We start from the raw sequence: 54,350 nt of genomic DNA on the forward strand, positions 1-54,350 counted from the left end.
GAAGGGGCGACCAGTGACAGAACTGGCCGGTCCACAGCCGCCACAGCTCGCCTTGGGCGAGGGCGTCGCGGCGCCATTCGACATCGTCGCCGGGCAGCGCGCCGCCGATGGCGACGAGGGCTCCGAGCGCCGCGAGCAGCGGGCGTTCAGCCGCCATGGCGACGTCGCCATGCGGCCAGGGCGGCCGCGGCGCCCAGCAGTCCGAGGCCGCCGGCATCCGCGGCACCGCCCCCGCTGTAGCCGGGTTTGTTCACCACCTTGGCCACCTGTTCCTCCTTCACCCGCAGCTTGAAGGCTTCCAGTTGCGCGTCGAGCTGCGGGAGCAGGCTGTCGATGGCCTGTCGATAGCCTTCGGTGCGGGCTTCGCGGGAGGCTTCGCCGAACTTCACCAGCGGCGAGCTGCCGCGGATCTGGCTGGTGCCCGGGGCGCGGAACAGGAGCTGGCGGCTCTTCACGTCGAACACCGACGCGTCGACGAGGGTATTGACGTCGTACTGGCTGCCATTGACGAAGTAGCCGCCGACGATGGTCCAGTAAAAGACCGACAGGCGATTGCTGTCGCTGAACTGCAACTGGTCGTAGGAGAGCAGCGCGACGACGTCGACGTTGAACATCCGCGCCACCTGCTGCAGGTTGTCGAAGCCGCCGCGGGGGCGCAGGTAGGGGGTCGGGACGATCTCGATGGCCGAGATGTAGGGCCGGCTCGCGAAGGCATCCTTCACCCGGCGCAGCAGGCGGTCGCGCTCGACTTCGGGCAGGTTGGCCTGGTGCTCGCCGGGCACGAAGGCGATGCCGACCCGCAACGGAAGCTGCAGCTCGGGTGTCGCGGGCTTGAGCGTCGGCGATTCGCCTTTCGGATACAGGTAATCGACGACACTGGCGCGCTGGGTGTGATTGCCCGGATCGAACCAGGTGGCGCAGCCGGTGGCGAGGAGGGCGGCCAGCGCGGCGGCGGCGAGACCGCTGCGATGCGGGAGGTGTCTTGCGTTCATCATGCGTTCTCGGCCAGTTGCTTGAGGGTGACGTAGTCGATCTTGCCGGTGCCCAGCAACGGCAGGGCGTCGAGCAGGACGAGCTTGCGCGGGACGGCGATCTCGGGCCAGCCGCCGTCGCGGGCGGCGGCCTGCAGGCGTTCGCGGGTGAGCGTCGGGTCGGTGGAAAACAGCACGATGGTCTCGCCACGGGCCGGGTCGGGCTGGGTCGAGGCGGCGTGGGCGGCGCCCGCCGACGCGGCGGTGGCCAGCTTCTCCACGGCTTCCAGCGAGACCATCTCGCCGGCGACCTTGGCGAAGCGTTTGACCCGGCCGACGATCTTCACGAAGCCGTCGTCGTCCAGTTCGACCACGTCGCCGGTCTCATACCAGCCTTCGCCTTCCGACGAGGTGGGTGCTTCGAGCACGCCGGGGGCGCCGACGCGCAGATAACCCGACATCAAGTTGGGGCCACTCACGTGCAGCATGCCGCCGCCCGGGATGCCGGGCACCGGCACCAGCCGCGCGGCGATGCCCGGCAGGAACTGGCCGACGGTGCCGCTGCGGAAGGCCATCGGCGTATTGACGGCCAGCACCGGCGCGGTCTCGGTGGCGCCGTAGCCTTCGAAGATGCGGATGCCGAACTTCTCGAACCACAGGTCGCGCACCGAGGTGGAGAGCTTCTCGGCGCCGGCGATCACGTAACGCAGGCGGTAAAAGTCGTAGGGGTGGGCGAACTTGGCGTAGTTGCCGAGGAAGGTGCTGGTGCCTAGCAGTACCGTGCAGTTGCGGTCGTAAGCGAGCTCGGGGATCACCCGGTAGTGCAGCGGCGACGGATACAGGAAGACCTTGGCGCCGCTGAGCACCGGCAGCAGCCCGCCGGCGGTGAGGCCGAACGAGTGGAACAGCGGCAGGGCGTTGAGGATTTTGTCGTCGACGGAGAAATCCACCACCGCACGGATCTGCGCGATGTTGGCGAGCAGCGCCCGGTGCGACAGCACGACCCCCTTCGGCTTTCCTTCGGAGCCGGAGGTAAACAGCACCACTGCGGCGTCTTCCGGCGAGCCGGCGGGCAGCGCGGCGCGGGGGAAGGGCAGCGCCCAGGCCAGCAGCCACAGTTTGTCGGCGAGGGTGAGGCGGTCGCGCAGGTCTTCGAGCCACAGGACGCGCACACCGTCGAGCGCGGCCAGCTTGTCGCCCAGCTTGGCCTGCTCGACGAAGGCGCGCGAGCTGATCACGGTACGCAGTTGCGCTGCCGTGCACGCCGCCTGCATGCCGTCGATTCCGGCGGTGTAGTTGAGCATCGCCACTGCGCGCCGGTGGGCGGTGAGCCCGAAGATCAGGCCGAGTGTCGGCGCGAGGTTGGGCAGCAGCAGACCGACCCGCTCGTCCGGCACGCTCTCGCGGGCGACGACGCGACCGAGGGCCAGCGCCATCTTGAGCAGGTCGCGATAGGTGTACTCGATCTGCTTTAGGTCTTCGACCAGCGTGTGGCCGGGGCCGTGGATCGCCGCGGCGTCCCGCAGCGCCTCGAACAGCGTCTGGGTCGGCCGGGTGGCGAAGATCATGTCCTGCATCAGTCGCCGCATGGCCTCACCGGCCTTGCGGCGACGCTGGCGGGCAGTCGAGGCGACGGGCATCGAAATCGCGGTGGTCGGACGCAGGAACAGGCTGATCTGCGGCAGAAGCTTGCGTGGAACGTGGGCGGCAAGGCGCGAGAAATAGCTGCGCGAGGCGCCGTCGATGCGCACCGGCAGAATCGTCGCGCCGGTCTTGGCGGCAACGAAAGCGGGGCCGTCGTAGGTCTTCATCAGGCTGCCGGTGGTGGTGATGCGGCCTTCCGGGAAGATCACGACAGGTCTACCTTCTTCTATAAGACGTATGACCTTTTTCATCGCCATCGGACTGGTGGGATCGACCGCGAGGTAATCCACCAAGCTCAGCAGCAATCTGAACAGCGGGTTGCGCGCCACCCCGGTGTGAACCACGAACACCGGGTCGAGGGGCAGGAACAGCCCGAGCAGCAGGCCGTCGAGGAAGGACTCGTGGTTGGCCACTACCAGCAGGCGTTCGTGGGTTGCCGGCAGCGCGCCTTCGACGCGAACCCGGAACAGAAGGGCGGCGATCTGCCGCAACAGGGCTTTGATGAGTGAGCGCATGAGAGGGTCAGAGGTCGGTGGCCAGGTAGCTGACGACCTTGCCGAAAGCGTCCTGGAGGAAAGTCTTGTTCACGTGAAAGTAGATCTCCTTGCCTTCGCGCTCGGCGATGAGCACGCCGGCTTCCCGCAGCACCTTGAGGTGGTGGGAGACGGTCGAACGCGCCAGCGTCGAGACATCGGCGATCTGACCGACGTTGAGGCGTTCGCCAGGTTCGAAGGTGAGCAGGATGCGTTGTCGATGCTCGTCGCCCAGTGCGGCGAAGATCGTCGAAATGTCACGCCAGGTTTCGGGGATTGCCCGTGAGTAGTCCTTGTTCATGTCGATGATGATCGATATGTTTATCGTATCTGTCAACCCGGGGGATCGCGATGACCGGTGTTTTCGCCTTCCCGCACGCTTGCTGCGCCGCCGCAGTAATTGACTTTGTCACGGTTAACCCCTAGAATTCGCACGTTTTTCGTACGGCGGACGGCGCAACACCCGGCGTGCCACGCAGAGAGCCATGTTCAAAGCGGTATTCCTGCAGATAGGCGCGACAATTCTGGCGACAATGATCGCTGGAGCGATTACAGGGGTGCGCGGTGCGTTGTCGGCGGCGTTGGGAGGCGCAGCCTGTGTTCTTCCCAATTTGCTTTTCGCCCTGCGCCTCTACGCGGTATCCAAGCGTCCGGCTGCGTCGTACCCGCTTGAGTTTTTTGTTGGCGAGTTCTTTAAGATCGCGTCAACCGTAGGATTGTTGGCGACCGTTCCGCTCGTGTATCCAGACGTCCATTGGTTGGCGATGGTGATCGGGTCGATCGTTGCGCTGAAGGCGAATTTATTTGCATTTTTGGTGAAGACCTGACCATGAGCACTGGCCACGAAGCACACGCACCCACAGCTGGCGAATACATCGTCCACCACCTGACCCACCTCAACTCCACCGGTCACGCGCAAACCGCGATCATCGACTGGAGCGTGTGGAACCTCGACACCCTCTTCTTCTCGATCGGTCTCGGCATCGTCACGCTGCTGATCCTGATCAAGTGCGCCAGCAAGGCCACTTCCGGTGTTCCTGGGCGTTTCCAGGCCGCCATCGAAATCCTCGTCGAGATGGTTGCCGACCAAGCCAAGGGTATCGTGCATAGCGCCGAGTCCCGCAAGTTCGTTGCACCTGTCGCCCTCACGGTGTTCTTCTGGATCTTCCTGATGAACTCCATGGACTTCCTGCCGGTCGATCTGCTTCCCAAGATCTGGGCGCTCATCTCCGGCAATGAGCATGCCTATCTGCGCGTCGTTCCGACCGCCGACCTCAACGGCACCCTCGGCATGTCCATCGGCGTGCTGCTGATTTGCCTGTACTACAACATCAAGATCAAGGGTATCGGTGGCTGGGTGCATGAACTCTTCACCGCCCCCTTTGGCTCCCATCCGCTGCTGTATCCGGTCAACTTCCTGATGCAGATGATCGAATTCCTGGCCAAGACCGTCTCCCACGGCATGCGACTGTTCGGCAATATGTACGCTGGCGAGCTGGTGTTCATGCTGATCGCCCTGATGGGCGGTACCGCCACCGTCTTCGGCTTCCTGGGTCATGTCGTTGCAGGTTCCATCTGGGCCGTCTTCCACATCCTGATCGTCGCCCTGCAGGCCTTCATCTTCATGATGCTGACCCTGGTGTACATTGGTCAGGCCCACGAAAGCCACTAAGTTTCAGTTTCAAGCAGTCGTTTCGGTTTCTATTTAAATCATCTCAACTAAAGGAGTAGTCATGGAACACGTTCTCGGTTTTGTTGCTCTGGCCGCCGGTCTGATCATCGGTCTGGGTGCTATCGGTGCCTGTATCGGTATCGGCATCATGGGTAGCAAGTACCTGGAAGCTTCCGCTCGCCAACCCGAGCTGATGAACGCCCTGCAGACCAAGATGTTCCTGCTGGCCGGTCTGATCGACGCCGCGTTCCTGATCGGCGTCGGTATCGCCATGATGTTTGCGTTCGCCAACCCGTTCAAGATCTAAGTTTCGCGGTTCAACCTGACTAAAGGAAGAGTACCGTGAATCTGAACGCAACCCTGGTAGCCCAGCTCGTTGTGTTCTTCATTCTGGCGTGGGTCACGATGAAGTTCGTGTGGCCCCCCATCGTGAAGGCACTCGACGAGCGCGCGAAGAAGATCGCCGACGGGCTGGCGGCTGCGGACAAGGCGAAGAGCGATCTCGCACATGCCGAGAAGAAGGTCGTCGAAGAAATGCGCAAGGCGCGCGAGTCCGCCACGGACGTCCGCGCCGCTGCTGAAAAGCAGGCTGCCGTTTTCCTCGACGAAGCGCGCGCCGAAGCCGCCCGAATCATTGCCCAGGCCCGTGAAGCCGCCGAAGCCGAAGCCGGCGTCGCTGCCCAGCGTGCCAAGGAAGCCCTGCGCGATCAGGTCGCCCAACTGGCTGTCGCCGGTGCCGAGAAGATCCTCCGCAAGGAGATCAATGCTCAGGCCCATGCCGACCTGCTGGCCAACCTGAAACAGGAACTTCAATAAGCCATGGCCGAGAACGTCACCATCGCACGCCCCTATGCTGAAGCAGCCTTTCAGCTCGCTTCCGCGGGCAACGCGCTGGGGCCTTGGTCGGAAGCACTTGATCGGCTGGCGGTCGTCGCCGCCGATCCGCAGATGCGGGATTGCATTGCCGATCCCAAGCTCCAGCCGCAGCAGCTGGCTGGTCTTTTCCTCGATGTCGCCGGTGCCGGACTGACTGCCGAACAGCAGAATTACGTCCGTGTTCTCGTCGACAACGAGCGTTTGCAAGTGCTTCCCGAGATCCGTGACCTGTTCGTTGCCCTCAAGAACGAACACGAAGGTGTCAAGGAGGCCAACATCGCCTCCGCCTTCCCGATGGACGATGCAACGCTGAAAGCGCTGATCGCTGACTTGGAAGCCCGTTTCAAGGCCAAGCTCAACGTGACCGTCAGCGTCGACCCCGAATTGATCGGTGGGGTCAAGATCGCCGTTGGGGATGAAGTCATCGACGCCTCGGTCCGCGGCAAGCTCGCGAACATGGCCGCCGCGCTAAAGAACTAGGAGCATAAGCTATGCAACTTAACCCCTCTGAAATCAGTGACCTGATCAAGAGTCGGATTCAGAACCTGCAACTGTCCGCGAATGCCCGTACCGAAGGTACCGTGGTTTCGGTGACTGACGGTATCTGCCGTATCCACGGCCTGTCCGATGCCATGCAGGGCGAAATGCTGGAATTCCCCGGCAACGTCTTCGGTCTCGCCATGAACCTCGAGCGCGACTCCGTCGGCGCCGTGGTGCTGGGCGAATACGAAGGTATCTCCGAAGGTGATACCGTCAAGTGTACCGGTCGCATTCTGGAAGTCCCGGTCGGCCCCGAGCTGATCGGTCGCGTCGTTAACTCCCTGGGTCAGCCGATCGATGGCAAGGGCCCGATCAACGCCAAACTGTCCGAGCCGATCGAGAAGGTCGCTCCGGGCGTCATCTGGCGTAAGTCGGTGTCCCAGCCGGTGCAGACCGGCCTGAAGTCGGTGGACGCCATGGTCCCCGTCGGTCGTGGCCAGCGCGAGCTGATCATCGGCGACCGTCAGACCGGTAAGACTGCCGTTGCGGTTGATGCGATCATCAACCAAAAGGGCGAAAACATGGTGTGTATCTACGTTGCGGTCGGTCAGAAAGCTTCGACCATCGCGAACGTGGTGCGCAAGCTCGAAGAAAACGGCGCGATGGAATACACCATCGTCGTCGCCGCGACCGCCTCCGAGTCCGCCGCGATGCAGTACATCGCTCCGTACTCCGGTTGCACGATGGGCGAGTACTTCCGCGACCGCGGTCAAGACGCCCTGATCATTTATGACGATCTGACCAAGCAAGCCTGGGCCTACCGTCAGGTTTCCCTGCTGCTGCGTCGTCCGCCTGGCCGTGAAGCCTATCCCGGCGACGTGTTCTACCTGCACTCCCGTCTGCTCGAGCGCGCTGCCCGCGTGTCCGAAGAGTACGTCGAGCAATACACGAAGGGTGAAGTCAAGGGCAAGACCGGTTCGCTGACCGCACTGCCCGTGATCGAAACCCAGGCCGGCGACGTTTCCGCGTTCGTTCCGACCAACGTGATCTCGATTACCGACGGCCAGATCTTCCTGGAAACCGACCTCTTCAACGCTGGTATCCGTCCCGCGATCAACGCCGGTATTTCGGTGTCCCGCGTTGGTGGTGCCGCCCAGACCAAGGTCATCAAGAAGCTCGGCGGCGGTGTCCGTCTGGCTCTCGCCCAGTATCGTGAACTGGCTGCCTTCGCGCAGTTCGCTTCCGATCTGGACGAAGCGACCCGCAAGCAGCTCGAGCGCGGTCGTCTCGTGACCGAACTGATGAAGCAGCCGCAGTACGCGCCGCTCAAGGTCTCGGAAATGGCGATCACGCTGTTCGCGGTCGACAAGGGCTACTTCGACGACGTCGAAGTGAAGCGCGCCCTGGCCTGCGAAGCCGCGATGCACCAGTACGTGAAGACCAAGGCTGCCGATCTCGTCACCAAGATCGAGACGACCAAGGACCTCGACGCCGAAGGCACCAAGCAACTCGCCGCCGTCATCGAAGAGTTCAAGAAGAGCTGGGCTTAACGCGGGCTTACGGAGAGCAATATGGCTAGCGGTAAAGAGATCCGTAACAAGATCAAGAGTGTCCAGAACACTAAGAAGATCACCAAAGCCATGGAGATGGTGGCAGCTTCGAAGATGCGGAAGGCTCAAGACCGCATGCGGGCTGCCCGTCCCTACGCCGAGAAGATCCGCCGTCTCGCCGCGAATTTGTCTGCTGCCAACATCACCGACTACAAGCATCCGTTCCTGATCAAGAAGAACGATGTCAAGCGTGTGGGGCTGATCGTCGTCACGACCGACAAGGGTCTGTGCGGCGGCCTCAACACCAACACCTTGCGTGTCGGGTTGAATGCGCTCAAGAATTGGGAAAGCAGTGGTGTCACCGACATGCGTGTGACCGCCATCGGCAACAAGGGGCTCGGTTTCATGCAGCGCCTTGGTGCCAAGGTGGTGTCGCATGTCACCCAGCTCGGGGATACCCCCCACCTGGAAAAGCTGATCGGGCCGGTGAAGGTCATGATCGACGCGTTCCAGAATGGCGAGCTGGACGAGGTGCACATTGTTTATTCCCGCTTCATCAACACGATGAAGCAGGAACCCCAGCTTGAGCAGCTTCTCCCGCTGACCGGCGAGCGTCTCGGTACCCCGGAAGGGAACTGGGACTACCTCTACGAGCCGGATGCGCAGGTGGTGATCGACGAACTCCTGGTGCGCTACGTCGAAGCGCTGGTGTACCAGGCAGTCGCCGAGAACATGGCATCCGAACAGAGTGCCCGGATGGTGGCGATGAAGGCAGCCTCCGACAACGCAGGTAACGTGATTGGCGAACTGCAGCTGGTCTATAACAAGACCCGCCAGGCCGCGATCACGAAGGAACTGTCTGAAATTGTCGGCGGCGCAGCCGCGGTGTAACGGTTTAACAAGTTTGGGGAAACGACGATGAGTCAAGGAACGATCGTTCAATGCATCGGCGCCGTGGTGGATGTGCAGTTCCCGCGCGACGCGATGCCCAAGGTTTACGACGCCCTTACCCTGGAAGGTGCTGAGCTGGTTCTCGAAGTTCAGCAGCAGCTGGGTGATGGCGTGGTTCGTACCATTGCGCTGGGGTCTTCGGACGGCCTGCGTCGTGGCATGGTAGTTTCGAACACCGGCAAGGGTATTGCAGTGCCGGTTGGTCACGGCACGCTGGGCCGGATCATGGATGTGCTGGGTCGTCCGATCGACGAAGCTGGCCCGATCGAATGTGACGAGCGCCGGGTCATTCACCAGAAGGCTCCGAAGTTCGACGAGCTGTCGCCTTCCGTGGATCTGCTCGAAACCGGTATCAAGGTTATCGATCTGATCTGCCCGTTCGCCAAGGGCGGTAAGGTCGGTCTGTTCGGTGGTGCGGGCGTGGGCAAGACCGTCAACATGATGGAGCTCATCAACAACATCGCCAAGCAGCACAGCGGTCTGTCGGTGTTCGCCGGCGTGGGCGAGCGTACCCGTGAAGGGAACGACTTCTACCACGAAATGAAGGACTCCAACGTTCTCGACAAGGTTGCGATGGTGTTCGGTCAGATGAACGAACCCCCCGGCAACCGTCTGCGTGTGGCGCTGACCGGCCTGACCATGGCCGAGCGCTTCCGTGACGAAGGTCGTGACATCCTGTTCTTCGTGGATAACATCTACCGTTACACCCTGGCCGGTACCGAAGTGTCCGCGCTGCTGGGTCGTATGCCGTCTGCGGTGGGTTACCAGCCGACGCTGGCCGAAGAAATGGGCCGTCTGCAGGAACGTATTACCTCCACCAAGGTGGGCTCGATCACCTCCATCCAGGCCGTGTATGTGCCTGCGGATGACTTGACCGACCCGTCGCCTGCCACCACCTTCCTGCACCTCGACTCGACCGTCGTGCTGTCGCGTGACATCGCCGCGCTGGGTATCTACCCGGCCGTGGATCCGCTCGACTCCACCTCCCGTCAGCTCGATCCGCTGGTTGTCGGTGAAGAGCACTACAACACCGCTCGCGGCGTTCAGCAGACCCTTCAGCGTTACAAGGAACTGCGCGACATCATCGCGATTCTGGGTATGGACGAACTGGCTCCGGAAGACAAGCTGCTTGTCGCCCGCGCCCGTAAGATCCAGCGTTTTCTGTCCCAGCCGTTCTTCGTGGCGGAAGTGTTTACCGGCTCGCCCGGCAAATACGTCCCGCTGAAGGAGACCATCAAGGGCTTCAAGACGATTCTCAGCGGTGAAGTGGATCACCTGCCCGAGCAGGCCTTCTACATGGTCGGCCCGATCGAAGAAGTCTTCGAAAAAGCGAAGACCCTCTGATCAATGCGACCATCGCCCGGCGGCGCTCTGACGAGACCGCCGGTTTGAGGAGGAAATAGCTATGGCAATGACCATTCACGTCGATATCGTCAGTGCGGAAGAGCAGATCTTCTCCGGTCTGGCCGAGTTCGTGGCGCTCCCTGGCGAAGCGGGCGAGCTGGGCATCCTGCCCGGTCACATGCCGCTGATGACCCGCGTCAAACCGGGTGCCGTACGCGTCAAGGTCCAGAATCAGTCCGAAGAAGAACTGATTTTCGTGGCCGGCGGTTTGCTCGAAGTTCAGCCGAACCTGGTTACCGTGTTGGCGGACACCGCCATCCGGGGCAAGGATCTGGACGAAGCCAAGGCGCTGGAAGCCAAGCGTCTGGCCGAGGAAGCCTTGCAGAACCAGGGTTCTGCCCTGGAGTATGCCAAGGCCCAGTCCGAGCTGGCGTCCGCTCTGGCTCAGATCGCTGCGATCAACCGCCTGAAGAAGCGCGGTCACTGATAGCGACGAAACGCAGTCAGCAAAAAAGCCAACCTTTCGAGGTTGGCTTTTTTGTTTCTGGACGCCGTCCGAACGGGCTTAGCGAGTGTCCAGCTTGGACAGGCGTTTTTCGAGGCGGGCCAGATCGTCGCGCAGGCCGCTGATCGAGCGGGATAGATCGTCCAGGGCGTTTCGTTTGACGACCAGGGGCTGCTCCTCGCCGAAATATTCGGCAAGATTCTCAACGACGTTGCGGGCCGTTTGACGGTGCCAGGTGGCCACAGCGCGTGCGGTGCCGACAGCGCGATGGGCGGCGATGTCGCCGATTAATCGCGCCAGTGCTTCCTCGCCGTCCCAGCGGAGTTGCCGTAACACGAAGCCGAGAGCATCGGCGAAATCTGCGTTACCGCTGATGCGGATGTCGGCCATCAGCGCATCGGTACCGCCGATGGCTTTGGGCAGTGACCCCAGCGGGAGCTCGAGGGTCACGTCGGGATCTGGGGTAGCGGCTTCGGTGAAGCTGCCTTCGTTGTCGATGCCAAGGCCGAGTTCCAGGGGCGGCAGGCGAAACACCGCGGTGCGTCCGGCAAAGGGCGCCAGGCGCTCCCGAGCCCACGGCGCATCCACGAGCAGGTGGTTGAGGCCGGCGATGGCGGATGAGGCAAGCATTGCGGATCCTGCAGCGAATCGGTGAGTGAATGTCAGAGCTTGTAGCCGCGATGCAGCGCGACGACACCGGCGGTCATGTTGAAGTACTCGACGCGGGCGAGGCCGGCCTGTTCCATCAGGCTCTTCAACGATTCCTGGTCGGGGTGCATGCGAATGCTCTCGGCGAGATAGCGGTAGCTGTCGGCGTCGTGGGCGACCTTTTCACCCATCAGCGGCAGCAGCTTGAAGGAGTAGAAATCGTAGGCGGGCGCGAGGGGCTTCCAGACCTTCGAGAATTCGAGCACCAGCAGGCGTCCGCCGGGCTTGAGCACGCGGCGCATTTCGGCAATCGCAGCGTCCTTGTGGGTCATGTTGCGCAGGCCGAACGCCACCGTGACCACGTCGAAGTGATTGTCGGGGAAGGGCAGCTTCTCGGCGTCGCACTGGGCGACGGGCAGCAGGAAGCCCTTGTCCACCACCCGGTCGCGGCCGACCGACAGCATGGCGTGGTTGATGTCGGTGAGCCACACTTGCCCGGTGGGGCCGACCTTCCTGGCGAAGGCGAGGGAGAGGTCGGCGGTGCCGCCCGCCACGTCCAGCACGCGGTCACCGGCGCGCACGCCGGCGATCTGCACGGTGAAGGCTTTCCAGAGTCGGTGCAGACCGAAGGACATGAGATCGTTCATCACGTCGTAGCTGCTGGCGACGGACGAAAACACGCCGCGGACCTTGCTCGCCTTTTCGGATTCGGCAACCTGCTGGAAGCCGAAATGGGTGGTCTTGTCGTTCATGATCGGATCGGAAATCGGTTGTTCAGTGGTGGTGGCCACAGCCACCGGTCTTCGGAGCGGGCGCCGCCAGATCAGCCGGATCGCGGCTGCCGCCTTCGGTTTCGAGGCGTAGCAGGTAGGTTTGCCACAGTGCGTCGTGGCGCTCGCCCAGGTCGTAGAGGTAGTCCCAGGAATACAGTCCACTGTCGTGGCCATCCGAGAAGATCGGGCGGACGGCGTAGTTGCCGACGGGTTCGATGCGCGTGATGTCCACATCGCGCTTACCGAGCTGCAGGACTTCCTGCCCTTCGCCGTGGCCGCGGACTTCAGCGGACGGTGAATGGACCCGCAGGAATTCGTACGTGAATTCGAAGCGCTGGCCGTCGTCGAAGGCGACTTCCATGATGCGCGAACGTTGGTGAAGCTTGATCTCGGTGGGAACGGGATCGTCCTTGCGAAGGCCGGCCATGCGGGTTTCCGTCGTCTGGTGTTCAACCTCCCAATGATACTCGAAGGCGGCCGCTCCGCCCGTGCGGGTGCCGTGCCCGAACGCGTTGCAGGCAGATGACCTGTCATCAAAGGGTAAAATAGCTGCAATACACTGCCGGCGTTTTGTGACCCCTGCCGAGGTTTTGATGCCTGCCACGATCCTCCTCGTCGAAGACGAGCCCGCCATTCAGGAACTGATTGCCGCCAACCTGATGCGCGCCGGCCACCACGTGGTGCGGGCCGGGGATGCGGAAACGGCCCAGCGCATCGTCCGCGATGCCTTGCCGGACCTGATCCTCCTCGACTGGATGCTGCCCGGCATGTCGGGCGTGGAGTTCGCCCGCCGCCTGCGCGCCGAGGAGCGTACCCGCAGCATCCCGCTGATCATGCTGACCGCCCGCGGCGAGGAGCAGGACAAGGTGATGGGCCTCGAGGCCGGCGCCGACGATTACATCACCAAGCCGTTCTCGCCTCGCGAGCTGGTCGCGCGGATCAAGGCGGTGCTGCGTCGCCGGGCGCCGGAGACCACCGAGGACCCGGTCGATCTGGGCGGGCTGCGGCTCGATCCGGCGACGCATCGCCTGGCTGCCGGCGGTACCCCGGTGACGCTCGGTCCGACCGAGTTCCGCCTGCTGCATTTCCTGATGACTCATCCGGAGCGCGTGCATTCCCGTGCCCAGTTGCTCGATCAGGTGTGGGGCGACCACGTCTTCGTCGAAGAGCGCACGGTGGACGTGCACATCCGTCGCCTGCGCTGTGCCCTCGAGCCGAGTGGCCACGACGGTCTGGTGCAGACCGTGCGTGGCAGCGGCTACCGCTTCTCCACCCAACAGGAATCCGCCTCGGTGCGCTAGCCGGTGACAGAAGAACTCACCCAGGGGGTGGCCGCGACGCGGCCGATCACGTATATCCAGGCGGCGGTCATCACCGTTCTGGTCGTCTTCGCGATTCTCGCGGGGGCGGTCGCCTTCTTCTTCGGCGTGGTGGCGGGGCTGGTTGTCTTTGTCGGGTTGTTGCTGCTCGCCGGTGTTTACCACGTCAGCAACCTGTTCAAGCTGGTGCGCTGGCTGCGTACGCCGGTCGAGCAATCGGCGCCGCTGCCGCGCGCCTTCGGTCTGTGGGATGACGTCTTCGCCGAGGTGAATCACCGCTCCCGTACCGCGACTCACCGCCAGGAGCGTCTCTCTGCGGCGCTCGACCGCTTTCGCGAAGCCAGCCAGGCAATGCCCCATGGGCTGATGTTCCTGTCCCAGACCAACACCATCGAATGGGTGAATCGCCAGGGCGAGCAGCAGTTCGGCCTCGACCGGGCCCGCGACCAAGGGGCGCCGGTCACCAATATCGTGCGCCAGCCCGATTTCGTGCGCTACCTGAAGGAGGGCGACTACACGGAGCCCCTCACCTTCACCATCGGTCGCCCGGTGGGCCGCACGTTGATGGTCCACGTGGTGCCGTTCAGCGAGGACATGCATCTGCTGATGTCCGAGGACATCACCCAGGGCCAGCGGGTGGAGGCGATGCGGCGCGATTTCGTCGCCAACGTGTCCCACGAGATGCGCACGCCGTTGACGGTCGTCTCGGGTTTTCTCGAGACGGTGATCGATGGCCTGGACGATCTCGAGAAGGACGACATCCGCCACTATCTTGGCCTTGCCGCCGAGCAGGCCGTGCGGATGCAGCGCCTGATCCAGGATCTGCTGACCCTGTCGGCCCTCGAGACCGGCTCGCCGGTGCCCCACGAGGAGCCGGTCGATGTGGCCGCGCTGCTCGAGGAGGTGCGTCAGGAGGCCGAGGTGGTGTCGGCCGGCCGCCACACCATCGATCTTGATTGCCAGACCCGTGCCCATCTTCTGGGCAATCCGAAGGAACTCTACAGCGTGTTCGCCAACCTGGCGATCAACGCAGTGCGCTACACGCCGGCCGGCGGCCATATCCGTATCGGCTGGCGCCGCCGCGGCGCGGTGGTGGATTACAGCGTCGAGGACGACGGCATCGGGATCGCCGCCGAGCACATTCCGCGGCTGACCGAGCGCTTCTACCGGGTCGACCGCGGGCGTTCGCGCGAGACGGGCGGCACCGGCCTCGGACTGGCGATCGTCAAACACGTGCTGAGCCGCCACCAGGGCGATCTGCTGATCGATAGCGAGCCGGGGCGTGGCAGTCGCTTCACGGCGAGTTTTCCCGCGCGGCGCCTGGTGGAATGAGTCCAGCACCAAGTAAAAAGGGGTGAGCATCGGCTCACCCCTTTTTGTTTGGTGGCTGTCGGCCTGGCTTACGCGGCGATGAACTCGTAGGTTGCCTGGTCGAAGTTGGTACCGCGGGCAATCAGGCTGCTCAGGCGGATCTGGCGGGGCTCGCCCTGATGCAGTTCGATCACCCGGTCGGCGTGGAACCAGCCGCCCGGCAGGACCACCGTGGCCGGTGCGCGCATTGCGGCGATCTCGGGCAGCAGGAAAGCCTGGGTGTAGGGTTCATTGGGGCTGGTGTTCAGCCCCGTCGAGCGAACTGCCACCGCCGTCGGCAGGCCGGCGAGCAGGTGGATGCCGGCCATCAGCGTGCCGTCGGGTTCGTACATCAGCCAGCTGACCTGCCCGAGCAGGTACTGGCTGCCGTCGCTCGGCTTGATGCCGACGATCTGGTGGTGCTCGATGCGCTGGCCGGGGTGCTTGCGCTGGACGCGGAAGCCCGAGACCGAGTGGTCGACGGTCTGCCAATCGTCGATGGTGAAGCCGCGGCGCAGGACTTCCGCTTCGGGGTTGATGACGTCGGGCACCTCGTCGTCCACCCGGGCACCGAAGGTGATGACGTTGATGTCGTAGCGGCTGCCCAACGTCTGGCGGCGGTTCGGTGGCGTGAATTCCTTACCCGAAACGAGCAGCCCGATGGCGTCCCAGTCGGTGCAGATCTTGTTGCTGCCCTTCTTGTTGCGGCGTGGGAAGCGGCGACCGGCGGCCGACATGCCCCACGGGCGATACAGCGACACCAGCAGACGGGCGCAGGCGGGTTGCGAGCAGTCGTCGCCCAGGCCCAGCGAGGCCGGCGTGGTGCCCTGCTTGAACTCGGCGAGCATGGCCTTGATCTGGGCCGCCAGCCGGTGGCCGTCGAAGCGGCGCATGCCCGGGCGGGCGCCGATCAGCGCGATCGGCCGCAGGCCGTGATCTTCGGTGAGATCCAGGCCGTAAGCCCGGGCATCGTCTTTTTCCCAGCTGGTCTGCATGATGCAGTAGGGGGCGAAGCGTTGCGCCCAGCGGCAGATCCAGTTCAGCTCGCGCTGGTTGCGGCCGTAGGGGTTGGTGAGATCGACCAGTAGCAGGGCGATGTAGGCTTCGTCGGGGCTTTGCGCCTTCCAGGTGTTGTTGAGGGGGTCGATCACCCGGCTGTGGGTGATGCCGGCCCGTTCGGCCTCGAGGAAGGCGGCGTGGACGGCTTTCCAGGCACCCGGCGGCTCGGCGCGGTGGGCGCGGAAATATTCGATGATGACCTGGCCAAGGTACTGGATGCGGCGCTGGGCCAGCAGCGGCCACTGGGCGCGGAACTCGTCGCTGCCGCTGCCGCTTTCGGAGAGTCGCGCGTAGGCGGTGCTGAGGGCCGTCCACAGGCGCACGACCTGGCGCAGGGTGGCGTCTTCCTGGCTGTCGGGGGGCAGCGGGTGGGCGGCGTAGCGCGACGACATCTCGTTCTGGACGAAGGTGATCGTCTGACGAGCCGATTCGAGGACTTCGAGCTGTTCTTCCGGCCCCAGCGGGCTGGCCAGGAGGCCTTCGAGCATCCGCACCAGGGTGGCGTGGCTTTCGTTGGCGTTGAGCGTGTGCAGGTTGCGCAGAAGCTTGCGGTACTGCTCGACGCTACGCAGGTCGGGATAGTTTTGGGGGCTGTCCGCCATGGAAGGAGTCTCCGGATTCAGCCGGCAAGATGCTCGGCAATGGCGTTGCGCACCGCCAGGGCGAGGCGCGCGTCGTCGACTTCCGGGGCCGGCGAGCTGCCGCCCTTGCGCTGGGCCGCACCCCACACGGGCTGCGGGAAGTGGCGGTCGTCCAGGTAGCGCGGGATGAGGTGCCAGTGCAGGTGCGGCACCACGTTGCCAAAGCTGGCCAGATTGATCTTGTCGGGGCTGAAGCACTCGCGCAGCGCCACTTCGACCGCCATCAGGATGTTGAAGCAATGCCGCTGGTCGGCGGGCGACAGGTCGCTCATCTCGGCGACGTGCTCGTTCCAGATGAGGCGGCAGTAGCCGGGGTAGTCCGGATCGTCGACGCGGATCACGCGGCAACTGGCGTCGCGCCAGAGCACGTTTTCCCGCTCGGGGAAGCACAGGGGGCAGTCTTTCGGGGCGCTTGTCGGCATGGGTGGTTTCGGCCCGGCGTGTTACAAAATATCCGGCGATTCTAGCCCGGATGGATCACAAAAGATCATCGGCGATTCGACGCGATGTTATCTGTTAAAAATGTATTTTTTACCAATGCTGACATTATCGCCTCAAGTCGTTGCCGGTTGGTCGGCCTCGCTGAAGGAAGTCGTCGCCGGGCCGGCATCCACCGGGCTGCCGTCGACGAACAGCAGCAGGGTGCCGGGGGCGATCGGAGTCCAGGCCTCGTTGTCGGTCAGCGGCGTGGTGGCGACCACCGCGACCCGGTCGCCGGGGGTGGTGTGCTCGCTGAAATCGACGGTGATGTCCTGATCCTTGAGGTGCGCGCGGGCAAACGGCGCCTGGCGTACGATGTAGGCGAGCCGCGTGGCGCAATGGGCGAACAGGCAGGTGCCGTTGGAGAGCAGGAAGTTGAATTCGCCGAAGCGGCTGATTTCGGTGGCGACCTCCCGCACCAGCGCGAACAGCGCCTCGCGCGGGGGCTCGCCGTCGGGGAAGCGCTGACGCAGGGTTTCCATCAGATGGCAGAAGGCCAGTTCGGAATCGGTCTGGCCGACCGGGCGGAAGTCGCCGCGCAAGGCCGGGTCGAAGCCCTTGAGGTTCCCATTGTGGGCAAATACCCAGTAGCGCCCCCACAGCTCGCGCTGGAACGGATGGGTGTTCTCGAGATTGACGATGCCCTGCGTCGCCTTGCGGATGTGGGCGATGACGTTGAGGGAGTGGATCGGGTACTGGCGCACCAGTTCGGCGACCTTCGACCCGCTGCTTGCCTGGGGGTCGAGGAACAGGCGCACCCCGCGGCCCTCGAAGAAGGCGATGCCCCAGCCGTCGCCGTGGACGTCGGTGAGGCCGCCGCGGGCCTGGAAGCCGGCGAACGAGAAGCAGATGTCCGTCGGCGTGTTGCAGTTCATTCCGAGAAGCTGGCACATGGAAGAAAAACTCGTCGTTATCGGTTGGGCCTTGACCACGTTGGCGGTGAGACCGGAATTGTGCCTAAATTCCGGATGCCGGCCTGCCGTTAGCGTCGTCAAACCAACGGGTACAGAATGACAAGCCATACCTTAACCGACCAGGCGGCGGAAATCGCTGCCGCGGGTCGCCTGCTTTCAACCGCACGGCGCATCCTTTTCATCACCGGCGCGGGGCTCTCCGCCGATTCCGGCCTGCCCACCTACCGGGGCGTCGGCGGGCTTTACGAAGGCACCCTCACCGACATCGGTCTGCCCATCGAGCAGGCGCTGTCGGGGGCGATGTTCGCGCAGCGGCCCGACATCGCGTGGCGCTACCTGTCGCAGATCGAATCGAGCTGCCGCGGCGCCCATCCCAACGCCGGCCACTACGCCATCGCGCGGCTGGAGGCGCTGCGCGGCGACGTCACGGTGCTCACCCAGAACGTCGACGGCTTTCACCTCGCCGCCGGCTCGCGGGACGTCATCGAGATGCATGGCACGCTGCGCCGCCTGCGCTGCGTCGACTGCGGGCGGGCGCGCCAGGTGGACAACTACGCCGGCCTGACGATTCCGCCCGAATGCCCGCACTGCGGCGGCATCATCCGCCCCGACGTGGTGCTATTCGGCGAGAACCTGCCCGACGCCGCGGTGCATCGCTTCGAACAGGTGATGGCCGCCGGGCCCGGGCTGATCCTCTCGGTGGGCACCGGCAGCTCCTTTCCGTACATCGCCGGGCCGATGCTGTGGGCCATCGAGAACGGCATCCCGACCATCGAGATCAATCCCGGTCACACGCCGATCAGCGAGCGGGTGCGCCACCGTTTCCGGCTGCGCGCCGCCGAGGTGCTGCCGGCCCTGCTCGATGCCGCCGGCTTCAGTCTCGACAGCGGCCGGGACGCCGCCGGCTGAGGTTTCGCCCGCCGCCGCGAGCGCCTAGAATCGGCGCTTTCGTCCCGCCCGCGCCGCCTTGGAACTCAATCGCCTCCTCGCCCAGATCGACGATACGCTGCTCGGCGAGCTGTTCTCGGCCAATGCGCTGACCCGGGCCCGCGGCTATGTCGGACGGGTGCGCCAACTCGAGACCGCCGGCAACCAGCTCCAGGCGCTCGTGCAGGGCACCGAAACCGTGCCCTACCGGGTGTCGGTCAAGGTCGAGCGGCGCGAGTTCTTCGGCAAGACCAGCATCGAACTCACCACCCGCTGCACCTGCCCGGTGGGCAATCGCTGCAAGCACGCCGCCGCGGTGATCCTCGCCGCGCGCCGTCCCGGCGTGGTGGTGGACAAGCCCCGTGCCGAGATCATGGCTTGGGCGCGCACGCTGCGCGAGCGCATCGACAAGGCCACCGCGCCGCGCCGCGCGATGCCCGCCAAGGAAGGCATCTTCTACCTGTGCTCCGCCTGGCAGAGCGGCGACGATGCCGAGTTCAGCCTGCTCAAGGCCCGCCTCGGCCCGGCGGGCGAGCCGGTGGGCGCCATCGGCGACTGGTACAACTACGAGCAGGCGCTGCTCAAGCCGCCGTCCTTCGTGCGCGACGAGGACATGCAGGTGTTCCGCCAACTGCGCGAGACGAGCCGGCGCGGCGGCGGTTACGGTCGTCCGGTGCTGCGTGGCCCGGAGGGCTGCGCGCTGCTCGAGGCCGCGCTCGCCACCGGGCGCACCTGTCTCACCCTCGACGACAGCGGCCGGCTGTCGCCGCTGCGCGCCGCCGCGCCGCGTCCGGGCCGCCTCGAATGGGCGCCGCTGGATGGCGGCCTCAAGGCCCGGCTGGTGGTCGAGCCCGCCGCCCGGCTGGTCATCCGCACCGATCCGCCGATGTACCTGGACGACCAGCGCGGCGAGGCCGGGCGGGTGGCCATCGAGGCCGGCGCGGCGATTGCCGAGGTGCTCGCACTGCCGCCCCTGTCGCCGGTCGAACTGCCGGTGGTGGCCGCCGCCCTGGCCCAGGTCGCGCCCGACCTGCCGGCGCCCCAGGATGCCGCCAGCGCCGCGTTGCCGCGCCTCGATGCCCCGCTGCGCCCGCTGCTCGGCCTGCAGACCCTGCGCTGCTGGAGCTGGCGCAAGCACCGCGGCTACCCGGTCGATTTCGCCGGCAGCGAATACGACGTGGCGATCCCCGTCTTCGCCTACGGCGAGGCGCGCTTCGAGCCCGGCTCGACGATCGACGTGGCAACCCTGCCCGACGGCCGCACGGTCCGCGTCCAGCGCGATCTGGCCGCCGAGGAGGCCGCCTGGCGCAGTTTTCTCGGCGTCGGTTTCCAGCCCGTCAAGCCCGCCTGGCTGGTCACCGCCGGGCCGCGCCCGGAAGGCATCTTCGGCCTCGAGAGCGAAGCCCACTGGACGCACTTCTTCACCGTCGTCGTGGCGCCGCTGCGCGAGGCGGGCTGGCAGATCGACTGCCCGAAGGATTTCCGCCATCGCCTGCTCGTCGCCACCGACTGGCACGTGGACATCGCCGATGCCGACACCGACGAGGGCGAAGGCAGCGGCTGGTTCGAGGTCTCGCTCGGCATCGAGGTCGAGGGCCGCCGGGTCGACCTCGCGCCGATGCTCCACGCCGTCTTCCGCAAGGACGCGCGCTGGCTCGACCGCAAACAGCTCGAAGCCATTCCCGACGAGGCCCGGGTCATCGTGCAGCTCGACGAAGGCGACCGCGTCGCCCTGCCCGCCGGGCGCATCAAGCCCATTGCCCGCACCCTCGTCGACCTCTTCGATTTGCCCTCGGCAACCCTCAAGGTGTCGCGCTTCGACGCGCCGCGCCTGGCCCAGAGCCTCGCCGAAGCCCTCGGCGAGCACTGGCAGGGCGACGCCAAGGCGCGTCTCGACGGCTGGATCGAACGCATCCGCGGCGCCGGTCGCATCGCGCCCGTGGCGGCGCCCGCCGGCTTCGCCCTCGAACTGCGCCCCTACCAGCTCGAAGGCCTGGCCTGGCTGCAGCACCTGCGCGCCCACGGCTTCGGCGGCATCCTCGCCGACGACATGGGTCTCGGCAAGACCGCCCAGACCCTCGCCCACCTGCTTACCGAGAAGCACGCCGGCCGTCTCGACAAGCCCGCTTTGGTGGTGCTGCCCACCTCGCTGGTCTTCAACTGGCAGCGCGAGGCCGAACGCTTCGCCCCGGCGCTTCGCGTGCTCAACCTGCGCGGTGCCGGCCGGGCCGGCAACTTCGAGCGCATTCCCGAGCACGACGTCTGCCTCACCACCTACCCGCTCCTGTGGCGCGACCGCGAATCGCTCGCCGCCCACGCCTACCACGCGCTGATCCTCGACGAAGCCCAGACGGTCAAGAACGCCGCCAGCCAAGCCGCCCAGGTGGTGCGCACCCTGCGGGCCGAGCACCGCCTGTGCCTCACCGGCACGCCGCTCGAAAACCACCTCGGCGAGCTGTGGAGCCAGTTCGATTTCCTGCTGCCGGGTTTTCTCGGCGACGCCAAGGATTTTGCCGCCCGCTGGCGGGCGCCTATCGAGAAGCGCGGTGACACGGTGCGCCGCGACATCCTCGCCCGGCGCATCGCCCCCTTCATCCTGCGCCGCCGCAAGGACGAAGTCGCGACGGAACTGCCGCCCAAAACCATCGTCGTGCGCAGCGTCGAACTCGAAGGCCGCCAGCGCGACCTGTACGAGACCGTGCGCGCCACCATGGACGCGCGCATCCGCGACGAGATCGCCGCCCGCGGCTACGCCCGCAGCCAGATCGTCATCCTCGACGCGCTGCTCAAGCTGCGCCAGGTGTGCTGCGATCCGCGCCTGATCCCCACCGAAGCGGCCGCCAAGGTGAAGGAGCGCGCCAAGCTCGACCTGCTGATGGACATGCTCCCCGGTCTCGTCGAGGAAGGCCGCAAGCTGCTGCTGTTCTCGCAGTTCACCACCATGCTCGGGCTCATCGCCGCCGAGCTCGATGCGCGCAGGATTCCCTACGTGACGCTCACCGGCGACACCGCGGACCGCGAGACGCCGGTGCGGCAGTTCCAGGACGGCCCGGTGCCGGTCTTCCTCATCAGCCTCAAGGCCGGCGGCGTCGGCCTCAACCTCACCGCCGCCGACACGGTGATCCACTACGACCCGTGGTGGAACCCGGCCGTCGAAAACCAGGCCACCGACCGCGCCCACCGTCTCGGCCAGACCAAGGCGGTGTTCGTCTACAAGCTGGTGGTGGCGGGCTCCATCGAAGAGAAGATCCTCGCGCTGCAGGAGAAAAAGGCCGAACTCGCCGCCGGCATCCTCGCCGAGGATCACGAAGGCACGGTGAAATTCGGCGAGGACGACATCAAGGCGCTACTCGCGCCGCTGCCCGAGAAGGGCGCGGCCGACGTGAAGCGGCGCGGCCGGCCGGCAAAGCGCTGATTCGGCGCCACCGGCGCCCGGCCGGCGCGCCGGGCTCAGGCCCTCGTCAAAACCGCCACGTGCCTTCCACGATGTAGGCGTCGCTCACGTGCGCCCCGGTGTGCATGTTCCAGCTGCGTGCCCAGCGCAGCTCGATCTCGCTGTGGTCCGACAGTTCGAAGCTCGGCCCCAGGCGCAGCTTGTGCAGGTCGTGATCCTTGCCGGCGTCGATGGCGCGGTGATAGCGGTAGCCGAGCATCAGTTCGACCGGGCCGATGGCATGGCGGTAGCTGGGTTCCAGGTAGTAATAAACGTACTTCTCGTCGCCTTGCCAGGCGTGGCCGACGAGGCCGCGCAGGACGACGCGGGTCTGGTCGGTGAGCGCGAGATCGTGGCGCAGGCGCAGCCCGAGCTTGCGTTCGATGCTGCGCTCGCCGGTGTCGTTCTCGTGTTCGTGGGCGCCCTCGAACTGCACTTCCACCATGTGAATCCAGCGGTTGTCGAGCCGGAGCCCGGGCACCAGCGTCACGCTACGGCTGTGCCAGGCGTTGCGGGCGCCGTTCTCGAGTTCGTACTCGATGCCGAGCTTGGCCTTGCCGGCGGCGGGGTCGTCGGCCGTCGCCGGGGCCGCGGCGAGCAGCAGGGCGAGGCCGGCGGCCCGGGTTCCGGCCTTCCAACCGTGTTGCAGGGGCGTCATCGGTCTCTCTTCCGGGGCCGTGCGGCCCGCTGCCATGCGAATGCGGCGCCGCGGGCGGGCGCTGCCTGAGCGGCGCATTGTAAGGGGAATGGGGAGCGGCCCGGGGACGTGTCGGGGCCGGCGCGCGCTCAGTGTACGGGCGGCGATCCGTCGTCGTCGGCAGTGTCGTCGGCGGCGGTGACGGGGGGCTCGCCGCAGAGATCGGCGATTCGCGCCTCGCATACGGCAAGATGCGCCGCGTGCACCGCTTCCCGGGCGGCGGTGAGGGCTTCGAGGGCAGCGCGCTCCGCCACCTCGGCGGCCAGCACGGCTTCGTGGGCCTCGGTGATGGCGTCGAAGTCGGGTGCGAGCCGGGCGCGTTGGTCGGGGGGCATCGCCGCGAGCGCGTGATAGAAGTCGACGTCCTCTTGTAGTTGCTTGGCGGTGAGCCGTTTTATGGGCTTGGATCGGGACATGGGGCCTGCGTCCGGTAGCGGTTACGGGGTGCCCGCGGGGGTTCGTGCGGTGCCGGGAAGTTGAAAAAAGACGGCGGCACTGTGGCCGCCGCAAACAAGACCGACCCGTCGCCAAGGAGTGGGGGCCACGGGCCGGAACGGAGTCAGCCGGCCGTGGGCGTGGTGCCGGTGTCGGCCTCGCTCTTGCGGGCGGGGCTGCTGTGACGGGCGTAGTCGGACTTTTTCTTGATGCCCAGCGAGGCCAGTTCGTTGGAGCTGAGGCCGTAGATGACGCGAACTTCGTTCTTGGCGCCGATGATGACGTTGCGCAGGGCGCGGCGGCCGTCCATCACCGCGTCGCGGGCGGCGGCGAGGGCGTTCTCGGCCAGCAGCACGTCTTCCTCGGCGGCCAGCAGTTCGTTGTAGGCGGCGGTGGCGGCCTCGACGCTGTGGGCGGGGTTGTGGGGCGTGTAGCCGGGAATCGCCTTGAGGGCGAGGTAGGCGTCGATGTCGGCGTCGGCTTCCTGGGCGGTGACCCGGGTGTCGGGCTTGATGTTGGACATGGTGGGCTCCTGGGACTTTGATTGGGCTGAATGGATGTTCAGTCAGGCGATGTTATGCCGCTGTCCATGATTATGCAAATAACAATTTTATATCCATATGTCTTTGCTGTGGGCGCGGGTGGATGAGGCCGCGCCGGACGGCCTTGCCGGCATCCGCCTGACACTGGCCGCAACGCAGACGCGATGACCGGTGTGGCGGGCGGGGCGCACCGAGCGGGGAGAAACACGGTTTCGGCCGCTGAAACGCAATCCCCGGGCCGCGAAACGCAGTTTCATCGCCTGAAACCGTGTTGCGGGGCCAGAAACACCGTTGCGGGCAGTGGAAACGTACTTTCAGCCGGCGAAACGACGTTTCGGTGCCGGGAAACCTCGATTCACGCGCTGAAAGACGGTTTCGCGCCCCGAGACCGGGGCCACGGCCCAGCGGGGACGCGGCGGTGGCGGGCGATGCCTTGGAAGGGAGACGCCGATGCGTCGATGGCGCGCGCGGGGGGCGGCGCGGCCGGGCATCAGGCCCGCGCGCTGCGCATCCGGGCCGCGGCGACGATGGCGAGGGCGAACACCCCGGCCAGGAGCAGGAAGCTCTGCGCATAGGCGTCGAAGATGCCCGGCGGCGTGCTGCCGTGGATGCGCTCGCGCCATTCGACGAACACCGCCACGATGGCGACGCCCATCACCCCGCCGAGCTGGCGGGCATAGCTGATGACCACCGACGATTGCCCGAGCTGATGGGGTTCGAGGTGGTGCAGGGTGGCCAGGTTGAGGGCCGGCAGGATCAGGCCCAGGCCGATGCGCCCCACCACGGTGGCGACGATGATCCCGGTGTAGCCGATGTGCCCGGCTTCGAGCCCGAACAGCACGAAGGACAGGCCGAAGGCCGCGAGACCGGCCAGGGTGACCCATTTGGGCGCAAAGCGGTCGGCCAGGCGTCCCGCCACCGGCAGGGTGAGGATCAGGGCGATGCCGGCGGGCATCAGCGCCATGCCGGCGCTGCCGGCACCGAAGGACAGGGCGTTCTGCAGGAACACCGGCACCAGGTAGGTGGAGGCATACAGCCCGAAGCCGTACGAGAACGACACCAGGGTGCCCATCGCGAAGGTGCGTTCGCCAAACAGGCCGAGGTGGATCAGCGGTTCGGCGGTGCGCGCCGCGTGGCGCACGAACAGCGCGGTGGCGACGAGGGCCAGCACGGCCTGGCCCCACGTCCACGGCGAGCGCAGGCCGCTGTGGTGCAGGCTCGCCACGCCTTCGATGAGGGCCAGGGTGGCGACGGTGAGCCAGCCCAGGCCGGCCCAGTCGAAACGCCGGCGCACGATCTGGCGAGGTGCCGGCAGCAGCCACAGGGCCGCCGCGCTGGCCACGATGCCGAAGGGCACCCCGAGCAGGAAGATCGCCTGCCAGCCGAAACGGTCGAGCAGCAGGCCGGCCAGGGCCGGCGCCACCGCCGGGGTGAAGGCGATGCTGACGGTGAGGATGCCGGCGGCGCGGCCGCGCGTCTCGGCGGGAAACAGGCGCATCAGCGCGAGCACCCCGAGGGGTTGCAGCACGCCCGCCGCCATGCCCTGCAGGACGCGGGCGGCCACCACCAGGGTGAAGCCGGGGGCAAAGAAGCCCGCCACGCTGGCGGCGGTGAGCACCGCCAGGGCGAGGAGGAACACCGTGCGCAGCCCGAAGCGGTCGATCAGCCAGGCGGTGGGCAGCATCGCCACGGTCATGGCGGCCATGAAGCCGGTCATCGTCCATTGCACCTGGTCCTGCCCGAGCCCGAAGTGGCGGGTGAGTGCCGGCACGGCGACGTTGAAGCTGGAGGTGCACAACACTCCGGCGACGGTGCCGAGGCCGACGATGAACAGCACGATCCAGTTGTAGCGCGCGCCGTGGCGTGCCCGCAGCAGGTCGAACGGGCGGGCGCGGGGCAGGAAGGGCATGGACGGAGGCGGGATCGGCAGGGGGTGGCCGATGGAGCGCCGGCGGCGGCGGAAGTTCCGCCCCGCGGCGAGGCGGACGGGCGCCCTAGCGGGTCACCCAGCCGCCGCAGATCGGGAACACCTGCCCCACGAAGCAGTCCGCCGCACCGCTCAGCAGGTAGGCGACGAAGCGGGTGTCTTCCTCGGCGCTCACCAGCCGGCCCAGCGGCACCTGCCACTTGAGACGCGCCCGGAAGGCCGGGTTGGCCTGCACCTCGGGTGGAAAGTAGGTGGGGTTGTCGACGAAGTTCTGCGCGACGGCATTGACGCGGATGCCCTGGGGCGCCACCTCCACCCCGAGGGCCTGGATGTAGGCGAGCTGGGCGCCCCGCGCCGCCGCGTAGCTGGAGCGGCGTGCCATGCCCTTGAGGGCCGCGGCGCTGCCCATCAGCACGATGCGGCCGGCACGGCGTGCCTGCATCTGCGGCAGCACCGCGCGGACGAGGCGCTGCATGGGATGCACCAGCACGTCGAAGACCTGCCGCCATTCGTCGTCGCTCACCGCCTCGGCGGCGGTGGCGGGGGCCGGCAGGGCGAGGTTGACGACCACAGCGTCGAGCGCGCCGGCACGTTCGACGAGGGCTTCGGCCGCACCGGGCGCGCTGAGCTCGGTGGTGTCGGCCACCACCGTTGCACCCAGCTCGGCGAGGGTGCGGCACAGGGCGGGGCCCATGAAATCCTGGGCCTGGGTGACCAGTACGCGCTGGCCGCTGAGATCGAGGGGATTCATGGTCGGGACACCTCCGGGCAGGGGGCGGGCCGGTCCGTCAGGCCCGCGCGGTGAGCAGGAATACCGGGTAGTCGCGCTGGGGCTTGCGCACCACGCTGGCGGCACGCACCGCCACGTCGGCAAAGCCCGCCGCGGCGGCCAGGGCGGCGATGGCCTCGCGTTCGAAGCCGTTGTGGAAGACGCCGGTGTCTTCACTATGGAAGCTGCCGTCCTCGGCGTCCAGGTCGGCGATGGCGATGAAGCCTCCGGGCTTGAGCATCGCCCGGAACTTGCCGAACAGGGCGGCCACGTCGGCGATGTGGTGCATCGTCATCGACGAGATCACCCCGTCGTAGCGGCCCGGCAGATCGGTGGCGACGAGGTCGATGGCGTGCAGTTCGACCGGGCAGGCGAGCTGGCCGAACTTGGCCTCGAGCTGGGCGTTCATCGACGGCGAGACGTCCACCGCGGTGATGCGCCCGACGTAGGGCGCGATGCGTTCGAGCAGCAGGCCGGTGCCCGAGCCGAAATCGACCAGGTGCATCGTCGGGTCGAGGGGGATCGCGGCGCGGATGGCGTCGGCGATGCTCGCCACGTTGTCCACGCGGACGGGGTTGGTGTCGAAGCTGTCGGCCTTGTGGGCGAAGGGGTCGTGGGTCATGGTGGGGTCTCCGGTGCGGGCTCAGGCCACGCGATTGACGGCTTCGCCGCGGGCGAAAGCCTCGATGTTGTCGATGAGCTGGTCGGCGAGGGTCTGCATGGCCTCGCGGCTCGACCAGGCCACATGGGGGGTGAGAATGAAGTTGCCGGCCTCGAGCAGGTCGGGGGCGAGGAGCGGGTTGTCCACCGGCGGCTCGACGGTGAGCACGTCGAAGCCGGCGCCGCCGATGCGCCGGGCGCGCAGGGCGTCGGCCAGGGCCTGTTCGTCCACCAGCCCGCCGCGGGCGGTGTTGATGAGCAGGGCGCCGGGTTTCATCGCCGCCAGCTCGGCCGCGCCGATGAGGTGGCGGGTGGCGTCGTTGAGCGGGCAGTGCAGGCTGATCGCGTCGGCCTCGCGGATCAGGGTATCGAAGGGTACGTAGCCGTCGCGGCAGTGGGCGGCGCCCTTGTGCTCGCCGAGGATCACCCGCATCCCGAACGCCGCGGCGATGCGCGCGACGCCCTGCCCCAGGGTGCCGCCGCCGAGAATGCCGAGGGTCTGCCCGGCGAGGTCGCGGATCGGGTAGTCGAAATAGCAGAACTGTTCGCTTTGCTGCCAGCGCCCGTCCGCCACCGAGCGGTGGAAGGGCGCGATCTGTCGTGCCAGCGCCAGGAGCAGCGCGAAGACGTGCTCGGGCACCGTCTCGCGGGCATAGCCGCGCACGTTGGAGACGACGATACCGCGCGCCCGGCAGGCGTCGAGATCGACGTTGTTGTAGCCGGTGGCGGCGATGGCGACCATTTGCAGGCGGGGCAGGGCGGCGATCACGTCGGCGCCGAGCAGGCGCTTGTTGACCACCGCGATGGTGGCGTCGGCGAGGCGTTCGGCCACCTGCTCCTGGGCGGTGGCGTCGAACTCGACCCAGGCATGGTCGAAAGCGGGTCGGCGAAGCCGGGCGCGGAGGGCGCCGGCTTCGATGGAGACGATGCGGTGCATGGCGGTGACGGGCAAGGGCGATGACGGGACCGTTAGCTTAAACCCGTCGGCCGTCGCCCCCGTAGCGGCACATGCATGTGCGCTGCGGGGCCGGTCGGGCGGGTTTCCGGGGCGGCGGCGCGGACGGGGCGGCGCGCGGGATGTCCGTCGAGGGCGCTCGCGGTGGCGGTTGCGCGGGAGCGGCCCGACGAGGGGTAAACTGCGTCCTCCGTCCGTTGCGATCCTCCCCCATGGCCGACTCCAACCCCCACCGCTACCCGGATGCCGATGTCGCCGCCGTCTATCGGGCCATTGCCGAGCGGCGCGACATGCGCCATTTCCTGCCCGACCCGGTGGCGCCGCAACTGCTCGAACGCCTGCTGTGGGCCGCCCACCTGGCGCCCAGCGTGGGCTACATGCAGCCGTGGCGTTTCGTGCGCATCACCGACCGGGCCCTGCGCGAGCGAATGCATGGGTTGGTGGAGGAGGAGCGCCGCGCCACCGCCCGGGCCCTGGGCGAGCGCGAGGAGGATTTCATGCGCCTCAAGGTGGAGGGCTTGCTGGAGGCCGCGGAAGTGATCGTCGTGGCCCTGGCGGACGGGCGCGAGAAGCATGTGTTCGGCCGCCGCACGCTGCCCGAGATGGACCTCGCGTCGGTGGCCTGCGCGATCCAGAACATGTGGCTGGCGGCGCGGGCCGAGGGCATCGGGCTGGGCTGGGTGTCGATCTTCGATCCGGACAAGCTCGCCGCGCTGCTGGCGATGCCGGCGGGGGCGCGGCCGGTGGCGGTGCTGTGCATCGGCCACGTGGAGGTGTTCTACCCCAAGCCGATGCTCGAGATCCACGAATGGGCGACGCGCAAGCCGCTGGAGGCGGTGCTCTTCGAGAATGCCTGGCAGGCCGAGGCGGACGCCGCCTCAGCAGGCTGAACGGCCCGCCCGGCGCCGTTGGGCGAGCCAGGTGGCGCCGAGGGTCAGGGCCACGTAACTGAACAGTTCCCACGCATGGAGCCACGTGGCGAGCGATCGGCCGCCGCCGGCGCCATGCAGCGAGACCGCCAGCACCGGCAGGGCGATCAGTGTTGCCACGGCCAGCGCCGCGCGGCCATAAAGCCGGGCCAGCGGTATGCAGACCACGGCGGCGTTGAACGTCGCGGCGAGGAAGCCCTGGCTGATCAGCACCGGGAGGACGAGGTCGCCACGGGCGGGCAGGGGCATCAGCCAGCCCGCCGCGATCACCGCCTGCCCGTAAAGCACGAAACCCGCCAGGACGACCAGCGGCAGCCCGGCGATGCGCAGCAGGATGGCGGCCCGGGACATGGGTCAGCGCGCCAGCACGCCGTCGGCGGGGGCTGCCGACGCGCCCGCGTCGAGGGGCAGCAGCCGGTGCAGGGCCTGCACGTAGCGGTTGAGGGCGTCGAGGCCGGTGGGGGTGAGGCTGTAGCAGGTCTGGGCGCGGCCGGGGCCGTCGTGGCGGCGCAGGCCCACGTAGTCGGCGGCGATCAGTTTCTTGAGGTGGGAGTCGAGGTTGCCGTCGGAAACCTGCAGGTTGCGCTTGAGCTCGGAAAAGCTCGCCTCGCCGGCGCCGGCCAGGAAGGCGGCGAGCTGGGTGCGCAGGGGCTGGTGGAGGAGCGGGTCGAGAATGTCCATGGGGCGGCCCGCCGCGGGGGCGGGCGTCGGTTGGCTTACTTGAGGTTGAATTCTGCGCGCAGGGCGCCCGGGTTGCGACCGTCGCGCTCGCCCGGTACGCGGATCTCGAATTGGCCGCCCACCAGCGCCTGGCTGGGTTGCCAGGTCTTGCCGTCGAAGCTGGCCCAGTGCTTGTAAGTGTACAGGTCGCGCACCGTGCGCACGGTGAGCAGGCCGCGTGCTTCGTCCTGCAGCAGGCTGCCGTGGATGCGCGTTTCGACCGGCAGCGGCGCGCCGGCCGGGTAGAGCAGGATGAAGGGCTGGTCGGCCGGCGGGGTGTCGCCGAAGCGCACGACCGGCAGGCGGGCCATGTCTTCGCCGGACGGCGGGAGGCCGGCGCAGGCGGTGAGGGCGCAGGCGCCGAGGAGGCAGAGGGTACGGGCGATCATGGTGGGACTCCTGGGTGAGGGGAAAGCCGGTTGCGGGGGTTCAGGGGCGTGGACGGCCGGTCAGATTGACCACCAGCGCCGATTCCACCCACGGGCCGCGCGCCGGGTCGAGGTGGGCGCGCAGCCAGGGGATCGAGATCCAGCGGGTCTCGCGGGCGAGCCGCCAGCTGCCGTCGGGCAGGCGCAGGTCGCCGGTGGGCACGCCGTCGTGGAGCAGCAGCTCGACCGGCTGGTCGAGGATCAGGGGCAGCACCGTGGTGGGATCGGGACGGAACAGGTCGCCGGACACCTCGACCCGCACCGGTACCGGCGTGCCTGCCGGCAGGCGCACGATGGCTGCGCCGGCGCTGCCGCGACCGGCCTGGAAATCCGCCAGGGCAACCGTCGGCATCGGCGGCGGCACCTGCGCGGCGGCGATCCGGTGGGCGCCGAGGGGCGCGGCCAGCACGACGGCGGTCCACCCGGCGGCCTGCCCGAGCCGCAGGGCGAAGCTGCGCTGGCGGCCGTGGTCGAGGAGCAGCGAGAGCAGTGGCAGGCCGAGGCCGAACACCGCCGCGGCGATCCACTTCATCGTCTCGAAGGGTAATTGCGCGGCGAGCCCGGCAACGCCGATGGCGATGATGATGCCGCCGGCCCATTCCAGCACTTCCTCGGAGAACAGGCCGTGCACGTAGAGCGACAGGCCGATCATCACCAGCCAGACGGTGCACAGCATGTAAGCGCCGCCGAAGAAGAAGGTGCCGAAAGTGAATAAGGCGCCGATGCCCATCAGCAGCCATTGCAGCTTGAGCACCTGGCGGTGGATGAAGGACCAGGTTTCGTCCCGGGCGGCCTTGACGCGGCGGGTGAGCTGCCAGTCGGCGTAGCCGGTGCCGCCGAGGATCGCGCCGATGAGCAGCAGCCAGGCGATGGCGCGTCGGGTCGAATCGGGGATCTGTTCGGCGGTGAGGATCAGGTCGCTCAGGGCGAACAGCCCGCCGCCGGCGAGGCCCCACAGCACCAGGCTGTGACGCTCCATGCGCAGGTTGCGCTGGCCGCGGATGAGCATGGACTGGATGCTGTCGAGCTGGCGGGAGATCGGGTCGGCCATGGCGGTTTATTTCGTGAGGATTAACTCTGTTATTCAGAGTTTATGGCTCTGAAATTCAGAGTGTCAACTGCGCCGTTGCCGCACGGGCCGCCGTCCCCTCGTGCGCGCCGCCACGACACCGCTACAATGCCGCCTCTTTTCCATCAGCACGGATGTACCCCGCCATGTGGTTCCGCAATCTCCAGATCTACCGTCTCCCCGAAAACTGGGCGCTCACCGCCGACACGCTGCAGGACAAGCTCTCCGCGCGCCCCTTCCAGCCCTGCGGCAGCCAGGACATGGCGAGCCGCGGCTGGAGCTCGCCCACCAAGGACGACCGTTTCGTGCTGGCGGTGAAGGGCCATTTCCTGATCTCGCTGGCAGTGGAACAGAAGCTGCTGCCCTCGTCGGTCGTCAATGAGGTGGCCGCCGACAAGGCCGAGGCGATCGAGGCCCAGCAGGGCTACAAGCCCGGCCGCAAGCAGATGAAGGAAATCAAGGAAGCGGTGCTGCAGGAGCTGCTGCCGCGCGCCTTCACCCGTCGTCGCCGCGTGTTCGCGTGGATCGACCCGGTGGGCGGCTGGCTGGTCATCGACGCGTCGAGCCCGGCCCGCGCCGAGGAAGTCCTCGAGGCCCTGCGCGACACCCTCGACGAACTGCCGGTGAAGATGGTCAAGACCCTGCTGTCGCCGGTGTCGGTGATGACCGGCTGGCTGGCGGCCAACGAGGCCAGTGGCAACTTCACGATCGACCTGGACTGCGAGCTGCGCGCGGTCACCGACGAGAAGGCCGCCGTGCGCTACGTGCGCCACGCGCTGGACGGCAAGGACGTGCAGGATCACCTGGCCGCCGGCAAGCTGCCGACCCGTCTGGCGCTGACCTTCGACGACCGGATCAGCTTCGTGCTGACCGAGAAGATGGAGATCAAGCGCGTCGCCTTCCTCGACGTCATCAAGGAAGAAGCGGAGAAGCAGGCCGACGCCGCCGACATGCAGATGGAGGCCGACTTCGCGCTGATGAGCGGCGAGCTGTCGCGCCTGATCCCGGCGCTGCTGGCGGTGCTCGGCGGCGAGGACAAGGCCGCGGTGATCTGATCGACGCGCGGGCGGTGCCGCCGTCCTGGAGGGCGGCGGCACGTCGGATTTTTTTACACTGCGTGCCGGATGTCACGCGTCGGCACCCTTCCGGTGGTCGTGCCGACGGCGTGGCGGATTTTTGACAAATTATTGTTTTTGTTGAAAACCCATTTCGGGAAGTCCGACTTTGAAAAATCGGGAAACGGCATCCTGCAACGATCCCGGCCATTCTGGGCAAATTCCGCCCGATCAAGGACATAGCCATATTTCTGGCGACGGCACGCCTTGTGCTTACCTCCATGACGACCACCGCCGGACGCGCGCGGGGATTCATCAGGGGAGCACTATCATGTCAAGCACGATCCGCAATCCGCAGTCCCGTATCGGCCTGCGTCGTCCGTTCGCCGCGCTGGCCGTCGCCGGTCTTGTCTGCGCCGCCGCCCCGGCCCAGGCGGCGCTGGTGAACATGCAGAACTTCAACAGCCTCGCCGACTTCACCCTCAACGGCGTCACCAAGACCATCAACACCGGCGGCGCGGGCGTCATCGGCCCGAACGTCGGCGACCAGCGGGTGCTGCGCCTCACCAACGACTACGGCCAGTCGGGCAGCGCCTTCCTGACCAATCCCTTTTCGCTGGCTTCCGACGCGTCGTTCAGCAGCTACTTCGAGTTCCAGTTCACCAACCAGGGCGGTGGCGGCGCCGACGGCATCGTGTTCACGGTGCAGACGGTTGCGAACACCGCCGGCGGCGGGGGCGGCGGGATCGGCTACGACGGCCTTGCCCCGAGCATCGGCGTGGAGTTCGACAACTGGAACAACGGCAGCTGCGACGGCAACAACGACAACCACGCCGGTATCGACCTGAGCGGCAGCGTCTGTTCGGTGGTGCGCGCCGACACCTTGCCGGCCCAGCTCGACAGCGGTTCGATCTTCCACGCCTGGGTGGATTACAACGGCGCCACCGACACCCTCGAGGTTCGCCTGGCGCTCAACGACACCCGTCCGGCCACCGCCTTGATGACCTATTCGGTCGATCTGGTGCAGTTACTGGGCACCACCGACGCCTTCATCGGCTTCACGTCCGGCACCGGGGCCGCGACGGCCGACCACGACATCCGCCGCTGGGTGTTCGACGGCAGCTACAACCCGGTGGTCGACCCCACCAATCCGGGTACCGGCACGGTGCCGGAGCCGGGTTCGCTGGCGCTGCTGGTGGCTGGTCTGGGCGCCCTCGGTGCCCGTCGGCGCAAGGCCTGACGGGGCGAGGGATTCGCCCGGATGGCGCGGCGGCCTGCGGGCCGCCGTTTTTCATGGTGCGTCGAGTTGCCCGAAGCCGAGGTACTGGCCGGTGAAGCGGGCCTTGCCGGTGGCCAGGAAGCGCGCGAAATCCCATTCGCCGGGCCCCAGGCGCGCCACGCAGGCGGGCTTGAAGACGTAAGTCCAGGCGGCGACGCGGCGGCCGTCGGCGAGGGTCACCTCGACCGTCTCGCGGGTGTATTCGCTGCCCTCGAAGGCGTCGAGGCGGGGCCACGCGGCGGCGGGCAGGTCGAGGTAGAGCATGCCGTCCACCTGGGCGTCGGGGGCCGGCACCATGCCCGGATAGGCCTCGCCGACGACCGGGTGGCGGCGGTAGCCGTCGAGGCGGGCCGGTTGTGCGGACGGGCGGGCAGCGCAGACGCGGTGCATGATGTCCGCGCACATCAGCGAGCCGTAGGTGAAGCAGTGATCGGGCATGGCGGGCTCCGGGCGGTGAGGGTCAGACGGGCAGGTCGAGGCGTTCGCGCAGCACCGCGGCGGCGCGTTCGCTGGCGACGAGGATCAGCTTGAGGGTGGCGCGGGTGGCGCCGACGAAGAGGCGGCGCACGGTGCGCTCGTCCAGCTCGGCGAAGTCGATCTCGGTGAGCACCACGCAGGGCGCGGCGCGGCCTTTGAAGCGGTGTACCGAGTCGATGAGGATGTCGCCGTCGGTGAGTTCCGGGTTGCCGAGCAGATCGTAGCGGCCGGTGGGCGCGCGCAGCGGAAAGGGGCCGAGCCGGGTGAGCGGGGTGAGCGCCGAGTGCTCGCGGCCGCGAAAGGTGATCAGGGCAATGTGGTTGCGCTTGAAGCCGAGTCCGACGGCGCGGGTGAGGGCGTGCAGACTGGCGCTGGCGAGCGCGTCCGGGCCGCGATAGCTGAACAGCTCGACGCCGCTGCCGGTGAGCGGGCTGCCGGCCTCGACCGGTTGCCCCGGCAGCAGCCTGCGCAGGCCGTCGAGGATGTCGCGCGGGCTGCGGTAGTTGGTGTCGGCGTGGAGGTTGACCCAGCCGGGCAGCTCGACCGGGGCGCGGCCGTAGAGGTTCTGCAGCGGGTCTTCGAGCCACCAGACGCGGCCGCCGGGGCGCAGGAGGCGCAGGAGGTTGCGGGCCCAGCCGGGCTCGAAATCCTGGCCTTCGTCGATGATGAGTTCGTCCACCCGCTCCGCATCCCTGGGCGTGTGGGCGTCGAGGGCGGCCTCGAGGTGGGCGAAGGCGTCCGGGCGGCGGAAGTCGGGCTTGTCGCCCTGGGCGCGGCTCACCCGGTCGGCGAGCTGGTGGTAGGTGAGCACGCTGCCGCCGGGCGGAGCGATCAGCGCGATGTGGTCGGCCAGCGGGCGGTTGTAGCAGACGTACAGCGGCTGGCGGCCGGCGGCGAGGGCGTCGCGGTAGGCGGCCATCGCCAGCTGGGTCTTGCCCGAGCCGGCGGTGCCGATCACCCGCAGGCGGAAGGGCGCGAAGTCGATGCGCCGGGCCCATTCGGCCAGCCCGCCGGAGAGGCGGGTGTACAGCGCGTGGGCCTCGCCGACCACTGCCTGCACCTCCGGCACCAGTTCCAGCACGTCGCCGAGAAAGCGTTCGACGCGGGCGCGGCTGGCCAGCCGCGGGCCGTCGGCGGGCAGGATGCCGCGCACCACGGCGGCCAGCCGGGCCCGTTGCGGCGCATCGACGATGCGCGCCGGATCGAGTCCGGCGGTGCCCGGCGAGCGCACGGTGTAGTCGGGGCAGAACAGCAGCGCGTCCACCTCGACCGGGGCCTCGCCGCAGGCGGCCTGCAGGCGCGCGGCGAGGGCGTCGCGGGCCTGGGCGAGCTGCACCGCGACCCGGGTTTCCTTCTTGCCGCGCAGGGTGAGCCCGGCGGCGGTCTCGGCGAGCAGGCCGGATTTCTGTTCGATCAGCATCAGCCGTCCGGTGGGGCCGACCACCGCGAAGTCGATCTCGCCGACGATGGCGAGGCTGCCCTGCTGCACCCGTGTCCAGTGCACGCCGTGGAACACGGTGTAGCTGTCGGGCAGGCCGTCGGCCAGCTGGGCGAGGGTTTCGATCTCGCGCTGGGCGGCGCCGGTGGCGGCCAGCTCGCGCCAGCCTGCGGGGTGAACGATGGCCATGGGGAATCGCGGGGCGGATTGTGGTAGCGTGGCCCGGATGACGTCCGGGCAACCGGATGCCCCATTCTGTCAGAAAGGAAGCCCCCGATGCGTACCCACCTGCTTGTCGCCGCCCTCGCTGCCGGCGCCGTTCTCCACCCCCTGCCCGCCACCGCCGACGAGGTGGGCTGCGTGACCACCACCTGGAAGCTGATCGGCGCCAACCACAAGGTCTGCGTCGAAGCCTTTCACGACGCCAAGGTGCCCGGCGTGACCTGCCATGTGAGCCAGGCCCGCACCGGCGGCGTATCGGGCAGCCTGGGTCTGGCCCAGGACCCGTCGCAGTTCTCGCTGGCCTGCCGTCAGACCGGGCCGATCACCCTGCCGGCCAAGCTGCCCGACAACGAGGTGGTGTTCTCGGAGGACACCTCGCTGGTGTTCAAGGAGACGCGCATCGTGCGCATGTTCGACAAGGCCAACAACACGCTGGTCTATGTCGCGATCAGCCGCAAGCTGATCGACGGCGCGCCGGCCAACAGCATCTCGACGGTGCCGATCATGCCGTGGGGCGGGCGCTGAGCGGCGCCCTCGCGCTTCAGGCGGCGGCCAGGAAGCGATCCTGGTTGTCGCGGAACACGCCGACCAGCCGGTCGATCTGCGCGCGGGTGTGGCCGGCATTGAGGATCACCCGCAGGCGGCCCTGATTGCGCGCCACCGCCGGGAACTTGACGCTGTCCACGTGCAGCCCGGCCTCGCGCAGCAGCGCCGAGAGGTGGTCGGTGCGCGCCTCGTCGCCGATCAGCACCGGCACGATGGGGGTGGTGGTGGAGACCAGGCGGTAGGGCAGGTCGCGCATCGCCGCGACGAAGTAGCGCTGGTTGTCCCACAGGCGCTGGCGACGGGCCGGCTCGTCGGCGACGATGTCGATGGCCTCGCTTACCGCGTACACCTGGTCGGGCGGCAGCGTGGAGGTGAAACCGTAGGCCGAGCAGGTGAGGCGCAGCAGCTCGCCGATGTGGCGGTCGGTGGCGACGAAGCCGCCGATCGCGCCGTAGGCCTTGCTGAGCGTGCCCATGCAGATGAGCCGTTCGTCGTGCAGACCGAAGTGCTCGGTGATGCCGCCGCCGCTGGCGCCCAGCACGCCGGTGCCGTGGGCGTCGTCCACGTAGACCATCGCGTCGTGGCGCTCGGCCACGGCCAGCAGGTCGGGCAGCGGCGCGATGTCGCCGTCCTGGCTGAAGACGCCGTCGGTGACGATCACCTTGCTGGTGGCGGACGAGCCGGCGAGCAGGCTGTCCAGGTGGTCGAGGTCAAGGTGGCGGTAGGTGAGGCGGTCGGCGCCGGAGAGGCGGATGCCCTCGCGGATGCTCACGTGGTTGTACTCGTCGGTGAAAAAGGCGTAGCTGTGGCGGTTGCGCGCGCGGTAGCCGTAGATGCGCGCGAACTGGCCCGCCTTGACCAGCGACGAGAGCACGCCGAGGTTGGTGAGGTAGCCGGTGGCGAACAGCAGCGCGGTGTCCTTGCCCTTCATCGCGGCGAGCTTCTGCTCGAGCTGGTCGTAGATGTCCAGGTCGCCGCCGAGTAGCCGCGACTCGCAGTTACCGACGCCGTAGCGTTCGAGCCCGGTGCGCGCCGCGGCGATCATCCGCGGGTGGCTCGACAAGCCCAGGTAATTGTTGGTGCTGAACGAAACGTGGTCCGCGCCGTCCATCCGGAAGCCCGGCTGGGGCAGCGACTCGACCCGCGGAATCTCATGCACGGCGCCCCGCGCTTCGATCCACTCGGCGATTTCCTTGAATTCCTTCATGACACGCTCGCCCTCGCGGGCGACTCCTCGGCGAAAGTCGCGAATCCTAGCGAGCGAGACTGTCATCGACTTGGCGTTTTCCTTGCTCCAGACTTGCGCCTGTCGCGCCGTCCGACGCCTGCCCTTCGCCTGCTTCGACGCCCATGACCGCTTCCGACAGCCCCTGGCCGAGCCGCCTCGCCGCGCTGGCCGCCGCCACCTCCACCACCGACGCAGCCCACGACCTTCAGCACCTGCAGCGCGCCCACAGCGCCGATCCGCTGGGGGCCGGGCGGCCGCTCCACGACAAGGCCTTCGCCCTCGACCACATCGAGGTCAAGCTCTCCACCCTGCCGGCCACCATGAATACCGCCGCCGCCCGTCGCCTGGGCGAAGCGCGGCTGCAATGGCTGCGGGATTTTCGCGCCCAGTTTGTCGACGAATGGGGTGCCGCGGCGACTGTTCCGCCCCGTTGATACCCGTCAAGGTTTGCCGGCCCCGCGGGCGGTGACAATGGCGCGAGCCCACCGGGAGACCCCATCATGTTCCGCATATCCGCCTATCTTCGCGAAATCGCCGCGCCCACGCCCCTCGGGCCCAAGCGCAATCCGCCCGGCCCGGTGGTGATCTGGAACCTGATCCGCCGCTGCAACCTCACCTGCAAGCACTGCTACTCGATTTCCGCCGACAAGGAATTCGCCGGAGAGCTGTCCACCGACGAGGTCTTCCGGACCATGGACGACCTCAAGGCCTTCCGGGTGCCGGTGCTGATCCTCTCCGGCGGCGAGCCGCTGCTCCGCCCCGACATCTTCGAGATCGCCGGCCGCGCCAAGGCGATGGGCTTCTACGTGGGCCTGTCGTCCAACGGCACGCTGATCGACGAGACCAACATCGACCGCATCGCCGAGGCCGACTTCGACTACGTGGGCATCAGCCTCGACGGCATCCGCGAGACCCACGACAAATTCCGCCGCCTCGACGGTGCCTTCGACCGTTCACTGGCCGGCCTGCGCCGCTGCCGCGAACTGGGCGTCAAGGTGGGCGTGCGCTACACCATGACCCAGGACAACGCGTCCGACCTGCCCGGCGTGCTGCAGCTGGTCGAGGACGAGGGCATCGACCGCTTCTACTTCTCGCACCTCAACTACGCCGGTCGCGGCAACAAGAACCGCGCCGACGACGCCCGCCACCGCCTCACGCGGGACGCGATGGAGCTGCTCTTCGACACCGCCTGGAACTACGAGGCGCGCGGCCTGACCCGCGATTTCACCACCGGCAACAACGACGCCGACGGCCCGTACTTCCTGCAGTGGGTGCGCCGCCGTTTCCCCGAGCACGCCGCCCACATCGAGGCGAAGCTAATGCAGTGGGGCGGCAACTCGAGCGGCGTGAACGTCGCCAACATCGACAACCTGGGCAACGTCCACCCCGACACCATGTGGTGGCACCACACCCTGGGCAACGTGCGCGAGCGCACGTTCGGCGACATCTGGACCGACGTGTCCGACCCGCTGATGGCCGGCCTCAAGCAGTCGCCGCGCCCGGTGACCGGCCGCTGCGCCGACTGCCGCTACCTCGCCATCTGCAACGGCAACACCCGCGTGCGCGCCCAGCAGCTCACCGGCGACCCGTGGCAGGAAGACCCGGGCTGCTACCTGGACAACGCCGAGATCGGCGTCGCCGACGACGCGGCGCGGCTGGAAGTGAAGCCCTGGGTGCGCCTGCAACCGGCCGCCTGATCCGGCCCCGACATTCAACGCCTGGTGGGCGACCGGATTCGCCCCCGCAAGGAATCGCGATGAAACGCCTGATTTCGACTTTGGCCCTGGCCGCCCTCGGCGCGCTCGCCTGCGGTGACGGGCTCGCTGCCGACGCCCCGGCGCTGTACACCCAGCACTGCCTCGCCTGCCACGGCGTCGGCCGCCTCGGCGCGATGGGCCCGGCGCTGCTGCCCGAGAGCCTCGAACGCCTCAAGCGCAAGGACGCCGTCGCCACCATCCGCGAAGGCCGCGCCGCCACCCAGATGCCGGCCTTCGGCCAGACCCTCAAGCCCGACGAGATCGAGGCGCTGGCGGGCTGGATCTACTCGCCGGTGAGCCCCGCGCCCAGCTGGAGCGAGGCCGACATCCGCGCCTCCCGCGTCGAGCCCTATCCGCCGGGCAGCCTGCCGGATGCCCGCCAGGGCGACGTGGCCAAGGCCGACCCGATGAACCTCTTCATCGTCGTCGAGGCCGGCGACCATCACGTCAGCGTGCTCGACGGCGACCGCATGGAGCGCATCTTCCGCTTCCCGTCGCGCTACGCGCTGCACGGCGGGCCGAAGTTCACGCCGGACGGCCGCTACGTGTTCTTCGCCTCGCGGGACGGCTGGGTGACCAAGTTCGACATCTGGAACCTGAAGGTCGTCGCCGAGGTGCGCGCCGGCCTAAACACCCGCAACGCCGCGGTGTCGAGCGACGGCCGCTTCGTGGCGGTGGCCAACTACCTGCCGGGCAACCTGGCGATCTTCGACGCGGACCTCAAGCTGCTCAAGCTGATCGACGGCCGCAATCTCAAAGGCGACGCCAGCTCGCGCATCTCGGCGGTGTATGACGCCGCGCCGAGGAAGAGCTTCGTGGTGGGCCTGAAGGATCTCCCGGAAATCTGGGAAGTGTCCTACGACCCGGCTGCGAAGCCCTTCCACGACGGCTATGTGCACGACTACAAGATGGGCGAATCCATCGCCACGCCAGGCTACCTCAACCCGCGCCGCACCGTGCTGGAGATGCCGCTGGACGACTTCTTCTTCACCCAGGACTACGCCAACGTGGTGGGTGCCAGCCGCGAGGGGCGCGGGCAAGTGGTCAACCTGGACGTGCGCCGCCCCATCGCCGCGCTGGACCTGCCCGGTATGCCGCACCTGGGCTCGGGCATCTCCTGGCTGCGCGACGGCCGCCGGGTGGTGGCCAGCACCAACCTCAAGGACGCCCAGGTGAGCGTGATCGACATGCAGAACTGGCAGACGCTGGCGACGATCCCCACGCTGGGCCCGGGCTTCTTCCTGCGCAGCCACGAGAACAGCCCCCACGCCTGGGTCGATTCGATGATGAGCCCGACGGCGAAGGACACCCTGCAGGTCATCGACAAGCAGCAGCTCAAGGTGGTGGCGCAGATCCGTCCGGAGCCGGGCAAGACCTTCGCCCACATCGAGTTCGACCGCTACGGCCGCTACGTGATCGCCAGCCTGATGGAGAAGGACGGCGCGCTGATCTTCCTCGACGCCAACACCTTCAAGGAGATCAAGCGCCTGCCGGCGAGCAAGCCCATCGGCAAGTACAACCTCTTCAACAAGATCCAGCGCTCGGAAGGCACCAGCCACTGAGCGCGGGGCACGGCCTCAGCACCCCAGTGCCATCCGCTTCTCGACGTAGGCGCGGCGGCGCGTGACCAGTTGTTCGGCCGACGCGGGCGACTGGGGGTGGAGCAGCGCGGCGTCCACGTCCTGGATCACCTCGAGCAGTTCGGTGCACAGCGCGGCCTTGTCGGTGGCGTCGGCCGCGGCGTGAACCTCGAGGCGCTCGGGCGCGGCTGGCGCTGCGGCCGGGCTCTGGGCGTGGGCGAGCGGGTGCTGGTAGGGAAACGGGCCCTCCGTCGGCGGCGTCGCCTGCCCGTCGGACAGGCGGAAGTGGTCCGACCAATAGGCGATTCCAGCCGCCAGGAACAGGGCGGCGAGCAGGGCGGAGCCTTCCTTCACGATTGGATCTCATTCGGCATGGGCGCGAATTTATCACCCAATCCGGGCTGCCGCATGAGACCTGCCGCACGCCAGCCGTTCGCGCCCTTGACCGCGCTCAAGGTGAACCGCCGGCACATGGGCCAATCTGCCGTTCGTACGACGACTTTGTGCCCCACCCGGAGAGAGAACCCATGACCGCCAGTCCCAACCCCGTGATCGTCGACGCCCGCGGCCTGATGCCGCCCGAGCCGCTCAACCTGACCCTCGAAGCCCTCGACATCCTGCCGCCCGGCGGTGAGGTGATCCTGAAGCTCTACCGCGAGCCCGGGCCGCTCTACGACATCCTGCGCCGCAACGGCTTCACCCATCGCACCGAAACCACCGGCGATGGCGAATTTCACGTTCACATCCGCCACGCGGCGGCCGCCTGAGACGGCCCGGCGTTCAGTCGTGATCGGACAGGCGGGCCGCATCGTGGATCACGATGTGCTTGCCCTGGACCGAGATCAGGCCCGCATCGGAGAGTTCGTGGAAGATTCGCGACAGGGTCTCGGGCGTCAGGCTCAGGCGCGAGGCGATCACCTGCTTGCTGGTCGGCAGTTCGACCTCGTGGCGACCGCCGGGCGCGCAGGGCGCGCTCTCGGCCAGTTGCAGCAGGTAGCCGATGACCCGCTGGGTGGACGAACGCAGCGCATAGGATTCCACGTCGCGCACCATCGAGTGCAGGCGGATCGACATGCCCGCCAGCAGCTTGCGGGCGAAGCGCGGGTCCTGCTCGATCTGCTCGAACACCGCCGCCGAGCCGATGTGCAGCAGCAGCGTGTCGGCCAGCGCCTCGCCCAGCACCGGATAGGGCTGATCGAGGAACATCACCGCCTCGCCGAAGCTCTGCAACGGCCCGAGGATCTCGACGACCTTCTCGTTGCCCTGGGCCGACGTGAACGCCAGCTTGATCTGCCCCCACACGACGAGGAAGAAGCCCTTCGGATGCTCGCCCCGCTGGAACAGCCGCTCGCCTTTCTGGAGGCGCTTCTCGCGGGTGGCGGCGGCGATCTGGGCAAGGTCTTCGGGCGCCAGGGCGCCGAACAGGGGCATACGGCTCAGCAGGCCGGGAATGTCGATCTTGTCGGTGGTCATCGGCAGGTCTTTCAACGCGGGCAACGTGCCCGTCCCCGATTCTAACCCCGGGCGGGCGCCCCGCAGCGATCCCCGCCCCGAATGGCCGATAACCCCCAAGGCATCATGGAAAAGCCGATCCCGCTCCAGACCCGCCCGCTCCAGCCCACCGAGCCCCGGCGCCCCGCGCCCGACGCGCCGCCGCCGTCGCGGGGGGCGATCCTGTTCGCCGCACCGCATCGCCCGATGTTCCTCGCCGGGGTGGTCCAGACGGTGCTCGCCTTCGCGCCCTGGGCCTGGGAACTGCTGGCCCGTGCCGGCGCCTTCGCCGGCCCCGCGTGGCCGTGGCCGCCGGCCTGGGTGCATGGGCTGTGGGCGGCCTACGGCATCTTCCCGTTCTTCGTGTTCGGTTTCCTGATGACGGCGATGCCCCGCTGGCAAGGCATGTCCGACACCGCCGGCGACGCGGCACGCGCCCCGTGGGCGGCGCTGGTCGCCGGCTGGCTGGTGTTCGACCTGGGGCTCGTCGCCGCTTCGGCGACGCTGCGGGGGCTGGGGCTCGCGCTGGTTCTGGCGGGTTGGCTGGGCGGTTTGCGGGTGCTGTTCCCGGTCGCCTTCCGGGCCGGCAAGCCATGGCTGCATTCGGGCGCGGCGTGGCTGGCGCTGGCGGCCGGCGCGGCGGGGCTGGTGGCGTGGCTGGTCTTCGATCTCGCCGGGGCGCCGCTGGCTGCGCGGATCGGCCTGACGGCCGGCGTGTGGTGGCTGCTGGCGCCGCTGTTCATGGTGGTCAGCCACCGCATGATTCCGTTCTTTTCCAGCTCCGCCTTGCCCCGTTACGAGCCAGTCCGCCCCGACTGGGCGCTGCGGGTGCTGCTCGGCGCCAGCGTGGCCCACGGCCTCGCGGCGATGGCGGGCCACGAGGCGTGGGCCTGGCCCACCGATCTGGCGGCGGCCGCCACCGCCCTGTGGTTGAGCTGGAAGTGGCAGCTGCGGCGCAGTTTCGCGGTGCGCCTGCTGGCGATGCTCCACCTGGGCTTCCTGTGGCTCGGCATCGCCTGGCTGCTGGCGGCGCTGCAGGGGCTGTGCCACGTCGCCGGTGTCGAGGCGTTCGGGCTGGCGCCGCTGCACGCGCTGGCGGTGGGCTACTTCGCCACGATGACGGTGGCGATGGTGTCCCGCGTCACCCTCGGCCATTCCGGTCGACCGCTGGTGGCCGACGGGCTCACCTGGCGGCTCGCCCTGGGTCTGCACGGGGTGGCCGCCGCGCGGGTGCTGGCCGATCTGCTGCCGGCGGCGCAGACCGCGCTGCTGGCGATCGCGGCGCTCGGCTGGCTGGCCGTGTTCGCGCCGTGGATGGCGCGGCTGGTGCCGATTTACCTGGCCCGCCGCGCCGACGGCCGTCCCGGCTGAGCGCCACCCGACTGCGGTGATTTGTCACCCTCCGCCCCCCGTTCCGGGGCGGAGCGTGACTTTCGTCGCCCGGCGACAGGACATCCTTCCTTTGCAATCCCCCGCTTCCCATGCACCATGGGGAAAACAGCAAGTACTGATATATCAGGATGATGCCAGCCAAGCCCACGCCGGCCCTGCCGGAGCCCGCCAGCCAGCGCCTGTCGCCGGACAGCACGTTGATCGACGCCCTTTCCTGTCTGCTCACCGGTGGACTCGCCGCGGTGGCTATCGACGATGCCGGGCCGGCGCCCAAGTTCCTCGGCGCGGCCACGCTGCTCAAGGCCTGGCAGGCCGGGCTGCCCGCCGCCACGCCGATCTCGGCGCTCGAGCTGGACAGCGAGGCGCCCGACGCGGCCAGCGCGGTCGGCGCCGACATCCTGATCGACGGCCTGCCGCTGCGCATGTGGTTGAAGCGCAGCGACGGCGTCTATCTCGTCGTCAATCGCAGCTTCGCCGAGGCCTGCGGCCGCGCTTCGCCGCAGGACGTGATCGGCCGCACCGACCTCGACCTGTGGCCCCGCGAGCGGGCCGACGCCCATCGCGCCGAAGACGCCGCGGTGATCGTCGCCGGGCAGCCGCGCACCTGGATCGAGCAGCGCGGCGAGGGCGCCGACGCGATCTGGCTCGAGACCTACACCGCACCGGCCCGCGGTCGCCACGGCGAGATCGTCGGCACCGTCGGGGTGACCTGCGACGTCACCGAACGGATGCGCGAGCAGCGCGCCGCCCAGCGCAGCCGCAAGAAGCTCGCCGACGTGCTGGCCACCATCGGCGAAGGCATCTGGGACCGCAACCTCGTCAGCGAGCGGATCAGCCACAACCGCCACTGGTGCGCGATGCTGGGCCTCGACGACCTGTGGCTCAACCACGCCTCCGACGCGCTGCTGGCCCTGATCCACGAGGAGGACCGCGACCGCGTCAGTGCCGCCCTCGACGCCTGCCTCGACGGCCACGGCACCTACGTCTGCGAATACCGTCTGCGCCACGCCGACGGCCACTACATGTGGGTGCGCGACCGTGGCGACGTGGTGGACTACGACCAGGACGGCCGCCCGCGGCGGATGGTCGGCAGCATCGCCGACATCAGCGCGATGCGCACCACCACCCAGGCCCTGCTCGAAAGCCAGATCCGATACCAGCAGGTCTTCGACAGCGTCCGCGAGGTCATCTTCCAGACCGACGCCCGCGGCCGCTGGCAGCTCCTCAACCCGGCCTGGAGCGAGATCACCGGCCACCCGGTGGACGAATCCATCGGCCACAGCTTCCTCGAGTTCCTTCACCCCGACGACGTGTCCGCCCGCCGCGAGGCGCTGATGCCGCTGGTCGAGCGCACCCGCGACCACTGCAGCGCCACCCTGCGCGTGCGCTGCCGCGACGGCAGCTACCGCTGGGTCGACCTGTTCGCCCGCGCCATCGTCGATGCCGACAACGCGCTGATCGGCACCTCCGGCACCCTCAACGACGTCACCAGCCGGGTCGCCGCCGAGGACTACCTGCGCCTGACCGCCAGCGTCTTCCGCCACGCCCACGAGAGCATCATCATCACCGACCCGGAGGCGCGCATCCTCGAGGTCAACGACAGCTTCTGCGCCCTCACCGGCTACACCCGCGACGAAGTCATCGGCCAGCACAGCCGCCTGCTGCGCTCCGGCCTGCACGAGCCGGCCTACTACGAGAAAATGTGGGCCGCGCTCTTGCGCGACGGCGTCTGGCAGGGCGAGACCTGGAGCCGCAAGAAGAACGGCGAGTTCTACGCCCAGCTCGGCAACATCTCGGCGGTGCGCAACGAGGCCGGCAAGACCACCCATTACGTCGGCCTGTTCTCCGACATCACCGACCTCAAGGAAAACCAGCGCCGGCTCGAACACCTGGCCTACCACGACGCCCTCACCCAGCTGCCCAACCGCAGCCTGCTGGCCGACCGGATGCGCATGGCGCTGGCCCAGGCCGAACGCAACGGCACCCTGGCTGCCGTCGCCTACCTCGACCTGGACGGCTTCAAGCCGGTGAACGACCGCCTCGGCCACCACGTCGGCGACCGCCTGCTGGTGGAAGTGGCGCGGCGTCTGCAGGCCTCCACCCGCGCCGGCGACACCGTCGCGCGGATGGGCGGCGACGAGTTCGCGCTGATCTACAACGGTCTCGAACACGCCGACGAATGTCAGCAGGTGTTCAACCGCCTGCTCGCCAGCATCGCCGAACCGGCCTTCGTCGACGGCCACGAGATCCGCGTCACTGCCAGCATCGGCGTGACCCTGTGCCCCCTCGACGGGTCCGACCCGGACACCCTGCTCGCCCACGCCGACCAGGCCATGTATCTCGCCAAGCAATCCGGCCGCAACGGCTTCCATCTCTTCGACCCGGAGCGTGACCGCAGGATGCGCGCCCAGCGCGACGCCCAGACCCGCGTCGAGTCCGCGCTCTACCACGGCGAGCTGGAACTGCATTACCAGCCCAAGGTGGACGCCCTCACCAACCAGCTGTCCGGCGTCGAGGCGCTGATCCGCTGGAAGCACCCCGAGCTCGGCCTGCGCCTGCCGGGCGAGTTCCTGCCCACGGTGAGCGAGTCGCGCTTCGAGATCGAGCTTGGCAAGTGGGTGCTGTCCACCGCCGTCGCCCAGCTCGAAGCCTGGCGCGCCGCCGGGCTTGCCACGCGGATGAGCGTCAACATTTCGGCCCGCCACCTGATGCACCCCGATTTCGTGCCTCACCTGCGCGCCGTGCTCGTCGCCCATCCGGCGCTCGACCCCGGCCTGCTGCAGCTCGAGGTGCTCGAAGCGGCCACCCTCGAGGACGTCTCCGGCATCGCCCGCATCATGGCCACCTGCAACGACCTGGGCGTCAGCTTCGCGATCGACGACTTCGGTACCGGTTTCGGCGCCATGAGCAGCCTGCGCAAGCTGCCGGTGCGCAGCATCAAGATCGACCGCTCGATCATCCACAACATGCTCGACGACGAGGACGACCTCGCCACCGTGCAGGGCATGATCGGCCTCGCCACCGCCTTCCGCCGCGAGGTGATCGCCGAGGGCGTCGAGACGCCCCGTCACCGCCAGGCCCTGCTCAAGCTGGGCTGTCATCTGGTGCAGGGCCACGGCATCGCCCGCCCGATGCCCGCCGCGCGCATGCAGCGCTGGATGCGCGCCTACGCCACCCGCCACTGAGCCCCGGCCAGTTGCGTTCCGCCGCCGCCCGGGTGACGGAACGCAAAATCCGCGCCCGGCGGGCGCCGTAGCACCGCGCCCGCGTCCGCAATCCGCCCCGTTTCGTGCGACCATGCGTTCCGCGTGGCCGCCGAGGCGGGCGCGCATCCCGTCATAACCCTCGAAGCAAACATGGAATTCCTGACCGACCCGCAACTGCTGATCGCCTTCTTCACCCTCACCGCCCTCGAGCTGGTGCTGGGCATCGACAACGTGATCTTCATCTCCATCCTGGTGGACAAGCTGCCCGCCGAGAAGCGCGCCTTCGCCCGCCGGCTCGGCCTGTTCCTGGCGATGTTCATGCGCCTCGCGCTGCTGGCGGCGCTGTCGTGGATGGCCGGCATGACCGAGCCTCTCGTCACCGTGCTGGGCCACGGCTTCTCCGGCCGCGACCTGATCCTGCTGGGCGGCGGCCTGTTCCTGGTGTGGAAGAGCACCCAGGAGGTGCACCAGCTGATGGAAGGCGAGGAGGGCGAGGCCTCCAGCGCCGTCAAGGCCACCTTCGGCGCGGTGATCGTGCAGATCATCCTGATCGACATCGTGTTCTCGCTCGATTCGATCATCACCGCCATCGGCATGGTCAATAACCTGCCGGTCATGATGGCCGCGGTGGTCGCCTCGGTGGGCCTGATGATGGTTGCCTCCGGCCCCATCGGCGACTTCGTGTCGCGACACCCCACCGTGAAGATGCTGGCCCTTTCGTTCCTGATGGTGATCGGCGTGGTGCTGATGGCCGACGCCTTCGGCCACCACGTGCCCAAGGGCTACATCTACTCGGCGATGGCCTTCTCGGTGCTGGTCGAGATGCTCAACCTGCGCATGCGCAGCCGCCATGCCGCCAAGACCGCGCCGGTCAAGCTCCACGAGCCCTACGTGCGCGAGGGTGGCAAGCGGTGACGGCGCCCTTCGGGCCGCTGACGCCGGATTTCGTGCTGTCGGCGGTCGAGTCCACCGGGCTCGTCTGCGACGGCCGCCTGCTCACCCTCAACAGCTACGAGAACCGCGTCTATCAGGTCGGCATCGACGACGCCCAGCCGCTGATCGCCAAGTTCTATCGCCCCGGCCGGTGGAGCGACGCGGCGATCCTCGAGGAGCACGCCTTCCTCGCCGAACTGGCCGAGGCCGAGATCCCCGCGGTGCCGGCGGTGGCGGTGGGCGGGCGGACGCTGCACCACCACGAAGGCTTCCGGATCGCGCTGTTTCCGCGCCGCGGCGGCCGCGCGCCGGAGCTCGACGACCCGGCGGTGCTCGGCTGGCTCGGCCGCTTCCTCGGCCGCATCCACGCCATCGGCGCGAAGACGCCCTTCGTGCATCGCCCGTCGCTGACGATCCACAGCTTCGGCGAAGAACCGCGTGATGAGCTCCTCGCCAGCGCCTTCATCCCGCCCGAGCTCCGCGAGACCTGGCGCTCGGTGGTGGATCAGGCGCTGGACGGCGTGCGCCGCTGCTTCTCGCGCGCCGGCGATCAACCGTCGATCCGACTGCACGGCGACGTGCACGGCGGCAACGTGCTGTGGACCGACGCCGGCCCGCATTTCGTGGATTTCGACGATGCCCGCAGCGGCCCGGCGGTGCAGGATCTGTGGATGCTGCTCTCCGGCGACGCCCCGGCGATGGCCCGTCAGCTCGATCACGTGCTGGAAGGCTACGAGCAGTTCGCCGAGTTCAACCCGGCCAGCCTGCATCTGGTGGAAGCCCTGCGCACCCTGCGCCTCATCCACTACGCCGGGTGGATTGCCCGGCGCTGGGACGACCCGGCTTTTCCGGCGGCTTTCGGCTGGTTCGACAGCCCGCGCTACTGGCAGGACATGATCCTGGCCCTGCGCGAGCAGATCGCGCTGATGGACGAATCGCCGCTCGCGCGGCAGTTCTGAGGCGCCGCCCAATGCAAACGGGGCGACTGCACGTCGCCCCGGGCGGAAAGCGCGACGCGGCGGGGATCAGGCGGCCGGCTCGGCCTCCGGCGCCACGCGGTCGCCGGCGCGAAAGGCGTCGAGCAGACGGCGCATGCGTCCGGCGTCCTCGTCGGTGAAACCCTGTTTGAAATCGGTCAGCACCAGCCGTGGACGCGTCGGCCAGTTGCCCGGCGCGTCGTCGATGGCCAGCCACTCGGCGCCCGGCGCCTTGGCCGCCAGCCACTGGCGCGCCTCGCGCTCGCGCAGGCCGTACAGCTCGTTGGGGTTGCGCGGGAAGATCGCCGGCGTGGTGTCGATCACCCGCGGCTGGATGTCCTCGGAGAACCGCGCCCGCAGCTTGGGCAGCGAGAACAGCGTGCGCCAGTCCGAGGCGATCACCACCCGCGTCTCCGGGTAGTCGCGCAGCACCGCTTCCAGGACCGGCAGACAGCGAAAATCCTCCGCCTCGCGCCACGGGTGGGTCACCCCGTCGAAATCGAGGAACACGTAGACCGGGATCACACCCGAGCCTGGTGGGTTTTCGGCTGTTTTTTGATGCATCGCAACATTATCGATTGAGGAATTCCGGAAACTTACCGTTAAGAAAAAAGTATACGTAACAGTCAGCGTGGATCATTCTACGGTTTGTGATTGTTGCAGTGCAGTAATTTTTTATCGACCCCATGGAGTCTCCTATGAAACCGATCATCAATCTCGAAGGCAAGGTAGGTCTGATCACCGGCATCGCCAATGAAAAGTCCATCTCGACCGGCGTCGCCGAAGCCTGTATCGAGGCCGGCGCCAAGGTCGTCATCACCTACCAGAACGAGAAGACCCTGGCCTTCATCGAGCCCATCGTCAGCCGTCTGGGCATCGACGACGTGCTGCTGCTCGACGTCACCAAGCCCGAGACCATGGATGAAGTCTTCGCCCGGATCGACGCCAAGTACGGCAAGCTCGACTTCGCGATCCACTCCATGGCCTTCGCCAAGCGCGACGACCTCCACGGCCGCGTGGTGGACACCTCCGCCGACGGCTTCGCCCTGGCGATGGACGTCTCCACCCACTCCTTCGTGCGCCTCGCCCGCAAGGCCGAGCCGCTGCTCGAGAAGGCCGGCGGCGGTTCGCTGATCACCATGACTTACCTGGGCAGCGAGAAGGTCATCGCCAACTACGGCGTGATGGGCCTGTGCAAGGCCGCCCTCGAAGCCGCCACCCGTTACATGGCCTTCGAGCTCGGCGCCAAGAACATCCGCGTCAACGCCATCTCCCCGGGCCCGCTGATGACCCGCGCCGCCTCCGGCATCGCCGGTTTCGACGGCCTGATGGCCGCCGCGGTCGACCGCTCGCCGCTGCACCGTCTGGTCACCCCGGAAGACGTGGGCGCGCTGGCCGCGTTCCTGATCTCCGACGCTGGCCGGAACATGTCCGGCGGCGTACACTTCGTGGATGCTGGCTACAACATCATCGGATGACCCCCGTCGATCCGCGATGATCGACCCGCCCGCCGCCTCGCCGGAACAGGTGACGGAAGTCGCCTGCCTCCCCGATCCGGTACCGGCCCACCCCCTGCTCGCCGGCTGCATCGAGATCGGGCGGGGGGAATCTTCCATCGTCCTCGACGGCGGGCGCGGCGACCGCGTCTTCAAGGTCGTCAGTTCGCCGGCCGATTACTTCTACCTCGCCGCCGACGACCGTCCCACCGGCATCCACTTTCCACGGCTGTTCGCCGATCATGGCGTGGTCGGCAAGGCCAGCAACGGCTATTCGTTCCGCCTGCTCGAGATCGAGCGCCTGCTGCCGGTGTCCGGCGAAGCCGAGGCGCTGGCCCGCAGTCTGTCCCACGCCTACTGGGAAGGCTGCGAGAAATGGGCCAACCTGGGTGTGAACCGGGGCCGCCTGGCGCTTTACCACATCGCCCAGGACCCGCCGCCGGGCCTGCCCGCCAGCCTCGTCGAGGCCATCTCGGCGCTGTCCGACTTCATCGAGGAATACCCGATCCAGCCGGACATCCTCAACCCCCACAACCTGATGATGCGCCCCGACGGCACCCTGGTGCTGTCCGATCCGGTCTTCCTGCCCTGAAGCGGGCCCTCCGCGCAGCGCGACGGCATTTTTCGGTGCCGCGCATTACTACAAAAATCACGTAAACTCGGCGCTCCCCAATGCGTCCGCCCCCGGGCGGGAGACCCGCCATGAACGCTCCCCGTGTGACCGCCGCGGCCGTTGTGATCCTCTCGGGCATGGTCGCCGCCCTTCACATCGGCAAGATGCCCCCCGCCATTCCGGTGTTGCGCGGCGCCCTCGGCGTCACCCTGCTCGAAGCGGGCTTCCTGCTGTCGCTGGTCCAGCTCGCCGGCATGTCGCTGGGCGTGCTGATCGGCGTGGCGGCCGACGGCCTCGGTTTTCGGCGCGCGATGCTCGGCGGGCAGCTGTTGCTGGCGCTCGCCAGCCTGGCTGGCGCGTGGGCCCGTGCGCCGGCCGAGCTGCTCGCCTTGCGCGGCCTCGAAGGGCTCGGCTTCCTGCTCGTCGCCCTGTCGGCGCCGAGTTTGATCCGCCAGCTCGTGCCGCCGGCCCGGCTGGCGGTATACCTGGGCTTCTGGGGCACCTACATGGCCAGCGGAACCTCGGTCGCGCTGCTGGCCGGCCCGGCGGTGATCGCGGCCCTCGGCTGGCCGGGCTGGTGGATGCTGCTCGCGGGCGTCTCGGCGCTGATGGCCGCGTGGATCGCCGTCGCCGTGCCCGCCGACCGCCGGACGGGCGCGCCGGCCGCTGCCGCGCCGGACACCTGGTGGCAGCGCCTGCGCCTCACCCTGTCCTGCGCCGGCCCGTGGCGGGTCGCGCTGATCTTCCTGCTCTACGCCGGCCAGTGGCTGGCGGTGATCGGCTTCCTGCCGTCGATCTACGCCCAGGCCGGGCTCGGTGGCCAGCTCGCCGGCGCGCTCACCGCGCTGGCCTCGCTGGCCAACGTCACCGGCAACATCGCCGCCGGTCGCCTGCTCCACCGGGGCGTCTGCGCCCGCCACCTGATCTACGCCGGCTTCGTCGCGATGGCCGTCGGTGCCGCGCTGGCCTTCGGTCCCGTCAGCGAGGACGCGCCGGTGCTGCGCTACCTCGCGGTGCTGATGTTCTCGGCGCTCGGCGGGCTGATTCCGGCCACCCTGTTCTCGGTGGCGGTGCACGTGGCGCCCAGCGAGCGCACGGTGTCCACCACCGTCGGCTGGATGCAGCAGTGCTCGTCCACCGGCTCCTTCGTCGGTCCGCCGCTGGTGGCCTGGGTGGCCGGCGCGGTGGGCGGCTGGCAGTGGACCTGGGCGGTGACCGGGCTCGCCTGCGTGCTGGGGTTGATCCTGGCGCGGGGCATCCAGTTCCGCCGCCACGCCTGACGGCCAGCCGGCGGCGGCGCGGCGTATACTCCGGCCTCGCCGTTTTCGCCCGATAGGACCAGCCCATGTGCGGCATTGCCGGAATCATCGCCTCCGCTCCCCTCACGCCGCTCCAGCGCGCGCGCCTCGACGCCGCCGCCGCCGCGCTGCACCACCGGGGCCCGGACGACGCCGGCATCGCCCTCGAAGGCCAGGTCGGCTTCGTGCATACCCGCCTGTCGATCATCGATCTGGCCGGCGGCCATCAGCCGATCGCCACCCCCGACGGCCGCCTCTCGGGCGTGGTCAATGGCGAGATCTACAACTACGTCGAGCTGCGCGATCCCTTCATCGCCCGCAACGGCTACACCCCGCTCACCCATTCCGATTCGGAATCCGCGTTGCAGGTTTTATTCGCGGAAGGCATCGACGGCTTCAAGCGTCTCAACGGCATGTTCGCCCTGGCGATCCACGAGCCGGGGCGGCGGCGGGTCGTCCTGGCTCGCGACCGGCTCGGCATCAAGCCGCTCTACTACAGCGTTCAGCCCGGTTTCGTGGCTTTCGGCTCGGAACTCAAGGCCGTGCTGGCGTTGCTCGACGCGGTGCCGGCGGTCAATCCGGACGCGGTGGCGCAGTTTCTCGAGCACGAATTCCAGGGCGGCGAGGACACCGCCTTCGCGGGCATCCGCCGGGTGCCGCCGGGCGTCGCGCTCAGCATCGACTACGATCTGACGATCACCCGCCAGCGCTGGTGGTCGCTCACCGACGTCCAGCCGGAGAAGATGGACCAGCCCGAGGCCGAACGGCGCTTCTCGGCGCTGATGGAACAAGTGATGACCGAGCACATGCGCGCCGACGTGCCCTTCGGCCTGTTCCTGTCGGGCGGCGTGGATTCGAGCCTGCTGTGCGCGCTGCTCACCCGGATGCACGGCCAGGCCATCGAGAGCTTCTCGGTGGGGTATTCGGTGGATCGCCAGCGCAACGAGCTCGATGCCGCGCAAACGATCGCCCGGCGCTTCGGCACCCGTCACACGTCGCTGGAGATCACCCCCGAGGCGCTGCTGGCGCGCATTCCCCACGCCATCTGGAGCACCGACGAGCTGATGCGCGACTACGCCGTGCTGCCCACCTCGATGCTCGCCGAGCGCACCCGCCAGTCGCTGAAAGTGGTGTTCACCGGCGAGGGCGGCGACGAGGTGTTCGCCGGCTACGCGCGCTACCGCAAGCTGGCCATCCAGCGCTGGGCGGCCAACCTGGTGGCGCCGGGCTCCGGCGGATTCCGCACCCAGGGGCGCTGGCCGCGCGGGCTGATCCGGCAGGTCTTCGCGCCGGCGCTCAGGGCCGCCGCCGGCGGCTTCCGCCAGCCCCAGATCGACGCCTGGCGCGCCGCCCCGCGCAGCTGGAGCGCACTGCAGAAAGCCCAGCACAACGATCTCGTCACCGCGCTGCCCGACAACCTGCTGGTCAAGGTGGACCGCAGCCTGATGGCCTTCGGCGTGGAAGGCCGGGTGCCGTATCTGGATCACCGCATCGTCGAATTCGGGCTGGCGTTGCCCGACGCGCTCAAGGTGCGCGGCAAGATCGGCAAGCATTTCCTGCGTCAGTGGGGCCTGCAGTACGTGCCCCACGACCACCTGTTCCAGGTGAAGAAGGGCTTTCACGTGCCCATCGGCACGATGCTGTCGGCGGATTTCCTGGCCCGTCTCGGTCCGCTGCTGGCCGCCAGCCCGGCGATGGCCCAGTGGTTCGACCCGGCGGGCATCCGTGCGATGTTCGCCGCCCACGCCCGAACGAACGCCCACACCGAGCACATCTGGGGCCTGCTCCATTTCGCGATCTGGCATCGCATCTTCGTGGAGCAGGGCGGTCGCCAGCCGGCGCTGGCGGAAGATCCGCTGGACTACCTGCGCTGACCCCGGGGCGCGGGCCGGGCTCAGGGCGCCGGTAGCCGTGCCGCGATGTCGGCCGCCAGGGCGTCCACCAGACGGCCGTGGGCGGCGGCGAGGCCGTCCCAGCCCGGTTCGGTGACCGCCTCGCTGGCCACGAAGCGCCGGCTCGTCACGTCGCGGCCGGCCTGGCGCAAGGTCCACACCGCTTCGAGGGTGACCCGCTCGAAACCTTCCGCCTCGAAACGCTGCACGTCGATCGGCAGGGTCAGCGCCGGTTCGGCGATGCTCGCCTGCGGCCACGCCACGGCGCG

56 protein-coding genes (1 of these 56 running past the window's edge) are annotated in these 54,350 nt (G+C 68.0%); 29 read left to right on the plus strand and 27 right to left on the minus strand.

The window, feature by feature from the left end; translation table 11 throughout:
- Positions 1-146: 146 nt before the first annotated feature.
- From rhlP to ACE3P2_RS19220, 3 genes are read right to left on the minus strand one after another with little or no spacing between them, the layout of a single operon-like run.
- Entirely contained in the window at positions 147-995 is an 849-nt protein-coding gene (gene rhlP / locus ACE3P2_RS19210; protein ID WP_374267477.1) for a rhombotarget lipoprotein, read from the minus strand.
- Positions 992-3,130, minus strand: a complete 2,139-nt coding sequence (aas, locus tag ACE3P2_RS19215) for a bifunctional acyl-ACP--phospholipid O-acyltransferase/long-chain-fatty-acid--ACP ligase (protein WP_374267478.1) — start codon at positions 3,128-3,130, stop codon at positions 992-994. Before aas ends, rhlP begins: the two co-directional genes overlap by 4 nt.
- Before the next feature lie 7 nt (positions 3,131-3,137).
- Complete coding sequence (locus ACE3P2_RS19220; protein ID WP_374267480.1) at positions 3,138-3,449, minus strand: ArsR/SmtB family transcription factor; 312 nt, start codon at positions 3,447-3,449, stop codon at positions 3,138-3,140.
- A 184-nt stretch (positions 3,450-3,633) separates the two neighbouring features.
- Between ACE3P2_RS19220 and ACE3P2_RS19225 the strand changes: the two genes are divergently transcribed.
- From ACE3P2_RS19225 to ACE3P2_RS19265, 9 genes are all read left to right on the plus strand, one after another.
- Positions 3,634-3,975, plus strand: coding sequence for an ATP synthase subunit I (locus ACE3P2_RS19225; RefSeq protein WP_374267482.1), 342 nt, complete (start codon positions 3,634-3,636; stop codon positions 3,973-3,975).
- A gap of 2 nt (positions 3,976-3,977) precedes the next feature.
- Complete coding sequence (gene atpB / locus ACE3P2_RS19230; RefSeq protein ID WP_374267484.1) at positions 3,978-4,820, plus strand: F0F1 ATP synthase subunit A; 843 nt, start codon at positions 3,978-3,980, stop codon at positions 4,818-4,820.
- Positions 4,821-4,881: 61 nt separating this feature from the next.
- Positions 4,882-5,127 (plus strand): F0F1 ATP synthase subunit C, encoded by a 246-nt coding sequence (gene atpE / locus ACE3P2_RS19235; protein WP_079434620.1) that lies wholly within the window; start codon positions 4,882-4,884, stop codon positions 5,125-5,127.
- Between the two features lie 35 nt (positions 5,128-5,162).
- Positions 5,163-5,636 (plus strand): F0F1 ATP synthase subunit B, encoded by a 474-nt coding sequence (locus ACE3P2_RS19240; protein ID WP_374267486.1) that lies wholly within the window; start codon positions 5,163-5,165, stop codon positions 5,634-5,636.
- Between the two features lie 3 nt (positions 5,637-5,639).
- Positions 5,640-6,176 carry a F0F1 ATP synthase subunit delta gene (locus tag ACE3P2_RS19245; protein WP_374267488.1) on the plus strand — a complete coding sequence of 179 codons (537 nt, stop codon included), beginning with the start codon at positions 5,640-5,642 and terminating at the stop codon, positions 6,174-6,176.
- An 11-nt stretch (positions 6,177-6,187) separates the two neighbouring features.
- Positions 6,188-7,726 carry a F0F1 ATP synthase subunit alpha gene (gene atpA, locus ACE3P2_RS19250; protein WP_374267490.1) on the plus strand — a complete coding sequence of 513 codons (1,539 nt, stop codon included), beginning with the start codon at positions 6,188-6,190 and terminating at the stop codon, positions 7,724-7,726.
- A gap of 21 nt (positions 7,727-7,747) precedes the next feature.
- Positions 7,748-8,617, plus strand: a complete 870-nt coding sequence (gene atpG / locus ACE3P2_RS19255) for a F0F1 ATP synthase subunit gamma (RefSeq protein ID WP_374267492.1) — start codon at positions 7,748-7,750, stop codon at positions 8,615-8,617.
- Positions 8,618-8,644: 27 nt separating this feature from the next.
- Positions 8,645-10,021 carry a F0F1 ATP synthase subunit beta gene (gene atpD / locus ACE3P2_RS19260; RefSeq protein ID WP_374267494.1) on the plus strand — a complete coding sequence of 459 codons (1,377 nt, stop codon included), beginning with the start codon at positions 8,645-8,647 and terminating at the stop codon, positions 10,019-10,021.
- Positions 10,022-10,082: 61 nt separating this feature from the next.
- A complete protein-coding gene (locus ACE3P2_RS19265) occupies positions 10,083-10,508 on the plus strand; it encodes a F0F1 ATP synthase subunit epsilon (RefSeq protein WP_374267496.1) in 426 nt (141 codons plus the stop codon).
- Positions 10,509-10,586: 78 nt separating this feature from the next.
- Here the strand turns inward: ACE3P2_RS19265 and ACE3P2_RS19270 are convergent, their stop codons facing one another.
- From ACE3P2_RS19270 to ACE3P2_RS19280, 3 genes are read right to left on the minus strand one after another with little or no spacing between them, the layout of a single operon-like run.
- Positions 10,587-11,156, minus strand: coding sequence for an SCP2 domain-containing protein (locus ACE3P2_RS19270; RefSeq protein WP_374267498.1), 570 nt, complete (start codon positions 11,154-11,156; stop codon positions 10,587-10,589).
- Between the two features lie 32 nt (positions 11,157-11,188).
- Complete coding sequence (ubiE, locus tag ACE3P2_RS19275) at positions 11,189-11,926, minus strand: bifunctional demethylmenaquinone methyltransferase/2-methoxy-6-polyprenyl-1,4-benzoquinol methylase UbiE (RefSeq protein ID WP_374267500.1); 738 nt, start codon at positions 11,924-11,926, stop codon at positions 11,189-11,191.
- A gap of 22 nt (positions 11,927-11,948) precedes the next feature.
- Positions 11,949-12,374 (minus strand): gamma-butyrobetaine hydroxylase-like domain-containing protein, encoded by a 426-nt coding sequence (locus ACE3P2_RS19280; RefSeq protein ID WP_374267502.1) that lies wholly within the window; start codon positions 12,372-12,374, stop codon positions 11,949-11,951.
- Between the two features lie 166 nt (positions 12,375-12,540).
- Here ACE3P2_RS19280 and phoB point away from each other — a divergent pair, with 166 nt between their 5' ends.
- Positions 12,541-13,248: a phosphate regulon transcriptional regulator PhoB gene (gene phoB / locus ACE3P2_RS19285; protein ID WP_374267504.1), complete on the plus strand. Its 708-nt coding sequence runs from the start codon at positions 12,541-12,543 to the stop codon at positions 13,246-13,248.
- 3 nt (positions 13,249-13,251) lie between these two features.
- The gene (gene phoR, locus ACE3P2_RS19290; protein ID WP_374267506.1) at positions 13,252-14,598 is read left to right on the plus strand and encodes a phosphate regulon sensor histidine kinase PhoR; all 1,347 of its coding nucleotides are present in this window, start codon (positions 13,252-13,254) and stop codon (positions 14,596-14,598) included.
- A 68-nt stretch (positions 14,599-14,666) separates the two neighbouring features.
- Here phoR and ACE3P2_RS19295 read toward each other — a convergent pair whose 3' ends face one another.
- From ACE3P2_RS19295 to ACE3P2_RS19305, 3 genes are all read right to left on the minus strand, one after another.
- Positions 14,667-16,277, minus strand: a complete 1,611-nt coding sequence (locus tag ACE3P2_RS19295) for a hypothetical protein (protein ID WP_374267508.1) — start codon at positions 16,275-16,277, stop codon at positions 14,667-14,669.
- A gap of 17 nt (positions 16,278-16,294) precedes the next feature.
- Positions 16,295-16,738 carry an HIT family protein gene (locus ACE3P2_RS19300; protein ID WP_374267510.1) on the minus strand — a complete coding sequence of 148 codons (444 nt, stop codon included), beginning with the start codon at positions 16,736-16,738 and terminating at the stop codon, positions 16,295-16,297.
- Positions 16,739-16,870: 132 nt separating this feature from the next.
- Positions 16,871-17,689, minus strand: coding sequence for a class II glutamine amidotransferase (locus tag ACE3P2_RS19305; RefSeq protein WP_374267512.1), 819 nt, complete (start codon positions 17,687-17,689; stop codon positions 16,871-16,873).
- A gap of 117 nt (positions 17,690-17,806) precedes the next feature.
- Between ACE3P2_RS19305 and ACE3P2_RS19310 the strand changes: the two genes are divergently transcribed.
- Together ACE3P2_RS19310 and ACE3P2_RS19315 are read left to right on the plus strand one after the other, a co-directional pair.
- Positions 17,807-18,619, plus strand: a complete 813-nt coding sequence (locus tag ACE3P2_RS19310; RefSeq protein ID WP_374267514.1) for an NAD-dependent deacetylase — start codon at positions 17,807-17,809, stop codon at positions 18,617-18,619.
- Positions 18,620-18,677: 58 nt separating this feature from the next.
- Positions 18,678-22,052, plus strand: a complete 3,375-nt coding sequence (locus ACE3P2_RS19315; RefSeq protein WP_374267516.1) for an SNF2-related protein — start codon at positions 18,678-18,680, stop codon at positions 22,050-22,052.
- Between the two features lie 46 nt (positions 22,053-22,098).
- Here the strand turns inward: ACE3P2_RS19315 and ACE3P2_RS19320 are convergent, their stop codons facing one another.
- The 7 genes from ACE3P2_RS19320 to ACE3P2_RS19350 form a co-directional block, all read right to left on the minus strand.
- Positions 22,099-22,728, minus strand: a complete 630-nt coding sequence (locus ACE3P2_RS19320) for a hypothetical protein (protein ID WP_374267518.1) — start codon at positions 22,726-22,728, stop codon at positions 22,099-22,101.
- A 128-nt stretch (positions 22,729-22,856) separates the two neighbouring features.
- Positions 22,857-23,183: a hypothetical protein gene (locus tag ACE3P2_RS19325; RefSeq protein WP_374267520.1), complete on the minus strand. Its 327-nt coding sequence runs from the start codon at positions 23,181-23,183 to the stop codon at positions 22,857-22,859.
- A 143-nt stretch (positions 23,184-23,326) separates the two neighbouring features.
- Positions 23,327-23,725, minus strand: coding sequence for a hypothetical protein (locus ACE3P2_RS19330; protein WP_374267522.1), 399 nt, complete (start codon positions 23,723-23,725; stop codon positions 23,327-23,329).
- A 509-nt stretch (positions 23,726-24,234) separates the two neighbouring features.
- Positions 24,235-25,653 (minus strand): DHA2 family efflux MFS transporter permease subunit, encoded by a 1,419-nt coding sequence (locus ACE3P2_RS19335; protein WP_374267524.1) that lies wholly within the window; start codon positions 25,651-25,653, stop codon positions 24,235-24,237.
- An 85-nt stretch (positions 25,654-25,738) separates the two neighbouring features.
- Positions 25,739-26,422, minus strand: a complete 684-nt coding sequence (locus ACE3P2_RS19340; RefSeq protein ID WP_374267526.1) for an SDR family oxidoreductase — start codon at positions 26,420-26,422, stop codon at positions 25,739-25,741.
- 37 nt (positions 26,423-26,459) lie between these two features.
- Positions 26,460-27,062 (minus strand): class I SAM-dependent methyltransferase, encoded by a 603-nt coding sequence (locus ACE3P2_RS19345; protein WP_374267528.1) that lies wholly within the window; start codon positions 27,060-27,062, stop codon positions 26,460-26,462.
- A 21-nt stretch (positions 27,063-27,083) separates the two neighbouring features.
- Positions 27,084-28,052: a D-2-hydroxyacid dehydrogenase gene (locus ACE3P2_RS19350; protein ID WP_374267530.1), complete on the minus strand. Its 969-nt coding sequence runs from the start codon at positions 28,050-28,052 to the stop codon at positions 27,084-27,086.
- 215 nt (positions 28,053-28,267) lie between these two features.
- On the opposite strand from ACE3P2_RS19350, the gene bluB reads away from it, so the two are divergent.
- The gene (gene bluB, locus ACE3P2_RS19355) at positions 28,268-28,945 is read left to right on the plus strand and encodes a 5,6-dimethylbenzimidazole synthase (RefSeq protein ID WP_374267532.1); all 678 of its coding nucleotides are present in this window, start codon (positions 28,268-28,270) and stop codon (positions 28,943-28,945) included.
- On the opposite strand, the gene ACE3P2_RS19360 is transcribed toward bluB, so the two are convergent.
- Genes ACE3P2_RS19360 through ACE3P2_RS19375 form a run of 4 tightly spaced genes read right to left on the minus strand, consistent with a single transcriptional unit; the run spans position 28,934 to position 31,183 of the window.
- On the minus strand, positions 28,934-29,335 hold the full coding sequence (locus ACE3P2_RS19360; RefSeq protein ID WP_374267534.1) for a hypothetical protein: 402 nt from the start codon (positions 29,333-29,335) through the stop codon (positions 28,934-28,936). The two genes, bluB and ACE3P2_RS19360, sit on opposite strands and share 12 nt — an antisense overlap.
- Positions 29,336-29,338: 3 nt before the next feature.
- On the minus strand, positions 29,339-29,665 hold the full coding sequence (locus ACE3P2_RS19365; protein ID WP_374267536.1) for a transcriptional regulator: 327 nt from the start codon (positions 29,663-29,665) through the stop codon (positions 29,339-29,341).
- 35 nt (positions 29,666-29,700) lie between these two features.
- Positions 29,701-30,093 carry a hypothetical protein gene (locus ACE3P2_RS19370; RefSeq protein ID WP_374267538.1) on the minus strand — a complete coding sequence of 131 codons (393 nt, stop codon included), beginning with the start codon at positions 30,091-30,093 and terminating at the stop codon, positions 29,701-29,703.
- 40 nt (positions 30,094-30,133) lie between these two features.
- A complete protein-coding gene (locus ACE3P2_RS19375) occupies positions 30,134-31,183 on the minus strand; it encodes a hypothetical protein (protein WP_374267540.1) in 1,050 nt (349 codons plus the stop codon).
- A 164-nt stretch (positions 31,184-31,347) separates the two neighbouring features.
- Here ACE3P2_RS19375 and ACE3P2_RS19380 point away from each other — a divergent pair, with 164 nt between their 5' ends.
- Entirely contained in the window at positions 31,348-32,256 is a 909-nt protein-coding gene (locus tag ACE3P2_RS19380; RefSeq protein WP_374267542.1) for a recombination-associated protein RdgC, read from the plus strand.
- Positions 32,257-32,587: 331 nt separating this feature from the next.
- Positions 32,588-33,496, plus strand: coding sequence for a PEP-CTERM sorting domain-containing protein (locus tag ACE3P2_RS19385; protein WP_374267544.1), 909 nt, complete (start codon positions 32,588-32,590; stop codon positions 33,494-33,496).
- 51 nt (positions 33,497-33,547) lie between these two features.
- On the opposite strand, the gene ACE3P2_RS19390 is transcribed toward ACE3P2_RS19385, so the two are convergent.
- The gene (locus ACE3P2_RS19390) at positions 33,548-33,973 is read right to left on the minus strand and encodes a gamma-glutamylcyclotransferase family protein (RefSeq protein WP_374267546.1); all 426 of its coding nucleotides are present in this window, start codon (positions 33,971-33,973) and stop codon (positions 33,548-33,550) included.
- Between the two features lie 22 nt (positions 33,974-33,995).
- Positions 33,996-35,639: an ATP-binding domain-containing protein gene (locus tag ACE3P2_RS19395; RefSeq protein WP_374267548.1), complete on the minus strand. Its 1,644-nt coding sequence runs from the start codon at positions 35,637-35,639 to the stop codon at positions 33,996-33,998.
- An 87-nt stretch (positions 35,640-35,726) separates the two neighbouring features.
- Here ACE3P2_RS19395 and ACE3P2_RS19400 point away from each other — a divergent pair, with 87 nt between their 5' ends.
- A complete protein-coding gene (locus ACE3P2_RS19400) occupies positions 35,727-36,197 on the plus strand; it encodes a CreA family protein (RefSeq protein ID WP_374267550.1) in 471 nt (156 codons plus the stop codon).
- 16 nt (positions 36,198-36,213) lie between these two features.
- On the opposite strand, the gene ACE3P2_RS19405 is transcribed toward ACE3P2_RS19400, so the two are convergent.
- A complete protein-coding gene (locus ACE3P2_RS19405; RefSeq protein ID WP_374267552.1) occupies positions 36,214-37,425 on the minus strand; it encodes an aminotransferase class I/II-fold pyridoxal phosphate-dependent enzyme in 1,212 nt (403 codons plus the stop codon).
- Between the two features lie 143 nt (positions 37,426-37,568).
- On the opposite strand from ACE3P2_RS19405, the gene ACE3P2_RS19410 reads away from it, so the two are divergent.
- The 3 genes from ACE3P2_RS19410 (at position 37,569) to ACE3P2_RS19420 (ending at position 40,765) form a co-directional block, all read left to right on the plus strand.
- Positions 37,569-37,880: a hypothetical protein gene (locus tag ACE3P2_RS19410; RefSeq protein WP_374267554.1), complete on the plus strand. Its 312-nt coding sequence runs from the start codon at positions 37,569-37,571 to the stop codon at positions 37,878-37,880.
- A gap of 66 nt (positions 37,881-37,946) precedes the next feature.
- Positions 37,947-39,143, plus strand: a complete 1,197-nt coding sequence (gene nirJ / locus ACE3P2_RS19415; protein ID WP_374267556.1) for a heme d1 biosynthesis radical SAM protein NirJ — start codon at positions 37,947-37,949, stop codon at positions 39,141-39,143.
- Positions 39,144-39,202: 59 nt separating this feature from the next.
- Complete coding sequence (locus ACE3P2_RS19420; protein WP_374267558.1) at positions 39,203-40,765, plus strand: cytochrome D1 domain-containing protein; 1,563 nt, start codon at positions 39,203-39,205, stop codon at positions 40,763-40,765.
- A 15-nt stretch (positions 40,766-40,780) separates the two neighbouring features.
- Here the strand turns inward: ACE3P2_RS19420 and ACE3P2_RS19425 are convergent, their stop codons facing one another.
- Positions 40,781-41,137 carry a hypothetical protein gene (locus tag ACE3P2_RS19425; protein WP_374267560.1) on the minus strand — a complete coding sequence of 119 codons (357 nt, stop codon included), beginning with the start codon at positions 41,135-41,137 and terminating at the stop codon, positions 40,781-40,783.
- A 173-nt stretch (positions 41,138-41,310) separates the two neighbouring features.
- Between ACE3P2_RS19425 and ACE3P2_RS19430 the strand changes: the two genes are divergently transcribed.
- Entirely contained in the window at positions 41,311-41,550 is a 240-nt protein-coding gene (locus ACE3P2_RS19430; protein WP_374267562.1) for a DUF2249 domain-containing protein, read from the plus strand.
- A gap of 13 nt (positions 41,551-41,563) precedes the next feature.
- On the opposite strand, the gene ACE3P2_RS19435 is transcribed toward ACE3P2_RS19430, so the two are convergent.
- Positions 41,564-42,256, minus strand: a complete 693-nt coding sequence (locus tag ACE3P2_RS19435) for a Crp/Fnr family transcriptional regulator (RefSeq protein ID WP_374267564.1) — start codon at positions 42,254-42,256, stop codon at positions 41,564-41,566.
- A 105-nt stretch (positions 42,257-42,361) separates the two neighbouring features.
- On the opposite strand from ACE3P2_RS19435, the gene ACE3P2_RS19440 reads away from it, so the two are divergent.
- The 4 genes from ACE3P2_RS19440 (at position 42,362) to ACE3P2_RS19455 (ending at position 48,764) form a co-directional block, all read left to right on the plus strand.
- Positions 42,362-43,645 carry an NnrS family protein gene (locus ACE3P2_RS19440; protein ID WP_374267566.1) on the plus strand — a complete coding sequence of 428 codons (1,284 nt, stop codon included), beginning with the start codon at positions 42,362-42,364 and terminating at the stop codon, positions 43,643-43,645.
- 149 nt (positions 43,646-43,794) lie between these two features.
- Positions 43,795-46,851 carry an EAL domain-containing protein gene (locus tag ACE3P2_RS19445; protein WP_374267568.1) on the plus strand — a complete coding sequence of 1,019 codons (3,057 nt, stop codon included), beginning with the start codon at positions 43,795-43,797 and terminating at the stop codon, positions 46,849-46,851.
- Between the two features lie 171 nt (positions 46,852-47,022).
- Positions 47,023-47,787, plus strand: coding sequence for a TerC family protein (locus tag ACE3P2_RS19450; RefSeq protein WP_374267570.1), 765 nt, complete (start codon positions 47,023-47,025; stop codon positions 47,785-47,787).
- Positions 47,784-48,764 carry a serine/threonine protein kinase gene (locus ACE3P2_RS19455; RefSeq protein ID WP_374267572.1) on the plus strand — a complete coding sequence of 327 codons (981 nt, stop codon included), beginning with the start codon at positions 47,784-47,786 and terminating at the stop codon, positions 48,762-48,764. The genes ACE3P2_RS19450 and ACE3P2_RS19455 overlap by 4 nt, the downstream gene beginning before the upstream one ends.
- 66 nt (positions 48,765-48,830) lie before the next feature.
- On the opposite strand, the gene ACE3P2_RS19460 is transcribed toward ACE3P2_RS19455, so the two are convergent.
- Positions 48,831-49,346: an HAD domain-containing protein gene (locus ACE3P2_RS19460; RefSeq protein WP_374267574.1), complete on the minus strand. Its 516-nt coding sequence runs from the start codon at positions 49,344-49,346 to the stop codon at positions 48,831-48,833.
- Positions 49,347-49,480: 134 nt separating this feature from the next.
- On the opposite strand from ACE3P2_RS19460, the gene fabI reads away from it, so the two are divergent.
- From fabI to asnB, 4 genes are all read left to right on the plus strand, one after another.
- The gene (gene fabI / locus ACE3P2_RS19465; RefSeq protein WP_374267576.1) at positions 49,481-50,260 is read left to right on the plus strand and encodes an enoyl-ACP reductase FabI; all 780 of its coding nucleotides are present in this window, start codon (positions 49,481-49,483) and stop codon (positions 50,258-50,260) included.
- A 16-nt stretch (positions 50,261-50,276) separates the two neighbouring features.
- Positions 50,277-50,870: a hypothetical protein gene (locus ACE3P2_RS19470; protein ID WP_374267578.1), complete on the plus strand. Its 594-nt coding sequence runs from the start codon at positions 50,277-50,279 to the stop codon at positions 50,868-50,870.
- Between the two features lie 110 nt (positions 50,871-50,980).
- Positions 50,981-52,171, plus strand: coding sequence for a CynX/NimT family MFS transporter (locus tag ACE3P2_RS19475; RefSeq protein ID WP_374267580.1), 1,191 nt, complete (start codon positions 50,981-50,983; stop codon positions 52,169-52,171).
- A 65-nt stretch (positions 52,172-52,236) separates the two neighbouring features.
- Positions 52,237-54,063 carry an asparagine synthase (glutamine-hydrolyzing) gene (asnB, locus tag ACE3P2_RS19480; protein ID WP_374267582.1) on the plus strand — a complete coding sequence of 609 codons (1,827 nt, stop codon included), beginning with the start codon at positions 52,237-52,239 and terminating at the stop codon, positions 54,061-54,063.
- A 20-nt stretch (positions 54,064-54,083) separates the two neighbouring features.
- On the opposite strand, the gene ACE3P2_RS19485 is transcribed toward asnB, so the two are convergent.
- Positions 54,084-54,350: the 3' end of a membrane integrity-associated transporter subunit PqiC gene (locus tag ACE3P2_RS19485; RefSeq protein ID WP_374267584.1), read on the minus strand. Its footprint extends 315 nt past the window's final position; only the last 267 of its 582 coding nucleotides appear in the window; its start codon lies beyond the right edge, outside the window; its stop codon occupies positions 54,084-54,086.

The organism is Zoogloea sp. (assembly GCF_041911615.1).
In the GTDB taxonomy this organism is placed as follows: Bacteria; Pseudomonadota; Gammaproteobacteria; order Burkholderiales; family Rhodocyclaceae; genus Zoogloea.

What these genes read in the sequence shown, in the direction of transcription:
- rhlP (WP_374267477.1), bottom strand. Translation starts at nt 995, where the DNA reads ATGATGAACGCAAGACACCTCCCGCATCGCAGCGGTCTCGCCGCCGCC.
- aas (WP_374267478.1), bottom strand. Translation starts at nt 3,130, where the DNA reads ATGCGCTCACTCATCAAAGCCCTGTTGCGGCAGATCGCCGCCCTTCTG.
- ACE3P2_RS19220 (WP_374267480.1), bottom strand. Translation starts at nt 3,449, where the DNA reads ATGAACAAGGACTACTCACGGGCAATCCCCGAAACCTGGCGTGACATT.
- ACE3P2_RS19225 (WP_374267482.1), top strand. Translation starts at nt 3,634, where the DNA reads ATGTTCAAAGCGGTATTCCTGCAGATAGGCGCGACAATTCTGGCGACA.
- atpB (WP_374267484.1), top strand. Translation starts at nt 3,978, where the DNA reads ATGAGCACTGGCCACGAAGCACACGCACCCACAGCTGGCGAATACATC.
- atpE (WP_079434620.1), top strand. Translation starts at nt 4,882, where the DNA reads ATGGAACACGTTCTCGGTTTTGTTGCTCTGGCCGCCGGTCTGATCATC.
- ACE3P2_RS19245 (WP_374267488.1), top strand. Translation starts at nt 5,640, where the DNA reads ATGGCCGAGAACGTCACCATCGCACGCCCCTATGCTGAAGCAGCCTTT.
- atpA (WP_374267490.1), top strand. Translation starts at nt 6,188, where the DNA reads ATGCAACTTAACCCCTCTGAAATCAGTGACCTGATCAAGAGTCGGATT.
- atpG (WP_374267492.1), top strand. Translation starts at nt 7,748, where the DNA reads ATGGCTAGCGGTAAAGAGATCCGTAACAAGATCAAGAGTGTCCAGAAC.
- atpD (WP_374267494.1), top strand. Translation starts at nt 8,645, where the DNA reads ATGAGTCAAGGAACGATCGTTCAATGCATCGGCGCCGTGGTGGATGTG.
- ACE3P2_RS19265 (WP_374267496.1), top strand. Translation starts at nt 10,083, where the DNA reads ATGGCAATGACCATTCACGTCGATATCGTCAGTGCGGAAGAGCAGATC.
- ACE3P2_RS19270 (WP_374267498.1), bottom strand. Translation starts at nt 11,156, where the DNA reads ATGCTTGCCTCATCCGCCATCGCCGGCCTCAACCACCTGCTCGTGGAT.
- ubiE (WP_374267500.1), bottom strand. Translation starts at nt 11,926, where the DNA reads ATGAACGACAAGACCACCCATTTCGGCTTCCAGCAGGTTGCCGAATCC.
- ACE3P2_RS19280 (WP_374267502.1), bottom strand. Translation starts at nt 12,374, where the DNA reads ATGGCCGGCCTTCGCAAGGACGATCCCGTTCCCACCGAGATCAAGCTT.
- phoB (WP_374267504.1), top strand. Translation starts at nt 12,541, where the DNA reads ATGCCTGCCACGATCCTCCTCGTCGAAGACGAGCCCGCCATTCAGGAA.
- ACE3P2_RS19295 (WP_374267508.1), bottom strand. Translation starts at nt 16,277, where the DNA reads ATGGCGGACAGCCCCCAAAACTATCCCGACCTGCGTAGCGTCGAGCAG.
- ACE3P2_RS19300 (WP_374267510.1), bottom strand. Translation starts at nt 16,738, where the DNA reads ATGCCGACAAGCGCCCCGAAAGACTGCCCCCTGTGCTTCCCCGAGCGG.
- ACE3P2_RS19305 (WP_374267512.1), bottom strand. Translation starts at nt 17,689, where the DNA reads ATGTGCCAGCTTCTCGGAATGAACTGCAACACGCCGACGGACATCTGC.
- ACE3P2_RS19310 (WP_374267514.1), top strand. Translation starts at nt 17,807, where the DNA reads ATGACAAGCCATACCTTAACCGACCAGGCGGCGGAAATCGCTGCCGCG.
- ACE3P2_RS19320 (WP_374267518.1), bottom strand. Translation starts at nt 22,728, where the DNA reads ATGACGCCCCTGCAACACGGTTGGAAGGCCGGAACCCGGGCCGCCGGC.
- ACE3P2_RS19325 (WP_374267520.1), bottom strand. Translation starts at nt 23,183, where the DNA reads ATGTCCCGATCCAAGCCCATAAAACGGCTCACCGCCAAGCAACTACAA.
- ACE3P2_RS19330 (WP_374267522.1), bottom strand. Translation starts at nt 23,725, where the DNA reads ATGTCCAACATCAAGCCCGACACCCGGGTCACCGCCCAGGAAGCCGAC.
- ACE3P2_RS19335 (WP_374267524.1), bottom strand. Translation starts at nt 25,653, where the DNA reads ATGCCCTTCCTGCCCCGCGCCCGCCCGTTCGACCTGCTGCGGGCACGC.
- ACE3P2_RS19340 (WP_374267526.1), bottom strand. Translation starts at nt 26,422, where the DNA reads ATGAATCCCCTCGATCTCAGCGGCCAGCGCGTACTGGTCACCCAGGCC.
- ACE3P2_RS19345 (WP_374267528.1), bottom strand. Translation starts at nt 27,062, where the DNA reads ATGACCCACGACCCCTTCGCCCACAAGGCCGACAGCTTCGACACCAAC.
- bluB (WP_374267532.1), top strand. Translation starts at nt 28,268, where the DNA reads ATGGCCGACTCCAACCCCCACCGCTACCCGGATGCCGATGTCGCCGCC.
- ACE3P2_RS19360 (WP_374267534.1), bottom strand. Translation starts at nt 29,335, where the DNA reads ATGTCCCGGGCCGCCATCCTGCTGCGCATCGCCGGGCTGCCGCTGGTC.
- ACE3P2_RS19365 (WP_374267536.1), bottom strand. Translation starts at nt 29,665, where the DNA reads ATGGACATTCTCGACCCGCTCCTCCACCAGCCCCTGCGCACCCAGCTC.
- ACE3P2_RS19370 (WP_374267538.1), bottom strand. Translation starts at nt 30,093, where the DNA reads ATGATCGCCCGTACCCTCTGCCTCCTCGGCGCCTGCGCCCTCACCGCC.
- ACE3P2_RS19375 (WP_374267540.1), bottom strand. Translation starts at nt 31,183, where the DNA reads ATGGCCGACCCGATCTCCCGCCAGCTCGACAGCATCCAGTCCATGCTC.
- ACE3P2_RS19380 (WP_374267542.1), top strand. Translation starts at nt 31,348, where the DNA reads ATGTGGTTCCGCAATCTCCAGATCTACCGTCTCCCCGAAAACTGGGCG.
- ACE3P2_RS19385 (WP_374267544.1), top strand. Translation starts at nt 32,588, where the DNA reads ATGTCAAGCACGATCCGCAATCCGCAGTCCCGTATCGGCCTGCGTCGT.
- ACE3P2_RS19390 (WP_374267546.1), bottom strand. Translation starts at nt 33,973, where the DNA reads ATGCCCGATCACTGCTTCACCTACGGCTCGCTGATGTGCGCGGACATC.
- ACE3P2_RS19395 (WP_374267548.1), bottom strand. Translation starts at nt 35,639, where the DNA reads ATGGCCATCGTTCACCCCGCAGGCTGGCGCGAGCTGGCCGCCACCGGC.
- ACE3P2_RS19400 (WP_374267550.1), top strand. Translation starts at nt 35,727, where the DNA reads ATGCGTACCCACCTGCTTGTCGCCGCCCTCGCTGCCGGCGCCGTTCTC.
- ACE3P2_RS19405 (WP_374267552.1), bottom strand. Translation starts at nt 37,425, where the DNA reads ATGAAGGAATTCAAGGAAATCGCCGAGTGGATCGAAGCGCGGGGCGCC.
- ACE3P2_RS19410 (WP_374267554.1), top strand. Translation starts at nt 37,569, where the DNA reads ATGACCGCTTCCGACAGCCCCTGGCCGAGCCGCCTCGCCGCGCTGGCC.
- nirJ (WP_374267556.1), top strand. Translation starts at nt 37,947, where the DNA reads ATGTTCCGCATATCCGCCTATCTTCGCGAAATCGCCGCGCCCACGCCC.
- ACE3P2_RS19420 (WP_374267558.1), top strand. Translation starts at nt 39,203, where the DNA reads ATGAAACGCCTGATTTCGACTTTGGCCCTGGCCGCCCTCGGCGCGCTC.
- ACE3P2_RS19430 (WP_374267562.1), top strand. Translation starts at nt 41,311, where the DNA reads ATGACCGCCAGTCCCAACCCCGTGATCGTCGACGCCCGCGGCCTGATG.
- ACE3P2_RS19435 (WP_374267564.1), bottom strand. Translation starts at nt 42,256, where the DNA reads ATGACCACCGACAAGATCGACATTCCCGGCCTGCTGAGCCGTATGCCC.
- ACE3P2_RS19440 (WP_374267566.1), top strand. Translation starts at nt 42,362, where the DNA reads ATGGAAAAGCCGATCCCGCTCCAGACCCGCCCGCTCCAGCCCACCGAG.
- ACE3P2_RS19445 (WP_374267568.1), top strand. Translation starts at nt 43,795, where the DNA reads ATGATGCCAGCCAAGCCCACGCCGGCCCTGCCGGAGCCCGCCAGCCAG.
- ACE3P2_RS19450 (WP_374267570.1), top strand. Translation starts at nt 47,023, where the DNA reads ATGGAATTCCTGACCGACCCGCAACTGCTGATCGCCTTCTTCACCCTC.
- ACE3P2_RS19460 (WP_374267574.1), bottom strand. Translation starts at nt 49,346, where the DNA reads ATGCATCAAAAAACAGCCGAAAACCCACCAGGCTCGGGTGTGATCCCG.
- fabI (WP_374267576.1), top strand. Translation starts at nt 49,481, where the DNA reads ATGAAACCGATCATCAATCTCGAAGGCAAGGTAGGTCTGATCACCGGC.
- ACE3P2_RS19470 (WP_374267578.1), top strand. Translation starts at nt 50,277, where the DNA reads ATGATCGACCCGCCCGCCGCCTCGCCGGAACAGGTGACGGAAGTCGCC.
- ACE3P2_RS19475 (WP_374267580.1), top strand. Translation starts at nt 50,981, where the DNA reads ATGAACGCTCCCCGTGTGACCGCCGCGGCCGTTGTGATCCTCTCGGGC.
- asnB (WP_374267582.1), top strand. Translation starts at nt 52,237, where the DNA reads ATGTGCGGCATTGCCGGAATCATCGCCTCCGCTCCCCTCACGCCGCTC.